The 57,239-nt window shown below is 69.8% G+C and carries 46 protein-coding genes; 22 read left to right on the forward strand and 24 right to left on the reverse strand.

Annotation, left to right across the window (positions count from 1 at the left end; all coding sequences use genetic code 11):
* Positions 1–246 precede the first annotated feature (246 nt).
* From VE326_13220 to VE326_13240, 5 genes are all read left to right on the forward strand, one after another.
* Positions 247–522: a hypothetical protein gene (locus VE326_13220; protein HYJ34165.1), complete on the forward strand. Its 276-nt coding sequence runs from the start codon at positions 247–249 to the stop codon at positions 520–522.
* Positions 523–806: 284 nt separating this feature from the next.
* Positions 807–1,817: an outer membrane beta-barrel protein gene (locus VE326_13225; GenBank protein HYJ34166.1), complete on the forward strand. Its 1,011-nt coding sequence runs from the start codon at positions 807–809 to the stop codon at positions 1,815–1,817.
* A gap of 52 nt (positions 1,818–1,869) precedes the next feature.
* Positions 1,870–2,802: a metal ABC transporter substrate-binding protein gene (locus VE326_13230; protein ID HYJ34167.1), complete on the forward strand. Its 933-nt coding sequence runs from the start codon at positions 1,870–1,872 to the stop codon at positions 2,800–2,802.
* Positions 2,799–3,674 carry an iron chelate uptake ABC transporter family permease subunit gene (locus VE326_13235; protein HYJ34168.1) on the forward strand — a complete coding sequence of 292 codons (876 nt, stop codon included), beginning with the start codon at positions 2,799–2,801 and terminating at the stop codon, positions 3,672–3,674. Before VE326_13230 ends, VE326_13235 begins: the two co-directional genes overlap by 4 nt.
* 75 nt (positions 3,675–3,749) lie before the next feature.
* Positions 3,750–4,172, forward strand: a complete 423-nt coding sequence (locus tag VE326_13240) for a hypothetical protein (GenBank protein HYJ34169.1) — start codon at positions 3,750–3,752, stop codon at positions 4,170–4,172.
* Between the two features lie 37 nt (positions 4,173–4,209).
* On the opposite strand, the gene VE326_13245 is transcribed toward VE326_13240, so the two are convergent.
* The gene (locus VE326_13245; GenBank protein ID HYJ34170.1) at positions 4,210–6,081 is read right to left on the reverse strand and encodes a S8 family serine peptidase; all 1,872 of its coding nucleotides are present in this window, start codon (positions 6,079–6,081) and stop codon (positions 4,210–4,212) included.
* Positions 6,082–6,256: 175 nt separating this feature from the next.
* On the opposite strand from VE326_13245, the gene VE326_13250 reads away from it, so the two are divergent.
* Positions 6,257–7,306, forward strand: a complete 1,050-nt coding sequence (locus VE326_13250; protein HYJ34171.1) for a type IV toxin-antitoxin system AbiEi family antitoxin — start codon at positions 6,257–6,259, stop codon at positions 7,304–7,306.
* Entirely contained in the window at positions 7,303–8,079 is a 777-nt protein-coding gene (locus tag VE326_13255; protein HYJ34172.1) for a hypothetical protein, read from the forward strand. Before VE326_13250 ends, VE326_13255 begins: the two co-directional genes overlap by 4 nt.
* Before the next feature lie 13 nt (positions 8,080–8,092).
* Here VE326_13255 and pheA read toward each other — a convergent pair whose 3' ends face one another.
* From pheA to VE326_13270, 3 genes are all read right to left on the reverse strand, one after another.
* Positions 8,093–9,226: a prephenate dehydratase gene (gene pheA, locus VE326_13260; GenBank protein HYJ34173.1), complete on the reverse strand. Its 1,134-nt coding sequence runs from the start codon at positions 9,224–9,226 to the stop codon at positions 8,093–8,095.
* 64 nt (positions 9,227–9,290) lie between these two features.
* Positions 9,291–10,376 carry a DNA topoisomerase IV subunit A gene (locus tag VE326_13265; GenBank protein ID HYJ34174.1) on the reverse strand — a complete coding sequence of 362 codons (1,086 nt, stop codon included), beginning with the start codon at positions 10,374–10,376 and terminating at the stop codon, positions 9,291–9,293.
* Positions 10,373–12,022 (reverse strand): DNA topoisomerase VI subunit B, encoded by a 1,650-nt coding sequence (locus tag VE326_13270; GenBank protein ID HYJ34175.1) that lies wholly within the window; start codon positions 12,020–12,022, stop codon positions 10,373–10,375. Before VE326_13270 ends, VE326_13265 begins: the two co-directional genes overlap by 4 nt.
* A gap of 320 nt (positions 12,023–12,342) precedes the next feature.
* Between VE326_13270 and VE326_13275 the strand changes: the two genes are divergently transcribed.
* From VE326_13275 to VE326_13315, 9 genes are all read left to right on the forward strand, one after another.
* Positions 12,343–13,776, forward strand: a complete 1,434-nt coding sequence (locus tag VE326_13275) for an ATPase, T2SS/T4P/T4SS family (GenBank protein ID HYJ34176.1) — start codon at positions 12,343–12,345, stop codon at positions 13,774–13,776.
* Positions 13,776–14,888, forward strand: coding sequence for a type IV pilus twitching motility protein PilT (locus VE326_13280; protein HYJ34177.1), 1,113 nt, complete (start codon positions 13,776–13,778; stop codon positions 14,886–14,888). The genes VE326_13275 and VE326_13280 overlap by 1 nt, the downstream gene beginning before the upstream one ends.
* Before the next feature lie 122 nt (positions 14,889–15,010).
* The gene (locus VE326_13285; protein HYJ34178.1) at positions 15,011–15,697 is read left to right on the forward strand and encodes an HAD hydrolase-like protein; all 687 of its coding nucleotides are present in this window, start codon (positions 15,011–15,013) and stop codon (positions 15,695–15,697) included.
* 107 nt (positions 15,698–15,804) lie between these two features.
* Positions 15,805–18,186 carry a hypothetical protein gene (locus VE326_13290; protein HYJ34179.1) on the forward strand — a complete coding sequence of 794 codons (2,382 nt, stop codon included), beginning with the start codon at positions 15,805–15,807 and terminating at the stop codon, positions 18,184–18,186.
* A 7-nt stretch (positions 18,187–18,193) separates the two neighbouring features.
* Positions 18,194–19,840: a tetratricopeptide repeat protein gene (locus VE326_13295; protein HYJ34180.1), complete on the forward strand. Its 1,647-nt coding sequence runs from the start codon at positions 18,194–18,196 to the stop codon at positions 19,838–19,840.
* A gap of 19 nt (positions 19,841–19,859) precedes the next feature.
* Positions 19,860–20,933 (forward strand): HEAT repeat domain-containing protein, encoded by a 1,074-nt coding sequence (locus VE326_13300; protein HYJ34181.1) that lies wholly within the window; start codon positions 19,860–19,862, stop codon positions 20,931–20,933.
* A gap of 1 nt (position 20,934) precedes the next feature.
* Entirely contained in the window at positions 20,935–22,386 is a 1,452-nt protein-coding gene (locus tag VE326_13305) for a glycosyltransferase (GenBank protein HYJ34182.1), read from the forward strand.
* 40 nt (positions 22,387–22,426) lie between these two features.
* The gene (locus tag VE326_13310) at positions 22,427–25,390 is read left to right on the forward strand and encodes a M6 family metalloprotease domain-containing protein (GenBank protein HYJ34183.1); all 2,964 of its coding nucleotides are present in this window, start codon (positions 22,427–22,429) and stop codon (positions 25,388–25,390) included.
* On the forward strand, positions 25,387–25,896 hold the full coding sequence (locus tag VE326_13315) for a GNAT family N-acetyltransferase (protein ID HYJ34184.1): 510 nt from the start codon (positions 25,387–25,389) through the stop codon (positions 25,894–25,896). Before VE326_13310 ends, VE326_13315 begins: the two co-directional genes overlap by 4 nt.
* Here VE326_13315 and VE326_13320 read toward each other — a convergent pair.
* From VE326_13320 to VE326_13355, 8 genes are all read right to left on the reverse strand, one after another.
* A complete protein-coding gene (locus tag VE326_13320) occupies positions 25,850–28,255 on the reverse strand; it encodes an ATP-binding protein (protein HYJ34185.1) in 2,406 nt (801 codons plus the stop codon). The genes VE326_13315 and VE326_13320 overlap by 47 nt on opposite strands.
* Positions 28,252–29,940, reverse strand: a complete 1,689-nt coding sequence (locus VE326_13325; protein HYJ34186.1) for an ABC transporter substrate-binding protein — start codon at positions 29,938–29,940, stop codon at positions 28,252–28,254. The genes VE326_13320 and VE326_13325 overlap by 4 nt, the downstream gene beginning before the upstream one ends.
* A 123-nt stretch (positions 29,941–30,063) precedes the next feature.
* Entirely contained in the window at positions 30,064–30,477 is a 414-nt protein-coding gene (gene arfB, locus VE326_13330) for an alternative ribosome rescue aminoacyl-tRNA hydrolase ArfB (GenBank protein HYJ34187.1), read from the reverse strand.
* Positions 30,474–31,736, reverse strand: coding sequence for a M24 family metallopeptidase (locus VE326_13335; GenBank protein HYJ34188.1), 1,263 nt, complete (start codon positions 31,734–31,736; stop codon positions 30,474–30,476). Before VE326_13335 ends, arfB begins: the two co-directional genes overlap by 4 nt.
* Positions 31,733–32,881 carry a GTPase HflX gene (hflX, locus tag VE326_13340; protein HYJ34189.1) on the reverse strand — a complete coding sequence of 383 codons (1,149 nt, stop codon included), beginning with the start codon at positions 32,879–32,881 and terminating at the stop codon, positions 31,733–31,735. Before hflX ends, VE326_13335 begins: the two co-directional genes overlap by 4 nt.
* A 9-nt stretch (positions 32,882–32,890) precedes the next feature.
* Positions 32,891–34,123, reverse strand: coding sequence for a Xaa-Pro peptidase family protein (locus tag VE326_13345; protein HYJ34190.1), 1,233 nt, complete (start codon positions 34,121–34,123; stop codon positions 32,891–32,893).
* 45 nt (positions 34,124–34,168) lie between these two features.
* Entirely contained in the window at positions 34,169–35,359 is a 1,191-nt protein-coding gene (locus tag VE326_13350; protein ID HYJ34191.1) for an ABC transporter permease, read from the reverse strand.
* A complete protein-coding gene (locus VE326_13355) occupies positions 35,356–36,111 on the reverse strand; it encodes an ATP-binding cassette domain-containing protein (GenBank protein ID HYJ34192.1) in 756 nt (251 codons plus the stop codon). Before VE326_13355 ends, VE326_13350 begins: the two co-directional genes overlap by 4 nt.
* A gap of 196 nt (positions 36,112–36,307) precedes the next feature.
* Between VE326_13355 and trxA the strand changes: the two genes are divergently transcribed.
* A complete protein-coding gene (gene trxA, locus VE326_13360; protein ID HYJ34193.1) occupies positions 36,308–36,637 on the forward strand; it encodes a thioredoxin in 330 nt (109 codons plus the stop codon).
* Positions 36,638–36,688: 51 nt separating this feature from the next.
* On the opposite strand, the gene VE326_13365 is transcribed toward trxA, so the two are convergent.
* Positions 36,689–39,640 (reverse strand): ATP-dependent DNA helicase, encoded by a 2,952-nt coding sequence (locus tag VE326_13365; GenBank protein HYJ34194.1) that lies wholly within the window; start codon positions 39,638–39,640, stop codon positions 36,689–36,691.
* 133 nt (positions 39,641–39,773) lie between these two features.
* On the opposite strand from VE326_13365, the gene VE326_13370 reads away from it, so the two are divergent.
* The 4 genes from VE326_13370 to VE326_13385 are packed head-to-tail and all read left to right on the forward strand — an operon-like array spanning position 39,774 to position 44,101.
* Positions 39,774–40,718, forward strand: a complete 945-nt coding sequence (locus VE326_13370) for a hypothetical protein (GenBank protein HYJ34195.1) — start codon at positions 39,774–39,776, stop codon at positions 40,716–40,718.
* Positions 40,719–40,722: 4 nt separating this feature from the next.
* Positions 40,723–41,667: a histone deacetylase gene (locus VE326_13375; GenBank protein HYJ34196.1), complete on the forward strand. Its 945-nt coding sequence runs from the start codon at positions 40,723–40,725 to the stop codon at positions 41,665–41,667.
* A gap of 14 nt (positions 41,668–41,681) precedes the next feature.
* Positions 41,682–42,176: a nuclear transport factor 2 family protein gene (locus tag VE326_13380; protein HYJ34197.1), complete on the forward strand. Its 495-nt coding sequence runs from the start codon at positions 41,682–41,684 to the stop codon at positions 42,174–42,176.
* Positions 42,173–44,101, forward strand: a complete 1,929-nt coding sequence (locus VE326_13385; protein ID HYJ34198.1) for a RecQ family ATP-dependent DNA helicase — start codon at positions 42,173–42,175, stop codon at positions 44,099–44,101. The genes VE326_13380 and VE326_13385 overlap by 4 nt, the downstream gene beginning before the upstream one ends.
* Here the strand turns inward: VE326_13385 and VE326_13390 are convergent.
* From VE326_13390 to VE326_13440, 11 genes are all read right to left on the reverse strand, one after another.
* Complete coding sequence (locus VE326_13390) at positions 44,080–44,355, reverse strand: hypothetical protein (GenBank protein ID HYJ34199.1); 276 nt, start codon at positions 44,353–44,355, stop codon at positions 44,080–44,082. The two genes, VE326_13385 and VE326_13390, sit on opposite strands and share 22 nt — an antisense overlap.
* On the reverse strand, positions 44,352–45,206 hold the full coding sequence (locus tag VE326_13395) for an acyl-CoA dehydratase activase (GenBank protein ID HYJ34200.1): 855 nt from the start codon (positions 45,204–45,206) through the stop codon (positions 44,352–44,354). Before VE326_13395 ends, VE326_13390 begins: the two co-directional genes overlap by 4 nt.
* Positions 45,203–46,021 (reverse strand): acyl-CoA dehydratase activase, encoded by an 819-nt coding sequence (locus VE326_13400; protein HYJ34201.1) that lies wholly within the window; start codon positions 46,019–46,021, stop codon positions 45,203–45,205. Before VE326_13400 ends, VE326_13395 begins: the two co-directional genes overlap by 4 nt.
* Before the next feature lie 4 nt (positions 46,022–46,025).
* On the reverse strand, positions 46,026–47,333 hold the full coding sequence (locus VE326_13405; GenBank protein ID HYJ34202.1) for a 2-hydroxyacyl-CoA dehydratase family protein: 1,308 nt from the start codon (positions 47,331–47,333) through the stop codon (positions 46,026–46,028).
* 9 nt (positions 47,334–47,342) lie between these two features.
* Positions 47,343–48,554, reverse strand: a complete 1,212-nt coding sequence (locus VE326_13410) for a 2-hydroxyacyl-CoA dehydratase (GenBank protein HYJ34203.1) — start codon at positions 48,552–48,554, stop codon at positions 47,343–47,345.
* Complete coding sequence (locus VE326_13415) at positions 48,551–49,309, reverse strand: enoyl-CoA hydratase/isomerase family protein (protein ID HYJ34204.1); 759 nt, start codon at positions 49,307–49,309, stop codon at positions 48,551–48,553. The genes VE326_13410 and VE326_13415 overlap by 4 nt, the downstream gene beginning before the upstream one ends.
* 15 nt (positions 49,310–49,324) lie before the next feature.
* Positions 49,325–50,074: an SDR family NAD(P)-dependent oxidoreductase gene (locus VE326_13420; GenBank protein ID HYJ34205.1), complete on the reverse strand. Its 750-nt coding sequence runs from the start codon at positions 50,072–50,074 to the stop codon at positions 49,325–49,327.
* 5 nt (positions 50,075–50,079) lie between these two features.
* Positions 50,080–51,204, reverse strand: a complete 1,125-nt coding sequence (gene oah / locus VE326_13425; GenBank protein ID HYJ34206.1) for a 6-oxocyclohex-1-ene-1-carbonyl-CoA hydratase — start codon at positions 51,202–51,204, stop codon at positions 50,080–50,082.
* A gap of 55 nt (positions 51,205–51,259) precedes the next feature.
* On the reverse strand, positions 51,260–52,303 hold the full coding sequence (gene had / locus VE326_13430; protein HYJ34207.1) for a 6-hydroxycyclohex-1-ene-1-carbonyl-CoA dehydrogenase: 1,044 nt from the start codon (positions 52,301–52,303) through the stop codon (positions 51,260–51,262).
* Positions 52,300–53,004, reverse strand: coding sequence for a TetR/AcrR family transcriptional regulator (locus VE326_13435; protein ID HYJ34208.1), 705 nt, complete (start codon positions 53,002–53,004; stop codon positions 52,300–52,302). The genes had and VE326_13435 overlap by 4 nt, the downstream gene beginning before the upstream one ends.
* 142 nt (positions 53,005–53,146) lie before the next feature.
* Positions 53,147–55,810 (reverse strand): DUF5916 domain-containing protein, encoded by a 2,664-nt coding sequence (locus tag VE326_13440; GenBank protein ID HYJ34209.1) that lies wholly within the window; start codon positions 55,808–55,810, stop codon positions 53,147–53,149.
* Positions 55,811–56,001: 191 nt separating this feature from the next.
* Here VE326_13440 and VE326_13445 point away from each other — a divergent pair, with 191 nt between their 5' ends.
* Positions 56,002–57,102 (forward strand): MBL fold metallo-hydrolase, encoded by a 1,101-nt coding sequence (locus VE326_13445; GenBank protein ID HYJ34210.1) that lies wholly within the window; start codon positions 56,002–56,004, stop codon positions 57,100–57,102.
* Positions 57,103–57,239 lie beyond the last annotated feature (137 nt).

Here is a 57,239-nt window from a genome sequence, read left to right on the forward strand (position 1 = left end):
AATTGCGTTCCCCCTCACCCTGATCACGATCGGCATCGTTCTGCTCCTCAAGGAATTGGGCTATCTGCACGGCAACATCCTCCGCTACTGGCCGGTGCTCCTGATCGTGTGGGGGATCGGAATGATCTGGGCCGCGCGGAAAGGTTGAAACGGGCGCGCGCCAGCGCGACACCAGGGGCTGCGGCCCGGTGGACTCACTCAAAAATGTTGTCTCGGAACCATGAGTCGTTTGGTACGGTTGAACGCGTGATGAATCTCGTCCGAACCGACCTCCGCCGTATTGCCCTGGTTGCCCTTGCGCTGCTGTTCTGCTGGGTAGCCACGGGAGTCGTCCATCAGCACCGGGAAGACGTCACCTGCGAGATCTGCAAGCTGCTGCACAGCGGCACGGTGGCGGTGGGCCGTCCTCCCGATTCACCGGCGCCGAGCGAGCGCTATGAGCGCATCTCCTCGGTAACGATCGAGCAGCCCTCCGCACCGAGTCTATCTCCCACGCACGTCCGCGGTCCTCCCCTCGGCTGATTCTTCCAGCAGTCCCCGAAGACATTTTCGACGACGAGGGCGCCCGTCTCGCCTGACGAGGCGCGGCCCGGCCCGTGGTCCCATGCTCGGAATGGGACCGTTGCCGCATTCGACTGGAGGATCTTGCCGTCATGCTGCGACGAGCGTTGATCAGCGTACTCGTGTTGTCATCGTTCGCGAGCATTGGCACGTTCGCGAGCGTTGCATCCGCTCAGGAGGGGGACAGCACTCAGGTGGTTGGCGAAGGCGGGGCGTCCACTTCCGAAACCGGGTCATCCACTTCGATGTTCTCGAACCTCGCCAATCCGGCGATCGGGATGAACGCGCTCTTTTCCGTGCAGGCCGCGCACAATCTGGCGCGAGCCTACGGGTTCGACTTCGACGAGGCCGAGATCAGCCTGCTCTCGGTCGTGGATCCCTACTGGACGTTCACGAGCAACATCGTGTTCCTGCCGGACCACACGATCGATCCCGAGGAGGTGTGGGTCCGCAATACGAGCCTCACTTCGATTCAGCTCAAGCTTGGCCAACTTCGCGGGACGTTCGGGAAGCACGGCCTCCTTCACACCCATGCCTTTCCCTTCATTCAGGCGCCGATCATGATGGCCAACACGATCGGGGAGGAAGGATTCAAGGACCCTGGGCTCGAGGCATCGTGGTTGACGCCCCTTCCCTGGTACGCCGAGCTCACCGGGGGCGCCTACAAGGCCGTCGGGGTTGATGATGACCATCCTCTGGACCTCGGCTCCACGCGGCACGACAACATCCCGTGGCTCGGTCATTTCAAGAGCCAGTTCGACCTCAACGATGAGACGACGATGGAGCTCGGCCAGTCGATTCTCGAGGGCAGGGGCTCCGATGGGCATCGCCACGCCGCCTACGGCGCGGACGCCACCATCCGGAACGTGCCGGCACGCAGCTCGAACCGAAAAGGCTGGATCCTCCAGGGGGAGTACATCCAGAAGGCGTCCTACCCGGGAGGCTCGTATCACCGGGAGGCGGACGGCGGCTACGCCTCGTTCCAGTACCGGTTCTCGCAGGTCTGGTGGGGCGGGGTACGCGGCGAGCGGGCCCGCCGCAGCTTCACCGATTTCATGGTCGACGAAGCGGGCGATCCGATTCCCGGGACCGTCAACCGAGGGTCCGTGAACATCGCATGGACGCCCTCGGAGTTCTCGTTCATCCGGCTGGAATACAGCCACGCCAAGGCGGATCGCGGCACTCATCCCACCGACGACCGCATCATGGTCCAGATGAGCTACACCATTGGGTTCCACCCAGCCCATGCCTACTAGAAACCCGCTCGATATCCGATTGAAGAACCCTCACGTACGCTGGAGGAAGTCCATGAAGTCCATCGTTCGACTTGCCCTGTTGCTCAGCCTCGGTCTGGGGCTCGCGTCTCCCGCCCGCGCCGACCTCAAGGTCGCGACCTCATTGACGGATCTGGCCTCGGTGGCGCAGTTCGTGGGCGGGAAGCACGTGACCGCCCAGAGCCTCTGCCGGGGGTTCGAGGATCCGCACTTCGTCCCCGCGAAGCCGAGTCTCATGAAGGCGATCCAGCACGCCGACGTCTACGTTTCGACCGGCCTCGAGCTCGATGGCGGTTGGCTCCCGCTCGTCTTGCCGGGGAGCCGCAATCCCAAGATCCAGCAAGGCGCCAAGGGATTCGTCGATGCGTCGCGCGGCGTGTCCGTGCTGGAAAAGCCTACCGGCACCGTGAGCCGGGCCGCGGGAGATATCCATCCCCTCGGCAACCCTCATTACTACCTGGATCCCAAGGCGCTCGAAGTGGTCGCCGATCACCTGGCCAACGTCTTCTCCGGACTGGATCCGGCAAACGCAGCCGAGTACGCGGCGAACGCAAAGGCGTTCGACGAACGGATGGAGACTTCATTGAAGAAGTGGGAGAAGGAGATGGCGCCGTACCGCGGCGCGACCATCGTGCCCTACCACCTGAACTTCATCTATTTCGCAGACCGGTTCGGGCTCAAGCTCTTCGGCACGGTCGAGCCCAAACCAGGCATTCCGCCCAACGCGCACTACATCGCCCAGCTCTCGGACAACATGAAGAAGTCGGGCGTCAAAGTCGTGACCTACCAGCCGTACTACAACGCTGACGCGGCCAAGCAACTCGCGAAGCGAGCTGGAGGCGTCGCCGTGGAGGTGCCGACCGAGGCGGGGGGCATGCCTGGAACGGATGACGTCTTTTCCAAGTTCGACTTCATTGTCTCGTCCCTTTCCCGGGCTCTGTCCGGCAGCCAGGGAGGATCGCGATGACGTTTCTCAGCGTTATGGCACTGCCGCTCCTCGCGTGCGCGCTCCTCGCCTTGATCCTCCCCTCCCTCGGCCAGCACGTGCTGGCCCGCGGGGTGATCTTCGTGGACCTGGCGCTCGCTCAGATCGCCGCACTGGGTCAGAGCGTCGCGTTTCTCATGGGGGCGGAGCCGCACGATCCAAGCACGTACCTGTGGTCGTTCGGGTTCACGCTCCTCGGAGCCGCGCTGTTCAGCTTCCTTTGGGATCGCGAGCACTCCGTCCTGCAGGAGGCCTTCATCGGAATCTCGTTCGCCTTGGCCACGGCCTCCACGCTGCTCCTTCTCTCGAATGCCCCTCATGGGGCGGAGCATGTGAGCGGTGCCCTGAGCGGGGAGGCGCTTGGATGGGTCACCTGGAAAGACATCGCCATCATGGCGACGCTGTTCGCGGCCATTGGCCTCTTCCTGTTCCTGGCACGGCGGAAGCTGCTGCTCTGCTCCGAAGATCCCAAGGCCGCGAGAAGGATGGGGCTCTCGGTGAAGAAGTGGGACTTCCTCTTCTACGCGTCCTTCGGTCTGGTGGTTACGACTGCAGTGCGGGTATCCGGTGTCCTGGCGGTTTTCTCGTTCCTCATCGTTCCGGTGGTCTGCTCGACGCTGCTCGGCCGCAGGGGAGCGGCCCGCCTCTATTGGGCCTGGGCAATCGCGTTCGTCGCATCCATGCTCGGCGCGGGGCTCTCCTACCTCAAGGACTGGCCCATGGGGGCAACGATCGTCTGCCTCTTCGGAGCCACCGTGGCCGTCGTCTCCCTGTCCGTGCGCATGAAGTATGTTGACGATCGGGCGACCGGGACGGAGCCGCCGGAGGAGATCCGCTTCACGGGCACCCGGTGACAAATGGATGGAACCGCCTCCTCGCCGGGGGCGTATTCGGCCCAGAGAGCCCCGTCGCCCTGCTCAGGAGGCCCCGTGACGCGCAAGCAGACGATTCTCGGCGTGAGCCTGCTTTTCCTCGCATGTCTCGGCATCGGCGTGATCTGGACGCTTCGAACGGAACCTCCCTCCGCGCACCCCTGGTGGGCCGGGAAGGACGCCAAGGTCCGCATGGAGGTCTGGGAGCCCGGGAAGGACATGGCCACGTTCGGCATGACCCTGCCCAAGAAGACGGTGGACGGCATGGTGGCGCTGGGCCTCAAGAGCGTCGTGCAGGTCGGCCACACCGACGTCGACTTTCGCCGCTACTGGAGGCAGATCCAGGCGCTTCCGCCGGGAGAGAAGCTGCGAATTGCGGGAGACGAGGGAGCCACGACGTACGTGTGGATCGAGACGCCCGACGTCAACGCGCCCCCGGTCCGTCCCCCGGCTGCGGCCGCCGAGTCCACCGGCACCTAGGCGGGTCGCACCGGCCCGGGGCGACCCGCGCCCGGGATTACGGCGCGACGCCCGAGGCGGCGGAAAGCGATGCCTTGGGATTCAGCAGCCGGATCGTCTTGTCCCCCGCCTTCTTCTCCTCGGCGCTCTGCACGATGTACTGCTTCACCTGCTCCACCGTCAGCTTCGGATTCAGGGCCCAGAGCTTCGCCGCCAGGTTGGTGACGTTCGGCGCGGCCATGCTCGTCCCGCTCAGCTTCATGCGGTCCCCGCCGGGCACGTAGCTGTCGACCTCGAACCCGCTGGAGTAGACGTCCACGTTGCCGAAGCTGGTGAACGAGGTCTGGTCTCCCGCCTGGTCGACGGCGCCCGCGACGAGAACGTTCGGCAGCTTGAACGAGCTAGGCATCACCTCGTCGAATTTCACGTTGTTGTCCGAGTTTCCGGCCGCGATGACGAAGAGCGTGCCGGGAGCGCCCTTCACGGCGTCGAAGAGCTTCTTGTAGTCGATGTCGTAGAGCTTGCGGGCCAGCGCGCGCCGCTGCTCCGGCGTGCCGCCGGCGTGATTCTGCTCGAGGGCCCGGTCGATCGACTTGAGATCGCCGCCCCAGCTCATGTTGACCACCCGGGCGCCGTTGGCCTTGAAGTAGGCCACCGACTTCGCCATGGCGTCCCCGTCCTTCACCGCCTGCTCGACGGTCGGCTTCTCCGGAACGGAGTGATAGTCGAACGTGATGCGACAGGCGAGCACCCGCGCCGCCGGATTGCCCCGCGTCGCGATCCCCGCGACGTGCGTTCCGTGCGCGTATTGCGAGTAGGCGGTGAGCCCCTCCAGGAACGGCTGCACCTGGTCGCGCGTGAGGCCGCTGAGCTTCTGCTTCAACGCCGTCGCCTCGGGCGTATCCAGGTTCGCCTGCAGGTCCTCGAATCCCTTGAGGTCGCCCTTGTAGACGTCCTTGTTCGGGACCGCCTTGTCGACGTCGAAGAGGAGCGCGGTCTCCTTGTCGGAGTGGAGCGACCACGCGATGCCGTTCACATCGTCGACGTAGCCGTCCTTGTCGTCGTCCTTGCCGTTCCCCGGGATCTCCTTGGCGTTCACCCAGAGCTGCTTGGGGTAGAGCGACACGTCGACGCCGGAATCCCAGATGCCGACCACGACCGGCGTGAGCTTGCCGGAGTCGTCCAGCGTCACGTCGCGAGCCGCCCAGATGTCAGCCTTCTGCTCGGCCTTGTTCGCGTCGAGGACGGCCGCGTACGCGGCCACGACGTCATCCTTGATCGGCAGGATGTCGATCGCCGCGTACCCGGCGGAGACCACGCCGCTCGCCAGGTCCTGGCTGATCGTGCCGTTCTGATACGCGGGATCGACGTTCGCCTGGATGCTACCCTGCATGAGACTGAGCGAGGTGATCTCGAAGCTCCCCTTGGTCGACTTGAGGACCTCCTGCACCTCCGTGTAGGGAAGCGCCCGGAGCGACTGCTCGAGGTTCGCGCGAACGGCGGCGTGCAGGTCGGCGGCGCCCGACTCGTGCGCCTTCATGATCGCCTCGGCCAGGAGTCCCGACGTCAGCTTCTGCGCCGGCTTGTCCTGGAGGTCGCGGACCTGAGCCACGAGCTGCTTCGCCGCGGGGTAGTCCTCCTTCAGCATCGCGATCGTGAGGAGCGTGCCGTACATGCGCCGCACCGCGGTCGGGTCCTGGATGTCGTACTTGTCGAGATCGGCCCTCATGTCCTTCTCGACGGCGGCGGCCAGCTCGAGGATCGCGGCCTTGTTGGTCACGAGCGCGCTCGGCTTGTCGGGGATCTTGTAGGTGTGCGGCGGCAGGTCGGCGAGCTTCGTGATGGGGATCTTCCCCGCCGCGAAGGCGGGGGCCCCGGGCGCGAAAAGGAGAACTGCGGACAGCGCGGCGACGGCGGCAAGGTGTTTCATGGGTGCCTCAAAGTCCTTTGCTGGAGGGTGAAACGGCATCGATCGTTTAACTTCCGCAACTCTACCAAACGGCGCTCCGAAGGTCCTAACGACGATCGTCGGGGGCCGCTTTCGCGCGCCGGTTGTCCCGAATTAAGCGTTGTCCTAGTTTTTAGGACGGGCCAGAATACAGGCCATGAGTGGGACGGATCTGACCCCGCAGCTGGAGCGCCTGGCCGAACTTCCCTTCGTCGAGAAACCCCGCGAGGTTCGGTGTGCCGGGCGGGGCGGGCGACCCTTGCCCGATGCATGTATCGAGCTCACCGTGGGGGGGAGGAAGCGGGTCCTCGCGGTCGAGTTCAGGCGGTCCGATCCGATCAGCCGGATCTCAATCGATCACTGGATCGCGCGAATCGGAGCATCGCGGCAGGATTGGATCCTGTTCGCGAACCATGTCGGCCCCCGTCTCGGCAAGGAGCTGCGGGAGCAACGGATCAATTTCGTCGACCGGGAGGGCAACTGCCACCTCTCGATCGATGAGGGACACGTGGCCTACATCGAAGGACGGAAGCGATCCTCTCCAGCCTGGGAATCTCACGGTATGGGTCGCGCCGGGTACCAGGTGCTGTTTGCCTTGCTGGCGAATCCCGGACTCACGGCAGGCACGGTACGGGAAATCGCGTCGTCATCCGGTGCGAGCAAAACGGCGGCTTCCTCGGTTCTGAACCGGCTGGAACGCGACGGCATCGTCGTAGATCGCAACCTCCTGCATCCCGACACCTTGCTTCAGCGCTGGTTGAGCGGTTACGCCGACCGGGTTCGTCCCCGGCTCCTGTTCGGACGATACGAGTCGAAGATCCAGGATCCGAACGAACTGGACCGGTTCCTGGAACGCGAGCTTTCCAGTCAAGGTGAGGATTCGTTCGTGGATGGGTCCAAGACGATCCGATGGGCCTGGGGGGGCAGTGCGGCCGAACATCGACTTCTCCATTATTATCGTGGAACGATCACGGTCATCCACTTCGACCCAGCGCCGTCGACCGCCGCCAAGCGGTGGGGCCTGGCTCCGGCACGAGCGGGGGCGATCACGTTCCTCGGCATTCCCGGCCCCCTCGCGTTCCAAGGTGCGGAGCCCAATACGGTGCATCCGCTCCTGATCTATTCGGAGCTGCTGGCCACGGGCGAGGAGCGCGCCCGCGATGCTGCAGCCCGGATCCGGGAGCGCTATCTTCAGCACCTGTCATGATCCGCCTCTCGGAAAATCATCTGTCGACCTTCCGCGATCTCGCCCGGCTCGGGCCTTCGGTCGACTTCAGCCTCATCGGCGCGCTGGCGCTGGCCTGCGCCCTGCCCCGCTTTCGCCGGCAGACGAACGACGTCGATATCACGACCGCGCTCCCCCTGGACGAGGCCAACGCGGCTCTGGCGCGATTGCCTGGGTGGAGCCGGACCGGCAGGGTGGAGTACGAGTGGCGCAGCGCCGGTGGGACCCTGGTGCACGTCTTTCCCATCGACGCGTCGTCTCGGGAACAGGGTTTTCTGGTGTGGTCCAAGGGCGGGCGGCGGATGAGCCTCGTGGGGATGAGACACGCGTTCGAGAAGACGAACCCGCTGAACGTGGCTCCCGGCGTCACGGTGCGATCGGCATCGGTACCGGCGGTGATCCTCATGAAGTCCGTTGCCTATCAGGACCGGCCGCGGGAGCGGGAACGGGACGTCGACGACTTCGCGACCGTGATGGACGTCTACATCGACGATCGGGACGCGCGACGTTGGGCCGCGGGCCCGGGCGTGATTCATGAGGACGTCGGCGCCCATTGGCTGGGGCGGGACATCGCGGCGATCGCGAACGATGCCGAACGGAAGAGCATCGAGAGGTTCGTCGACATTCTGCGCGGCGGAGCGGCACTGGCCACGCTGACTCGGGTGTCGCCGCCGAGCCTGCGCGCGAATCCGAGAGATGTGCTGGCGCGATTGGAAGCGTTTCGAGCGGGGCTCGGCTCGGGAGGGTCCGCGTGAGCGCGGCCGGGATCTAGGGCTCGGCGCGCGGATAGGTCCCGAGCACACGCACCTCGGTGGTGACCGGTTTCAGCTCCTCCAGCGCGGCGCGGACAGGCTCCGACGCCGCATGCCCCTCCAGGTCGAGGTAGAACCGGTACTGCCATGGCGATCCCAGGACCGGGCGCGACTCGATCCGCGTGAGGTTCACGCCGCGCGCACCGAACCGGGCGAGCACGTCCCCCAGCGCGCCGGGCTTGTGGGCGAGCGCGATCTGGAGCGACGTCTTGCACGACGCCCCAGGCGGGCACGCCACGGCCTCGCGCGCGATCTCGACGAAGCGGGTGTAGTTCCCCTCCTGCGTCTGGATGCCGCGCCGCAGCACTTCCAATCCGTAGAGCCGCGCCGCCGACTCGCTGGCGATGGCCGCCACCGTCGGATCGTTCCCCTCGCGCACCTTCCGCGCCGAGCCCGCCGTGTCGAACTCGGTGCGCGTCACCGCCCAGGGAATCGTGCGGAGGAACGCCTCGCACTGCGCGAGCGCCTGGGGATGGGAGATCACGGTGCGCAGCGACTCCAGCTTCGCGCCCGGCAGCGCGAGCAGGCAGTGCTCCACCCGGCTCACCACCTCGGCCGTGATCGTCACCCCACCTTCCGCGAGCAGGTCGTAGGTCTCGTGGACGCTCCCCGCCGTCGTGTTCTCGATCGGCATCAGGGCGAAATCGGCGGAGCCGTCGCGCACCGCGTCCACGGCGCCGCGGAAGGTGTCATGGCCGGTCAGCAGGACGCCTCCCTCGCGGCCCGCGTAGCGGCGCTGCGCCGTGAGGTGGCTGAACGAGCCCTCCACGCCCTGGTAGGCGACCCGCAGCGGCACGCCCTCCAGGGAGCGCACCAGCGCCTGCTGGTGGGCCACCGACATCTCCATGATGTCGCGGTAGAGCCGCTCGATCTCGTGCGCGTCGAGGCCGAGCTCGGTGGCGGCGTGGCGGATCCGGTCGATGATCTGCTCCTCGCGCCGGCGGTCGCGGAAAGGGGCGGCGCTCTCGATCTTGGCGCGCGCGACCTGCTCGACCAGATCCATGCGCCGCTTCAGCGCGGCGAGGATCTCGCGATCGACGCCTTCGATGGCTTCACGGACGGCCTGGAGGTCGGGGCGTTTCGCGTTCATGACGGCGCGATCGCGCCCATCGCGGCGGGTCCGGCCGCGCGCGCCCCGGCCCGGGGCGCCGCGGCTACGGCAGGAACCGCTCGGGGTGCGCGATCTTCTCCGGAAGGTAGGTGTCCATCACGTAGTTCAGGCCGTGCGCCGCCAGCGCCTGCTGCTCGGCGCGGACGCCCATCGAGATCAGCTTTTCCATGGCCGCGGCCCACGGCTTGTGGTGGTGGAAGAACGGGTCGTTCTTGATGGCGTCCTTGGCGCGCTTCACGTCCACTTCCTTCAGCGGATGCGTGGGCAGCTTGTAGTCGACGATGTCCTGCGGTGTGATGCCCAGGAACCGGGCCTGCGGCACGCAGAAGAACTCGTTGATGTGCGCCGCGTTGCCCGATCCCACCTTGAACGTGCGGTAGATGTTCGTGATCCCGTAGGGGTCGCCGTCCACGAAGACATAGACCGGGATCTTCTTTGCGTCGGCGAGACGGCGGATAAAGCGCCGGCAGGCGCGGGTGGGCACGCCCCCCATCGAGACCAGGATGCAGTTTGCCTTCTTGGCGTAGCCGTGCTTCACCAGGCGCTGGAACATGCCGGCGGTCTCGATGACAAGGATGAACTTGGCCTTGGTCTCGAATTCCAGGTCCTCCACCGAGATCGGAATGGAGTAGGCGCCGCTCCCGAACTTGGTGCAGTCGATGTGCAGCGCCCGGCCGGTCTCCGGATCCTTGTCCACCACGGTCAGGGCGCCCGATACGTCGCCCCCCTTTTCCTCGGGGACGAAGCCCATCTGCTCGCGATTCACCTCGAAGAGCGCCTCGACGTCGTCCATCACCGTGTCCGACTCGGTCTGCTCCAGGAAGCGCGCGTCGCCCCAGTTCTTTGACACGTAGTAGGCCTCCCGCTTGGTCGCGATGTCGTCGGTTTCGACGAGCGACTTGGAGAGCGCCATCATCCGGAGCGTCTGCGCGAAGGACTTCACCGTGTTCACGGTCAGCGTGCGCTCCTTCTTCTTCCCCCGGATCTCGAAATACCCCTCCTTCTCGAGGTAGCGCACGTTGGCGAGCGAGCGGATGGGGAACTTCAAGACCGGCTTCTTCTTCTTGAGGATCGACTCCTCGACCGCCTTGGCTTCCTTCTTGATCTTGGGGACGACCTTGTCGCTCACTGTCGGCTCCGTTCGAGGGTGTCCTTCAAGGTGTCGCACACCTTGTCGCGCTCCTTGTCCGAGATCGCGAGGATCTCCTGGAGCGCGATGCCGATGTGCGGGATGTATTTCTCGATGTACGAGCGCTTCTTCTCGGCGTCCGCCTCGCGCAGCCCGCGGCGAATGTAGATGCCCAGCTTCCGCCCGACGTCCTGCAGCGCGAGCCGGATCTCCTTGGCGATCTCCGGGTAGGACGCGACCGATTCCTTGCTCTCGGACGTGAACGGCACCCAGACCGACGCGATGTGCACGATGAGGATCATCGGCGCCGCGGGAAGCGCGCCCTTCGACTGCTGCAGCCCGTACGCCTTCCAGTTCGTCCCGACGACCGCTTTCGTGACCGCGCACGCCGACTGCTGGTAGAGGAGCGGCACGCGGTTGGCGAAGCGGAGCATCGTGATCAGCTCGTCGGCGGGGAGGCTCTCGGCGCCGTAGGCGAGCGCCGCCTCCACGAGGAAGGGGTTTCCGCGGTAGACGGACGGGGAGCGCGAGGTCGCCGCGTAGAAGCGGGCGTCGATCTGCTTCTTCAGCCCCTCGAGCAGCAGCTCCTCGCCGATCGGCGAGAGCACGTTCGAGGGCGGCGCCATCAGCTTGGTCGCCTGGATCGCGTTGTAGAGCGCCTCGGCCTGGTCGCGCGCCGCCTTGTGCGGCGAATAGCCCGCCGAGAGCCCCGCGGCGCGCGCAATCTCGTCGGCCACCGTCGGCCCGACGCGGGAGAACTCTCCGCTCAGGAAGGCTCCCAGGTTCTTCGCCTTGGTCTCGTGGAGCATCTTCAGAAGAATGCCCAGCTCCACGCCGTGCGGGTGCGGCTTGATCTCCAGCGGCGCCTTCGGCATCTCCTCGGCCACGCGCTCCAGCTCGAGCCGCTCGCCGTTGGGGGCGACGTACGTGATCCGGGCGTGCGGATTCGCCATCGCCGTCTGCTCCACGTAGCCGTCCACGGAGTGGCGGCCCTTCTTGTAGGTCGCCTCGATCTCCAGCTCGACCCGCGTGCCGTGCTGCGGCATCCACTCCACTTCGTGGTCGGCCACCACGACCGGCCGGTTCACGCGCGTGTCGATCTGGATGTCGAACTTGTGCGCCGGCTTCCCGGCGCCCGGACGCGAGATCACGGTGATCGGCTTTCCGGTCGTGAGCTGGCCGTACATGCCGGCCGCCGAGATGCCGATCCCTTGCTGTCCGCGCGACTGGCGCAGGCGGTGGAACTTGGACCCGTAGAGGAGCTGGCCGAAGATGCGCGGCACCTGCGCCTTCACGATCCCCGGACCGTTGTCCTGGACGGCGATGCGGTAGCGCGTCTCGGAGATCTCCTGGATCTCGATCAGGATGTCGGGAAGGATCCCCGCCTCCTCGCACGCGTCGAGCGCGTTGTCGACGGCTTCCTTCACGGTGGTGAGGAGCGCCTTCGCGGGGCTGTCGAATCCGAGAAGATGGCGGTTCTTGGTGAAGAACTCGCTGACCGAGATCTCGCGCTGCTTCTCGGCGAGATCGGCCGCCGTGAGGTGGATGATCTTCTTCACGCCCTTCGGCACCTTGAGCGGCGCCGGTTTCCGGGCGATCGGCGTGGACGTGGCTTTCTTCGTGTCCTTCTTCAATGCTTGCGCCATGGCCTCCCTCTCCTCCCCCCTGCCCTCAGGAACGCAAGTTCGCCGAGAATCTAACCGCGGGGCTCCCCGGGCGGCAAGGATTGAGCCGCAGGGGGTCCGACGGGGGAGGGTCGTGGGTTTAGATGCCGCGGGGCTCTCGCAGGACGAATCCCGGGAGTAACCGCAGCCGATACAGGTACTTTGGGCGGTTCCACCGCCGCAAAGCCGCCCCCCCGCCGCCTTCCGCGCGCGCCGAGGGCGCGCGCGGCATGTGGATTGCCCTTCCCACCTCCGATCGGTATCCCGAACGTCGTCCTCGACCGAAAGCGAGGTATCCCCCCGTGGCCCCCTTTCCGCATTCCACGCGCACGCTGACCTCCATCCTGGTCGAGTGCGGGATCGTCACCGACGAGCAGGTGGCGCAGGCGCTTGCGCGCCAGCGCGACACCGGACTCCTGATCGGCGAAACGCTGGTCGAGCTGGGGTTCACGACCGAGGAGAACATCGGCTGGGCCCTCTCGCGGCAGCTCGGCTTCCCGTATGCGGACGTTCACCCCTCCTCGGTGGATCCGGACATGGTGAAGCGCTTTCCCGAGGGGCTCCTCCGGCGCATTCAGGCCGTACCGCTCTTCGGGACCGAAGAGGAGATCACCTTCGCGATGGCCGATCCGACCGACGTGGATGCCGTGGCCGAGCTGAAGGGGGCCGCCGGCATCCCCGCCTCGCTCGTGATCGGAGGACCGGCGTCCATCCGGCGCGTGCTCGATTCGGTCTACGGGCCTCCCGAGTCGGGATCGCCGCACGCGGCACCGCCGCCCACCAGCCGCCGCGACATCGTCTGGGACCGCGCGGGCACGAACTTCCTGGCCTACCATCTCCACGCGGCCATTCAGGCGCGCGCCTCCGAGATCCATTTCATCCCGGCGGGCGCCGACCTGACGGTAGCGTACCGCACCGACGCGGGGCTGGTGGCGCAGACCCCCGAGCAGCCGGAGACCTCGCTCTACCTGCGCGCGCGGCTCGGCGTGCTCGGCATCGCCGACGTGGACGACGGACGTGCCTCGTCCTGGGGCGCCGCCATCGTGGAGCTGGGTCCCGACCGCATCGCGGTCTCCGCGTGCCATAGCCGGACCGACGCGGGTGTCGCCACCGTGCTTCGCCTGGCCCCGGCGCCGGCGGAGACGCCGGATCTCTCCCTTCTCGGGCTCTCTCCGCTCGGCGAGGCCGAGATCCGCGAGTTCATCGACGGCCCCGAGGGGCTCGTCGTCGTGACCGGCCCTCCGCGGGCGGGAGGCTCCCTGGTGCTCGCCTCCCTCGCCGCGCTGGCGGCACGCGCCGACCGCCGGACGCTGGTGTTCGAGCCGGCCCATCTGCTCCCCTATCCCCCCGGCACGATCCGCATCCCGGCGACCGACCCGGCGCGCTGGGAGCAGCTCGCGGTCGGATTGGGCGCCGACGTCGTCGCCCTGGACGGCGTGGTCAACGGCGAGCGGGTCGAAACTCTGTTCCACGGGGCCGCCGTGGGCCGTCTCGTCTTCGCGCGCACGGACTGGCTCGACCCCAAGGCACTCCTCGCCCATCTGACCCGGAGCCGCGCCGGCCGCGCCGCTCTGCGCGACCGCCCCTTCGCCTTGATCGCCCTCCCCGCGGCCCGCCGCGAGGGCTCCGCCGTCTGGGTGGACCCGTCGCGCGCCGAGATCCAGGCGGGAAGCCTGCAGGTCACGATCCTCTCGGATGAGAAACGGGACGCGCTCGCGAAGGACGGAGGCCGCTGATGCCGCTCGACGTGAAGACCCTGCTCCAGGCGACGGTCGAATCCGGCGCTTCGGATCTCCACATCTCCTCCGGCATGCCCCCGATGATCCGCCTGCGCGGCGAGATGGTGCGCTCGCAGTCGCCCTCGCTCTCCGACGCCGACGCGCGCGCGCTCCTCTCCCCCCTGATGAACGACGGCCAGCGGAAGCTGTTCGAGGAACGGCGCGAGATCGACTTCGCGTTCGAGATCCCGGGACTCTCGCGGTTTCGCGCCAACATCTTCGAGCAGCGGCGCGGGATCGGGGGCGTGTTCCGGGTGATCGCGACCAAGATCCGCACGCTGGACGAGCTCGGCGCGCCCAAGATCCTCCGCGACCTGGCGCTCAAGGAGCGCGGGCTGGTGCTGGTGACCGGTCCCACGGGCAGCGGCAAGTCGACGACGCTCGCCGCCATGATCGATTTCGTGAACTCGAGCCGCGCCGGGCACATCATCACGATCGAGGACCCGATCGAGTTCGTGCACGAGTCCAAGAGCTGTCTCATCAACCAGCGGGAAATCGGCGCCCATACCGATTCCTTCGCGGCCGCGCTCCGGAGCGCCCTGCGCGAGGATCCGGACATCCTCCTCGTGGGCGAGCTCCGCGACCTCGAGACGACGGCGCTCGCGATCACGGCCGCCGAGACGGGACACCTCGTCTTTGGCACGCTTCATACGAACTCCGCCGCGAAGACGATCGACCGGCTCATCGACATCTTCCCCGCGGATCGCCAGTCGCAGGTGCGGACGATGGTGAGCGAGTCGCTGGAAGGGGTGATCGCCCAGAGCCTGATCCCCACCGCCGACGGCAAAAGCCGCGTCGCCGCCCTCGAGATCCTGGTCGGGGTCCCCGCGCTCCGGAACCTGGTGCGGGAGGACAAGACGACGCAGATCCAGAGCGTCATGCAGGTCGGGGCGCAGCACGGGATGCAGACCCTGGACCAGGCGCTCAAGGATCTCGTGATCGCAGGGAAGATCACGCGCGAGGCGGCGGCCGAGCGCTCGACCAATCCGAAGCTCTTCGAGGGGCCGCACGGGGGCACGCCGGGAGCGCCCGCGGGAGCCGGAGCGGCCGCGGCGGCGTCGCGGGCCTAGGGCAGAGCCCGCGGTCGAGAGGCTGTGGTACACTCGATGGAAGAAGCTCATCCGCCACTCCAACGAACGTGTCCGCCATCGAAACCGACAAACGCACCCGCCTCGAGCGCCGGTCCCGGTCCATGCGCCTCGTCTTGTTCGACATCGACGGCACCCTGCTCCGCGAGGGGCTCGCGCCCAAGATCGCCTTCGCGCGCGCGCTCCGCGAGACCTACGCCACCACCGGACCAATCAACGATTTCAAGTTCGCGGGCATGACCGATCCGCAGTGCGTCACCGAGATCATGCGGCTCGCCGGGATCGACGACGACGTGATCCACTCCCGGCGCAAGGAATGCCTCCGCCGCTACGTCGAGCACCTCCACGTGGAGATGCCGAACCACGACGGCGCCCGGCTCTTCCCCGGCGTGCGCGAGCTGCTCGAGCGGCTGAACAAGCTGGACGACGTGATGGTGGGGCTTCTGACCGGGAACATCCTGCGCGGCGCCGAGCTCAAGCTGCGCCGCTGGAACCTGGAGCCCTATTTCCGCTTCGGCGCCTACGGCGACGACCACGAGGACCGCTCCGTGCTGGCCCAGATCGCTCTGGAGAAGGCGCGCGCGCTGACCGGGCGGGTCTTCAGCGGCGCGGACACGACGGTGGTGGGCGACACGCCGCGCGACGTCTCCTGCGCGCGCGCGATCGGAGCCCGCGCGGTCGTGGTGGCCACCGGCCAGGTCTCGCGGTCCGAGCTGGCCGAGTCGGCGCCGGACGCCATCCTCGATTCCTTCGAGAATCACGAAGCCGCGCTTCGCGCGATCTTTCCGTAGCCGCCCGTAGCCGCTCCCGGCAACTTTTCCTGGCCGACGCGCTGTCGCTCCTTCATTCTGCAGCCCAGCCTCCTTTCCGCCGATAACGCGCGCAAGGAGGAACACCGATGCCCATCACCATCGAGGCCGTTCTCTCGATCCTGATCACGGCGGTCAGCTGGCTGGCCGCGCCCGCCCAGGCCGCGCCGGCGCGCGACGCCGCCGTTCCCGCCGCGTTCATCCGCGCCGCCGGGGACCGCTTCGAGATCGTGCGCGGCGGCGTCGCGCGTCCCGTCTTCTTCCGCGGGGTGAACCTCGGGGCCGGCGCGCCGGGTCACTTCCCCGGAGAGTTCGCCTTCACCAAGGACGACTACCGGCGCTACATCCGATTCGCGCGCGATCTCCACGCCAACGCGATCCGGCTCTACGCCGTGCACCCTCCGGCGTTCTATCAGGCCCTGCGCGAGGAGAACGCCGCGCACCCCGACCGGCCCGTCTGGCTCTTCCAGGAGGTCTGGACCGAGCTGCCCGAGTCGGACGACTTCTGGGATCCCGCGTTCACCGCCGGGTTCGACGCCGACGTGCGCTCCGCCGTGGACGCGGTCCACGGCAACGCGCTGGTCGCGCCGCGGCCGGGGCACGCCTCGGGGCGCTACGACGCCGACGTCTCACCGTGGCTCGCGGGCTGGCTCCTGGGGCGCGAGTGGGAGCCCTACGCCGTGCGGGCGACCGAGCGGAGCCATCCCGAGAAGACCTCCTTCCGCGGCGCCTTCTTCGCGGTGGAGGCGGGCACGCCCATGGAGACCTGGCTCGCGCGCGCGTGCGAGACCTCGGCCTCGTACGAGGCCACGCGCTACGGCGCGGCGCACGCCGTCTCGTTCGTGAACTGGCCGACGCTCGACGTGATGCGCCACCCCACGGAGACCGAGCGGGGCGGACGGGAGGCGGAGCACGACGAGGACGCCTATTCCGTCGATCCCGTGCGCATCCGCCCCGTGAAGAACGCGGCGCTCGATCGGACGTTCCGCGGCTACTTCGCGAACTACCACGTCTATCCCTACTACCCGGACTTCATGAATCTCGACCCGGGCTACGCGGCCACGCGCGACCGCCACGGCGCCTGCTCCTACGCCGGATACCTCCGGGACCTGAAGGCGCACACGCGCGGCATCCCGCTGATGATCGGGGAGTACGGGGTGCCGACGAGCCGCGGCATCGCGCACCGGCAGCCGCAGGGGATCGACCATGGCGGCGCCTCGGAGCGCGAGCAGGGGGAGCGCGACGTGCGCATGCTCGAGGACATCGCGGACACGGGATGCGCCGGATCGCTCCTCTTTGCGCTGTTCGACGAGTGGTTCAAGGTGAACTGGCTGGTCGCAAGGATGGAAGCGCCGCGCGAGCGCGACCCGCTCTGGCACAACCTCCTCGATCCCGAGGAGAACTACGGCCTGATCGCGTTCGATCCGCCCCCCAGGATCCGCGTGGACGGCGCGACGGCGGACTGGCGGGGCGTCGCTCCGTACGCGAGCGACCCGGGCGGCGCCTGGCTCAAGGCCCTCTATGCGACGTGCGACCAGGATCGCCTCTACCTTCGCTTCGACGTCGATCCCCATGCCTCGCGTCCGCCCGCGGCGGTCGGCGCCGCGATCGACGTCCTGGATCCCGGCCGCGGGGACACGCGGCTTCCCGCGCCGCTCCGCGCGGTCTGGTCGCGGGGGGCGGAATTCCAGCTCGTGATCGAGCCCGGCGACCCGCGCCGCAATGGCGAGGGCGCGCGGGCGGAGCTGTTCGTCGACCGGAGCACCAACTGGTCGGGCTGGTCGCGCCTTCTGGATCACGGCCTCTTCGCCGGAAACCGGGCCCCGTTTCGCCCGGTGGCCAACGACGACGGCCGCTACGTCCCGCTCCTGATCGAGACCAATCGCGAGCGCGTGGCCCGGAATGGAACGGTCTCCCCGGCGCTCCACCTCGACTGGGGGCGCCTCTCCTACGGCGCCGAGCGCACGCCCGCCGGCGCCGCGCCCGGGGATTCGAGCGTGGCCTACGACCCGCACACCGAGTGGTGCATGGACCGCGCGCGCGGCGTCATCGAGGTCGCGATCCCGTGGGGACTCCTCAACGTCTCCGACCCCTCGAGCCGCTCGGTCCTGGACGACGACCCGGCCACCCGCCAGACCGAGGTCTCGCCCACGGCCGGGATCGGGTTTCTCGCCTGGGGCACCTCCGCCCGTGGATTCGAGGCCGATTCCCTGGGTCCCTCGCGGACGGGCGTCCGCGCCGCCAACCGCATGGAATGCCAGTACCTGGGACCCCCGGGCACCACCCAGACCGCCGCCGGCGAGGAGGTCCGGGTCGCGACGCCCCCCCGCGTATCTCTACTTTGGAACGGCTGGGAGCAGCCGATAACGCGGGAAAGGGCCAAGGAATCGTCGGCCCTCGTGCGTCAAGCCTTCGAGGGAATGGAGTCCCGTGAGTCGGAAGCCAACCGGAATCAGGACGCGCTCCGCTAGACCGCGCATGGCCGCGGCGACGGCGGCATTCCTGGCCGCGTCCGCGCTCGCCGCTCTGTTCGCCTCGCCGTCCGTTCCGGCCGCGCGCGCCGATCCCGACCCCGATGCACTCTCCGCCGCCAAGACGCTGGAGCGCCGCGCGGCGGAGGATTCGTCCGATGCCGAGTCGGCGCTCGCCGAGGCCCGCCGCCTGGCCGACGCGAAGAAGTTCAATGAGGCCGCGACCGTGCTGCGCGGCCGGCTCGCGGCCGATCCCCACGACGCCGACGCGCGATCGCTGCTCGCGCGCGTGCTCGCGTGGGGCCGCCATTACGACGAATCGATCGCCGAGTATCGGACGCTGCTCGCGCAGCGCCCGGACAATGCGTTCGACCGCGCCGGCTACGCGCGGGTGCTGGCCTGGTCGGGGCGCTCCGAGGCTTCGCTCCGCGAGTTCCGCCGCGCCGTTCGCGCCGACTCCACCGATCTCGAAAGCCGCGTGGGCTACGCGCGCGCTCTCTCCTGGGCCGGCGACCTTCCCGGCGCTTCCACGGAATACCGCGGCATCCTGAGCTCGAATCCGGCGTACGGCGACGCGTGGCTCGGCTATGCGACGGTCGCCCGCTGGCGGGGGGCCCCGGCTTCGTCGGACCGCTTCCTCGAGCGCGCGGCCCACGGCAGCGCCGACACCGAAGCGATGGACCAGGAGCGCGAGGCCGTGCGGGACGCGCTCGGCCCCTCGATCGGCGCCGGCGTCACCACGGCGCACGAGCGCCAGTACGTGGCCGCCGCGCCCGATTTCACGATCGAGAGCACGGGCCCCTTCGCGCAGGCGCGCGCGACCCTCGCGCACGCGGCGACGGTCACGGCGCGCGTGTCGCGCCTGGCGCAGTTCGAGCGCCGCCTGGGTCCCCCCGTCGCGGGGACGACGCTCAACTACGACGTGGACATGACCGTGCTGCGCGCCGACGCCGCGCTGACCCGGGCCTATCCGTTCCTGCTGAGCGCCGGCGTCGAGAGCCGCGCGATCGAAGCGGGAAGCCCCAACGTGATCTACCCGCTGCGCGGCGACGACCGCTTCTTCGGCTGGAACGCGCGCGCCTGGGGATTCGCGGGGCGCTGGACGCCCAGCGTTTCGATCCGCCGCGACTACGTGCCGATCAAGGACGACGCCGGACTGCCGGAGATCCAGGCGGGGCGGCAGACCGTGGCGGCAGGCGACCTGGCTTATCAGGGGAACGCGCGCGCCACCCTGAGCGCGGGCGCCGAGCACGGCTCCTATTCGGACGGGAACGACCGGAATACCCTGCACGCCGGCGTTGCCTATCGGCTGCGCCCGGCCCGTCCGGGCCTGACCGCCGACTACGGCATCTCGTTCACCGATTTCGACACGTCGTCGGCCTCCTACTTCACGCCGCTCAAGAGCACGCGCCACGCCGCGGGCCTGGCGCTCACGGGATACTCCGAGAAGGCGTCGCTCGACTGGGGGGCGCGCTACCAGTTCTCGGCGGTCCTCTCGTCCAACTTCGAGAACATCTACACGAGCACCTGGTCGGGCTGGGTGAACCTGGTCGCGGGCGGGTCGGTCCCGCTCGGCCTCGAGGGCTCCTACTCGAGGGACAACAACGCCTACGAGACCTGGTTTGTCGGGGTCTCGGGAGCCGTCCGATGGTGAGGGCGGCGAGGAGGATCGCATGATCGACTACCAGTCGCTGGTGATCACGCTGGGGCTCCTGCTCGGAATCCTGGCGCTCACCACGATGGCGGCGGTCGTGAACAAGATCCACTCGACCCGGGAGGAGGATTCCCGGAAGCGCTTCCTGGACCGCCTGCGCCAGCAGTTCCTCCTCCTGGCTTCGGACGGGGACCGGCCGGCCTCGTATCGGGAGATCGCCAACGGGCTCACCGGCCGCTGGTCGCAGCTCGCCGCCGAGGAGGTCAGCCAGCTCGAGCTCTCGCTCCGCCTCGACGTGATCCGCTCCCTCGAGGAGCAGGGCGTGATCGCCCATTACCTGCGCGAGACGAAGAGCCCCCTCAAGTGGTCGCGCGCCCATGCGCTCCGCCTCCTGGGCGAGCTCAAGGTGCCGGCGTCGGTGCCCGCGCTCCTGGCCGCGCTCGAGGACAAGGACCCCGACGTGCGCAACGTCGCCGCGCGCGCCCTCGGCAGGATGAAGCTCCAGGCCGCCGAGGAGGCGCTGGTCGGGCTCTTGGGCAAGCACGAGCAGTCGGTCTCGGCGCGCATCGCCGCGATCTGCATCGAGATGGGCGCCCGCACCGCGCCGCTCCTGATCCGCGCGCTCCGCGACGGAACGCCGAAGGCGCGCTTCTGGGCCGCCCGCATCCTGGGCGAGATCCGGGAAGGCCGCGCGGCGCGCTCCCTGGGCGACGCCCTCCTCGATCCCGAGCCGGACGTCCGCTCGGCCGCGGCATGGGCGCTGGGCGCAGTGGCCGACCGGTCCACGGCCGGGATGGTCGAGGCGGCGCTCCGCGATCCGGTCTGGTTCGTTCGCGCGCACGCCGCCGAGGCGCTGGGCAAGATCGGCGACTCCACGATGGCCGGGGCGCTGGGCCGGATGCTCGAGGACCGCTCCTGGTGGGTGCGCAAGAACGCGCTGGACGCCCTGGTGCTGCTGGGCGAGGCGGCCAAGCCGGCGCTTCACCTGGCCCTGCAATCGAACGACCGGTTCGCGCGCGACTGCGCCGCGGAGGGCCTGGCCACGCTGGGCGTGCCCGCGGTCCCGCCCCAGCGGGCCGCGACGGGAGGCTGACATGCACGCGATCGACGCTCCGACCTGGCTCTTCCCGACGCTCAACGTCGTGAGCATCGTCGTGCTCGTCTACTTCACGGCGCTCCAGCTCGTGCTCTTCACGCTGCTCATCGTCTCGTTCTTCGACATGCGCCGGCGGCTGGCCCAGAACTTCTACGCCGACTACGAGGCGGTGGCCAAGTCGCACTTCACCTTCCCGATCAGCGTGCTCGTCCCCGCCTTCAACGAGGAGACCACGGTGGTCGAAGCGGTGCGGTCCGTGCTCTCGCTCGACTATCCCCAGCACGAGGTGATCGTCATCAACGACGGCTCCTCCGATGGAACGCTGGCGCGGCTGACCCGCGAATTCGGACTCGTGCGCCGCGAGACGATCGTGCGCCGGAGCATCCCGACCGACACGGCCCTCCGGGGCATCTACCGCTCGCCGACGATCCCGAACCTGGTCGTGGTGGACTTGGAGCACGCGGGTAAGAGCGCTGCGCTGAACGCGGGCATCAACGTCTCGCGCTATCCCCTCTTCTGCACCATCGACGCCGACTCCGTATTCCAGGAGAACGCGCTGCTCCGGGTGGTGCGTCCGTTCCTGGAGGATCCCGATCGCGTGATCGCGGTGGGCGGCCAGGTCCGCGTCGCCAACGGCTGCAAAGTGGAGCGCGGCCGCGTCGTGGACCCGCACCTGCCGCAGAACATCCTGGCCGCGTTCCAGGTGGTGGAATACCTGCGCGCCTTCGTCGCGAGCCGCCTCGGGCTCTCGGCCATGAACAACCTGCTCATCCTCTCGGGCGTGTTCAGCCTGTTCCGGAAGGACGTGGTCGTGGAGGTGGGGGGCTACCGCTCCGACGTCGTGACCGAGGACATGGAGCTGGTCCTGCGGCTCCACCACGCGATGCGCGAGCAGGGGAGGCCCTATTCGGTGGTGTTCCTGCCCGATCCGATCTGCTGGACCGAGGTGCCGCAGGGGGTCCGCACGCTGGCCCGGCAGCGGGGGCGCTGGCACCGGGGGCTGCTCCACTCGCTCTGGCTCCATCGCTCGATCTTCTGGGAGAAGAAGTCGGGGTCCCTCCGCTGGCTCGGCATGCCCTACTACGTCCTGTTCGAGCTGCTCGGGCCGGTCGTGGAGGTGATCGGCTACATCGTGCTCCCGATCGCCTACTTCATGGGCTTTCTCTCCCCCCTCTATTTCTGGGCGTTCCTCTTCCTGTCGGTGACGTCCGGGGCCTTCCTGTCGATCTCGGCGGTCTTCCTGGAGGAGCTGTCGTTCGGGCTCTACCGCTCCTGGGGCGACTTCGCCCTGATGATCGCGATCGGCGTGATCGAGAATTTCACCTACCGCATCCTCACCCTCTTCTTCCGCCTGGGCGCCATGGTTGATATCCTCTTGGGACGTGGCGGCTGGGGGAAGCAGGAGCGCGCCGGCTTCGGGCGCGCGGAGGCCGCTTCCGTCAAACCCTGATCGGCGCCACGACCCATCCCTGCCGGAGGGAGCTCCTCGTTTGCGCGCCGTCTTGGGGATCGCGCTGGCCTGCCTGATGATGTCGGCGGGCCGGGCATCCGCCGCTCCACCGCTCTATCCTTCGAATCCCGCGCGCGGACGCTCCACGGCGCTCCAGGCGCCGCGGATCCCCCCGAAGCAGCCCGGGCTGGACGCGCCGTCCCAGGTCCGGACGACGGTGGGCAGCAAGTACAAGGTCCTCGTCATCCTCCTCCAGTTCACCGATCACCCCGCGGACACGCTGAACCACACGACGGCCGATTTCGCCGATCTCCTGTTCTCGAAGGGAACCCGTCCCGGCGGAAGCCTTCGCGACTACTACAACGAGGTGTCGGGGGGCGCCTTCGACGTCGACGGCGTCGTGACCCGGTGGTACACGGCCCCGCGGCCCTACACCGACTACGTCGGCACGGATGGCGGGCAGGGCCCTGGCCCCCTCAACGCGCAGGTGATGGCGCTCGACGCCATCCGTCTCGCGGAGCCCGACGTGGACTTCACCCAGTTCGACAATGACGGGCCCGACGGCATCCCGCACGACGGCGATGACGACGGCGAGGTGGACGGAATCTTCGTCGTCCATGCGGGTCCGGGCGCCGAGGAGACGGGCATCCCCACCGCGGACATCTGGTCGCACAAGTGGAACGTGCCGGGACCGCGGGGAGGAACGACCGCCGACGGCGTGGTCGTCTACGACTACACCACGGAGCCCGAGGAATGGTCCATCAACTCGCCCTGGACCACGAAGGGCGAGCTGATGACGATCGGGGTCTTCTGCCATGAATTCGGGCACGTGCTCGGACTTCCCGACCTCTACGACACGAGTGGCCTTCCCGGGGCGAACGAGGGGCTGGGCGAGTGGGATCTGATGGCCTCGGGACTCTTCAATCACCTTCCCGGCAAGACGGTGGGAAGCTGCCCCGCGCATCTCTCGGCGTGGTCCAAGGAAGCTCTCGGCTGGCTCCAGCCCACGTGGGTGACCCAGGACAGCACCGGCGTGACGATCCCCCCGGTGGAGACCTCGGGACGCGCGTTCCGTCTCTGGACCAACGGGGTCGAGGCCGGAGAGTACTTCCTCGTGGAGAACCGCCAGCCGATCGGGTTCGACGCCGCGCTCGTGAAGTCCACGATGGAGCGGGATTCGACCGCGGCGCACGGTCTCATGATCTATCACGTCGATACCGGGATCATCGGGAACAACACGGCATCCCACAAGCAGGTGGACATCGAGGAAGGAGGCGGCATCGAGGCCGCGTCGGGCTTCACCGGGGTCCAGAATCTCGACCTGGCGCGCGGATCGGCGGCCAGCGAGCCGGCGTGCGAGGGGCAGGTGATCGTGGTCGGAAACCGCGGCGATCTCTACGATCCCTGGCCCGGCGCGGGAGCGCGCGGCGCGTTCGACGCGAACAGCTGCCCCAACAGCGACTCCTACTGCGGCGGAATCTCGCAGGTGGCGATCCGGAACATCGCCGAGGCGGCAGCGCAGCCCCGGGACGTGACGGCCGACTTCTTCGTCAGCGGGACCTCGGTGCGCCGAGGGGCCGTCACGGTGGACGACTCCCCCTTCCTCGGGAACACCAACAATGGAAACGGGCTCGCCGAACCGGGTGAGACCGTCCGGATCCACATCCCTCTGCAGAACCTGGACACCACGCCGACGGGCGTCCTCACGGCGCGGGTGGCCGTCACCGAGCCCTACGCCGGACTCCTGGCCGACTCGGTCTACTACGGCGCCCTGGGCGGGGCAGCCTCGGACACCGGCTCGGTCATCTTCGCCGCCATCAACCCGACTCCCGATCCGCGCGGCTGCAACATCACCATCGCGGTCTCCGATCCCGCCGGCCTCGTCCTGGCCGACAGCGTGCAGATCCTGATCGGCCAGCGCAGCGGCCTCTGCGAGGACTTCGAGAACGGCACCGTGCACCGGTGGGTTTCCGTGCCGCTCGGCTGCGGAGGCGTCAGCGAGTGGCACCGCGAGGCGGGCGTCAACCACACCCCCGGCGGCTCCTGGGCCTGGAGACTGGGGCCGTTCGGCTTCATCGGCCACTACGCCGCGTCCCAGGACGCGCGCCTCGTGAGCCAGCCGGTCCGGCTCACGGGCACGAGCGATACCCTCTCCTTCTGGCAGCGCTACGACAGCGAGTTCGCCTTCGACGGGCTGACGGTCGAGATCTCGACCAATTCCGGGGCCACCTGGACGCCGCTCAACCCGGTGGGCGGCTACAACACCGGGGACCGCTTCAGCGGCACCCAGACCACGTTCACGCGCGTCGACGTGCCGCTCACGGGCTATTCGGGAATCGTCCAGTTCGCGTTCCGGTTCCGCTCCGAGCCCCCCAACGAGGGCCTGGGCTGGTGGATCGACGACGTGCTCGTGGGAGGCACCTCCGCTTGCGCGGCCACGGCGATCGCGATCGCGAGCTTCGACGCGGCGGCCGAGCCTCCCGGCGGCCCCGCCGCGGTCCGCCTGTCGTGGAGCGTTGCCGACCCGGCCGCAACCTCGGTGGGGATCGACCGGGAGGGCGACGATGGGCCGCGGCGGCGGATCGCCACGGTGCCCGCCTCCGACGGAGGCTACCGCGACGCCGACCTCGCCGCCGGCGCCTACCGCTACTGGATCACCGCCTCCCGCGAGGGAGAGCCCGCCGCCGAGGCGGGCCCGATCGCGGTGACGGTCGGCGAAGCGCCGCGGGTGCTCGCGCTCTCGTCCGTGCGGCCGAACCCCTTCCGCGCCGGCGCTTCGGTGGCCGTCTCCCTGGACCGGAGCGGCCCCTTTATGGTACGCGTGTTCACCGCGGACGGACGGCTCGTCCGCACGCTGGCCCGCGGAGCGGGCCGGCCCTCCGATCTTCGGCTCACCTGGGACGGAACGGACGGGCGGGGACGCCCGGCGGGAGCGGGGATCTACTTCTTCGAGCTGCGCTCCGGAAGCCGGACGCGCGTGCAAAAGGCGGTGCTCCTGCGATGAGCGGCTCCACCACGACCCGGATCGACGGCCCCCTGGTCACCCTCGAGGTGCCGGGGCCCGAGCATCTCCCGGCCATCTGGAAGGTCTACCTGGACGCCCCCGACTACTTCGAGGCGCTGACCGGCTCCTCCGATTTCGACCCGACCGACGTGGAGATGATGTACGAGGAGGCGATCGCCGACGAGAGCCGCTTCTACTTCGCGGTCCGGCGCACCGACACGAAGAGCCTGATCGGCACGATCGAGATCGAGTCGGGCTCCGACGAGCACCCGGCCGCGCTCCGGGGCCTCGTGATCGCCCAGGGAGAGCGGGGCCGGGGCTACGGCCGCGCCGCGCTGGAGATGGCGGAGCAGTTCCTGGGAGACGAGCTGGGCGTTCCTTCGATCGCGGCGGAGGTGCCGGAGGGGTACGACGACGGCGAGCGCTTCCTCGAGGCGATGGGCTACCGCCAGCGGCGGCTCAGGTCCGGCGACGTCCGTTGGGTGAAGCGCCTGTCGGAGGAATAGCCGGGGCTTCGGCCGCCCCGTTCGGGCCCTGCTTCGTCTCGATCGCGCGGTTGGTGCGCGCGATCAGGTCCTCCACGTCGAACGGCTTCGCCACCACGAAATCGACGCCGTGCCCCACCACCATCTCTTGGCTGATCGTGGCCCCCCATCCGGTCACCAGCCCCAGGACGACCGAGGGGCTCCCTTCCTGGCGCACGGTCCGCGCCAGCTCCCACCCGCTCACGTCCGCCATGCCCAGGTCGGTCAGTACCACGTCGAAGGCCCCTTCCCGGAAGCGCTCGATCCCTTCGAGGCCCGAGGAGGCGGCGGTCACGACGTGCCCGGCTGCCGCCAGCGCCTCTTCCAGGACGTGGAGCAGCTCGAGCTCGTCGTCCACGACCAGCACCCGCGCGGATCTCCGGCTGGGGTCGGCCTGCCGCGGGGACGCCGGCCGATCGAGCCGATCGGTCACCGGGAAGCGCATGCGCACCACGGTGCCGCGGCCCACCCCGGTCTCCACCTCGATCGTCCCCTGGTGGCGCGACACGATGCCGTAGACCATCGAGAGCCCCAGGCCCGTTCCGGAGAGGCCCTTCGTCGTGAAGAAGGGCTCGAACATGCGGCTCCGCACGTCCTCGTCCATGCCGATGCCGTCGTCCGCGACCTCGATCACGGCCTGTCCCCCCTCGGCGCGGCAGCGCACGTCGATGCGCCCTCCGCGCGGAAGGGCGTCCACGGCGTTGAAGATCAGGTTCGTCATCGCCTCCCGGATCTCGGCGCGCGAGCCCAGGATCGAGGGGGCGTCGGCTGCCTCGATCCGGACCTCCACCTTGACGCCTCGCCGCTCGGCGTCGTTCTTCCACTTGCCGCGCGTGATCTCGACCACTTCCTCGGCGATCTCCGCCAGCTCCAGCGACTCGTGCGCGCGATCCTCGCGCACGCGGCTGAACTGCTGGATGCGGCGCACCGCCTCGCCGCCGTCCATGGCGGCCTGCCGGATCACGTTGAGCCCGGAGACGAGCGCCGGATCGCCGGTTCGAGACAGGAGGAGCTGCGTCCGGCCGAGGATGATGCCGAGGTTGTTGTTGAAGTCGTGCGCCACGCCGGCCGCCAGCTCGCCCAGGGCGCGCAGCTTCTCGCCCCGCACCAGCCGGTCTTGAAGGTCCCGGAGCGCGGAGACGTCGGAGACCAGGACCATCGCCGCCGGACGATTCTGGAAGACGAGCGGAGCCGTCTGCACCTCGACCGGAATCCGCCGGCCGACCGGCTGGACGATCTCGGTCGTCCGCTGCGTGGCCGCGGCGTTCGTGCCTTCGAGGGCTTCGCGCAGCGGCTCCTGCGCCTCGCCGTCGAAGAGGACGAGCGGGTCGAACCCCGGATGGAGCAGCTCCGACTCGAGCCGGTCCGCCATCTGGGCGATGGCGCGGTTCGCGAAGACCGCCTTCCCCCTCTGCACGATGAGGAGCCCTTGCGGGCTCGACTCGACCAGCACGCGGTACTTGGCCTCGGACTCCGCGAGCGCGTGGGTCCGCGCCTCGACGGCGACCTCCAGCGACTGGTTCAGGCGCGCAAGATTCTCGCGGCTCGCGAGCACCTCCGCCTGCTGGCGCTGCACCTCGTCCGACATCCGGTCGAAGTGCCAGGCCAGGGTCTCCAGCTCGTCGCCCGTCTGGAGGTTCACGCGCTGGGAGTAGTCCCCCTTCGCCACCGCGCGCGTCGCCGAGACGAGGCGGTCGATCGGTCGGGTGATGCTCCGGGCGGCGGCGCGCGCCGCGAAGAGGCAAAGGATGGCCGCGAGGATGCCCGCCACCACGAGGTGCTGCCCGAGCGCGGCGATCTCCTGATCCATGCTCTCGAGCGAGACCCCGACGCGCACCGTGCCCCACTTGACCCGGTAGCCGTCCACGTAGACGGGAAGCAGGATCTCCAGCACGCGTGGGCGGCCCGGGGCCGCGGGCGGGATGAACTTCCACTGCTCCTCCCGCACGGCGTGCGCCGCGTAGTCGTCGGCATCGCGCGGCGGCTGCCCGAACGAGTTCCGCACGCGGCTGTCGGCGGCGATCTGCCCCTCCTTGTCGTAGATCACGACGTAGGCGATCTCGCCCCCCGCCTGCGACCGGCGAGCGGCCTGGTTCAGGGCGATGTAGTTGTAGGAGAGGAGTGAGGGGGTGGAGAGCCACGCGATGCTCCGGGCCACGGCGAATCCGCGCTTCCGGGTCTCTCGGAGGAGCGAGTCGCTCTCGCTTCGCACGAAGAAGGTGACCGCCGCCGCCACCAGGCCGACCACGATGATGCCGAACGTGAGGAAGATGCGCGCGTGAAGCCCGGCGCGCGGCCGGCGCGGGGCCCCCGCGGGCTCCGTCTCGTCGATCGGGGTCATCGAGCGGCGCTGCGTGGGTCGATGGAGGCGTCGGGCCCGGTGAACCGGAGCTTCTCCATCTGGATCGTCGAGATCCCGAGCGGGTTCATCTCCAGCCCGAGAACGTCGTCGCGGATCCCGATGAAGCTGGCGGTGTGGTAGAGCGGGATGAAGGGCGCCTCGCGCACGATCGCTTCCTCGGCGCGGCGATAGGCGGCCGTGCGACCGTCCGGGTCGGCGGAGTTGCGTGCGACGTCCAGCAGCGAGTCCACGCCGCGGCTCCGGAAGCCGAAGTAGTTGGTCGAGGAGGTGGAGTAGCCGAGGGCGCGGAGGAACGTGTCCGGGTCGGGAATGTCGGCGACCCACGAGAGCGCGAAGAGCGCGGCCTTCCGGCCCGTGATCAGGCTGTCGAGGACGCCCCAGGGCTCGTAGCGCAGCCCCACCCGGATCCCGGCCTCGGCGAGTGAGCGCACCATGATCGTGTCGGCGAGGCGGCCGCTCACCGAGCTGTTCGATTTCCAGAGCGTGAGCGGCGGGAGGGGGTGCGCGGGACCGTAGCCGGCGGCGGCGAGGAGGGCGCGGGCCGTGACGAGGTCGCGCATGTAGGCTTTCTGGGACGGACCGTAGCCGGGCAGCCCCGGCGGCAGGATTCCGGTCGCGAGCGATTTCCCCTCGGGGCTCGAGCTCAGCATCGCCTGCCGGTCCATCGCGAGCGCGATGGCGCGGCGCACGCGCGCGTCGTCGAGCGGCTTGATCCGCGTGTTCATGCCGACGAAGGCGAGGCTCAGGTCGTTCCACTTGAGGACCGCGATCCCGGGTCGCGCGCGGAACTCCTCGATGCGGGAGAGCGGGAGCTGGCTCAGGGTGGCCTGCCCGTCGAGGAGCGCGTCGGCGCCCTGGGCCGTCACGTCGCCCGGCGGCGCGAAGAAGACGAGCGTATCGATCCCCGGCGGCCCCATGAAGTAGCCCGGATCGGCCGCGAGCACGATCTGGTGCGCGTCGCGCCGCACGAACCGGAAGGGCCCCGTTCCGACCGGATGGCGTTCCAGCGCCGCCCGTCCCTCGCCGGCGATCTCCCGCGGGACGGCCGCGGTCTGGTCGAGGGCGAGCGCGGTGAGGAGCGCGCTGTAGGGCCGCGTCAGCGTGATCTCCAGCCGGCTCCGGTCGAGCGCGCGGATGCCGCGGATCCGGGTCGCCTTGCCGCGGGTGAACTCGGCGACCCCCGCGATCGCGTCGAGGTAGTTCGCGGCGAGCCCTTCCGACCGGAACGGCTCGCGGAAGACGCGGGTCAGCGAGTATTCGAAATCCTGGGCCGTCACCTCGCGCCCGTTGTGGAAGCGCACGCCGGGGCGGATGTGGAAGACGTAGCGCAGGCCGTCGCGGGAGATGGTCCAGCTCTCGGCGATCTGGGGCGTCGGCTCGAGATCGGAGGTGAGCCCCACGAGGGGGCTGTAGATCTGGGCGACGATGCTGGAGGAGTAGGAGTCGGAGGCGAGCGCCGGATCGAGGGTGCTCGGGTCCTCCTGGTAGAAGCGGAAGGTCGTGGCGGCGTGGGCAGCGGGCGGATGCTTGGCCGTTTCCGAGCGTTCCTTCCCCTTCCGGCGCTGATGCTCCACGAGCGCCGGAACCGCCAGCGCGGCCAGAACAGCGAGGAATACGGCCCCCGTCAGGAGCTGGGCGCCGGATGGACGGATCCGGGGAGTCATGTGGTTATCTATCGGTGCGATGACGCGGGTTCTTGAGACTGGCCGCCGACGGGGCGGGAAAAGCAGGCCGGCAGGGCTACCCGGCTAAGTAGCTATCTGGAAATCGGTTCCATGGAGTCGCCGTTACTCCTCGGGACCCCCTCCGGGCCCGGACCGGGCGCGTTTCGTCTCGCTTCGGCGCCGCTTCGCCTGAAGGCGCGCCTCGACGGCCCCGCGCGTCGCGGTCGTCCGCCTCCGCCGCTTCCGCGGCACCAGCGCGGCGCCCACCATCGCGCGCAGCCTCTCGATCGCCGCTTTCCGGTTTCCGCGCTGCGTCCGCTCGGTCCGGCTCACGACCCGCACCGTGCCGTCCTCGTGCAGGCGCCGGCCGAGCGCGGCCCGGAGCCGCTCCTTCTGCTCCGCGCTGAGCGCGCCGGAGGCCTCGACGTTCCAGAGCGCCTCGACGCGCGTCTCCACCTTGTTCACGTTCTGGCCGCCCGGACCGCCCGAGCGCGACGTCCGGAAGACGATCTCGGCCAGCGGGGGGATGCCGGTCACGACAGCAGCGCCGGGAGCTCCCGCTGGATCGGCTCGGCGGTCACCACCGCTTCCCCCCGGTCGAGCAGCAGGTTCACCTCGGTGCGCACGCCGAAATCCTCGAAGTAGACCCCCGGTTCCACCGAGACGAGCGTCCCCTCGAGGAGGCGGCGCTCGTCGCGCGTCTCGAAGTTGTCCAGGTGCACGCCGTTTCCGTGAACCTCGCGTCCGATGGAATGCCCCGTCCGGTGCAGGAACCGGGCACCCAGGCCGCGCGCCTCGATCACCGCCCGCGCCGCGTCGTCCACGTCGGCGCCGCGCACCGGCGTCTTCGACGCGAGCGCCTCGCGCACGCGCGCGATGGCCGCGTCCCGCGCGTCGCGCACGGCGAGGAACGCGGCGCGGTGGCGCTCCGGGGGCGAGGGCCCGAGCCAGGCGACCTGCGTGTAGTCGGCATAGACCGCGCGCGGCCCCTTCGCCTTGGCCCAGAGATCGATCAGCAGGAAGTCCCCGGCGCGGATCGGCTGGTCGGTGGCCGGCGACGTGGCGAAGTGGGGATCGCCCGAGTGCGCGTTCACCGCGACCGCCGGGGGGTCGCCGAAGACCAGGTCGTGCTCGGCCAGCCGCTCGATCAGGAATCGCTGGAGCGAGACCTCCGTGAGCGCCGTTCCCGCGCCCTCTTTGGCGCGGGCCGCGTCGCGCGCGCGCGCGAACGCCGCGGCCAGGATCCCGCTGAGGAGATCTCCCGTGCGGCGGTGGTCCCGGCGCGCGTCGGGATCCAGCACGCCGTCGAAGCGCTGCGCGAGATCGGCCGAGGAGACGACCTGCGCCCCGGCGGCGCGCACCTGCTCCAGCGTCCCTCCGTCCACGCGCGAAACGTAGGGCAGCCGAGCCGACGGGGAGTACTCCATGGCGAGCGCGGGAGCGTAGCCCCCGCTCGAGCCGTGCTGGCGCACCGCGTCCTGGACCAGGCCGGCCAGGCCGCGGTCCAGCTCCTGCCAGGTGAGATAGACCACGGCGCTCCCGGGCAGGTGGTCCAGGGCCCGCGGCTCGATCCGGTGCACCAGCTTCCGCGGCTCGCCGCGCGCCGGAACCAGGTAGAACCAGCGTCGCGTGGTCTTCGCCGCGTTGGGCGCCGACTCCATCCCGAGCACCGCGCGGGCGATCGGGTTCGTCCCGTGGAAATCGAAGAGGAGCCACCCCGCGAGGCCGTCCTCGCGAAGCGCCTCCTGGATCCGGTCGACGAGCGCCGCCGCGCCGGAGCCGGGCAGCGCGCTCATTCCGGCTCCGCCGCCGCGCTGCCGTTTTCGTGGGCGGCTTCCCCGCGCAGGCGGCGCAGGGTCTCCTCGCGAAGCTCCGCGATCCCCTCGCGCTTCGCGGCCGACACGAGCACGGCGCCGGGATAGCGCGCCCGCAGCCCGTAGCGTTCCTCCTCGGGAATCGCGTCGATCTTGTTGAACACCAAAAGCCGCGGCCGGGAGAGCGCGCCCAGGGACTCCAGGACGGCCTCCACGGCTTCGATGTGCCCGTCGGGGTCGGGCTCCGCCGCGTCCACCACGTGCATCAGGAGGTCGGCCTCGACCACTTCCTCGAGGGTCGCGCGGAACGAGGCGATCAGATGCGGCGGGAGCTTCCGGATGAACCCCACCGTGTCGGTGAGCAGCGCCCGCTGCTTCCGGGCGCCCGGGCCCTCGGCCGCGAAGGCGCGCGTCGTGGGATCGAGCGTGGCGAACAGCTGATCCTCGACGTAGACCGAGGCGCGCGTGAGGGCGTTGAAGAGGGTCGACTTGCCGGCGTTGGTGTAGCCGACGAGCGATACCTTGAAGCAGTCGCGGCGCCCCTTCCGCTGCACGCGGCGCTCGCGCACCACGCCCTGGAGCTCGCGCTTCAGCTTGGCGATCCGCTCGCGGATGCGGCGGCGGTCCACCTCGAGCTGCGTCTCCCCCGGCCCCCGGGTGCCGATCCCACCGCCGAGACGCGACAGGTGCTCCCACATGCGGGTGAGCCGCGGCAGGAGATATTCCAGCTGCGCCAGCTCGACCTGGAGCCGCGCCTCCCGCGTGCGGGCGCGCCGGGCGAAGATGTCGAGGATGAGGCCGCTCCGGTCGACGACCTTGAGCTCGAGGTCCTGCTCGAGATTCCGGGCCTGGGCCGGGGAGAGGTCGTCGTCGAGGAGGAGGAGCGAGGAGCGGGTCTCCCCCGCGATCTCCCGCACCTCGTCGATCTTCCCCTTGCTGAGGAAGGTGGCGGCCCGCACGGGGCCGCGCCGCTGGAGCACTTCGCCCGCGACGCTCGCGCCCGCCGTCTCCGCGAGGAGCCGGAGCTCCGTCAGCTCTTCACCGGGCGGGGCACCCCGTCCCGAGCGCCCCGCGAGCACCGCGCGCTCGTGGCGCGCCGCGGCGCGGGAGGCGTATTTCGGGGCCATGCTCACGGGCTACGCGGGCGCGACCTCCAGCTCGTAGGGAATGTTCGTGAGGTTCTCGACCGAGCCGTCGGGCTTCACCCAGGCCACGTCCTCGATCCGGATGCCCAGGCCGCGCGAGGGATAGTAGAGGCCCGGCTCGACGGTGAAGAGGCTCCCCGCCTCGATCCGGTCCCTGTTCGCGGCGTTCCCGCTCAGGTTGGGCCGCTCGTGGATCTCGAGCCCGATGCCGTGTCCCAGTCCGTGCACGTATCCCTCTTCCAGCCGCTCGTCCTGGCGGATCGTCTTGTGCCCGCGCGCCTCGAACAGGTCGCAGACCTGCTCCTGGTAGGTGCGCCCGGGGCTCCCCTCGTGGATCGTCTCCATCGTGCGGTCCACCGCTTCGCGCACCAGCGCGTGCAGGTCGCGGAGCTCGGAAGGCGCCCTGCCGACGCAGATCGTCCGCGTCACGTCGAAATAGTACCCTCCGCCGCTCTGCACCGGGAAGAGGTCGATGACGATCGGCTTCCCCTCCTCGAGCACGTCGGCGTCGTTGCCGGAGTTGTGCGGCACGCCCGCGTCCCGTCCCATGGCGATGATGTTGCCGTGCGGCTCCTCGAGGCCCGCCTCGAAGAAGACGCGGCGCACCTCGGCGCGAAGCCGCCCGATCGTGACCCATCCCTGCGCGTCCTTGAGCTTCGCGCCCTCGAGGCGCCCGCCGGCGATGACCTGGCGCACGCGCGCGAAGGCCCGCTCGCACACGCGTCCCACGGCGCGCACCGCCTCGACCTCGTCCGCGTCCTTGGTGAGCCGCGCCTTGAGGAAGAGTCCGGGATCGGTGTCCTCGGCCAGGGTGATCCCCGGCATCAGCTCGCGAAGACGGTTCAGCACGTGATAGCCGCGCCCGACGTCCATGATGCCGCCGATCAGCACAGGGCCGTTCGTCACGCCGGCCCGGTCGAGTACGCGCTCGATCAGGCGCGCGTAGGCGCGCAGCGAGGAGGATTCCTCGGCGAGGATCTTCGAGTAGGCGAAGTCGCCGTACTCGGCGCGCTCGAAGCCGGTTTCGACGGCGGCGTCGCGCTCCATCCCGCCGTGCAGCAAAAACGGCGTCGCCCCCGCGCGGCAGACGATGATGCCGGTCGTCATGTGCGCCGCGGGCGGGCCCGCGACGTAGCGGAACGTGGGATTGGGGAACTCGCCCTTCAGGACGACCGCGGCCGCCAGGCCGCGCTCGCGCAGCAAGAGATCGATGTCGCGCTTCACGGTGGTTCTCCCGTGCGCGCCGTCACGCGGCGGTGCGGCGGCGGTCTAGGTGCGGAACAGCACGCTCTCGTTGGAGAAGAGCCGCACGGCGACGACCAGCATGAGCGCCGCGAGCGCGCAGCTCGTTCCGATGGCCGTGACCGCGTGCAGCGAGTTCACGGTGTCGGTGAGGATTTCGCGCTGCAGGAGCGCGGTGTTCAGGACCGGGATGAAGAAGCGGGAGGGCGCCGGAGTCTGCTGCCCGAAGCTTCCCAGTCCCAGGAAGATGGTCGCCATGTAGAAGTACGAGGCATAGGCCTGCCCCTCGCGCATCCCCCGGGCGAAGCAGCCGATCGCGACGAGCGTCGCCGAGATGAACACCGCGGCGGGGATCATCGTGAGGAGGAGGAGCACCGCCTTGTCGGGCCCGACCAGGAACTGCATCGACTGGCGCTGCGCGCCCGGGATGAGCGGCGCGATCACGTTGAAGGTCAGGAAGAGCCCGGTGATCCCCGTGAGAGCCCCGGTCAGGGACGCCGTGAGCACCGCCATCGTCTTTCCCAGCACCAGCTCGGTCCGCGTCGCCGCGGTCGCGAGGATGGTCTCGAGGGTGCTCCGCTCCTTTTCGCCGGTCGTCGCGTCCACGGCCATGTGCATCGAGCCGGCCGCGACCAGGAAGACCAGGAGATACGGGATCAGGAGCGCGGCGAAGAAGCGCCCCATCTCGTCCTTGGAGGAGACGTCGCGCTTCTCCACCGTGAAGGCCGGCGGCGCCTGCGCGTTCGCGCCGAGCGACCGCGCCCAGTCCACCGTGAGCGCGCGGCGCACCTGGTCCAGCACCGGCTCGAGCCGCTCCGCCGCCTGCGACGAGCGGTTCTCCGACTCCTTGTAGACGAGCTGGACCTTGGCGCTGTCGCCGGCGGCGACGCGCGCCGCGATCCCCTCCGGAACCTCGAGCACGGCGTCCACCTTCGCGCTCTCCAGACGCGCGGGGACCGCCGGGAGCGAGACGGCCTCCACGCCCGGCACGGCGCGAAGGGAATCGGCCAGCCCGGGGATCTGCGCCTCGCCCACCATGCCGATGCGGAGCGCGAGCGCCCGCGCGTCCTCGGCGTTCTTGTTCTGGATCCAGGACATGAAGCCCATCATCGCGGGATAGAGGATGAAGGGGAACACGAAGATGGCGAAGAGCGAACGCCCGTCGCGCAGCGCGTCGATGATCTCCTTGCGATAGACGGCGAGAGTCTTGGAGGTCACCGCCGGCTCTCCGCGGCGGCGGTCGCTCCGACCACGTCCACGAACACGTCCTCGAGCGACCGGCTGGAGGAACGGCTCCGCACGGTCTCGAGCGGCCCGTCGGTCAGGAGACGCCCCTCCTCGATGATCCCGATCTCGTCGCAGATCCGCTCCGCCTCCGTCATGATGTGCGTCGAGAAGATCACCGTCCGCCCCTTCCCCTTGAGGTCCTGGATCAGGCGCAGCACGTTCCTCGCGCCGATCACGTCGAGGCCCGCCGTGGGCTCGTCGAAGATCAGCACCTCGGGGTCGTGGAACACGACGCGCGCGATCGAGACCCGCTGCTTCATGCCGGTGGACATGCGCCCGATGCGCACGTCGAGGAGATCGGAGAGCCCGAACGGCTCCGTCAGCTCGGTCATGCGGGAGGCGATCGCGCTCTTCGGCATGCCGGCAAGCGCGCCGAAGTACTGGAGCAGCTCCTTCCCGGTCAGGCGGTCGTAGAGCTTGGTGTCGCCGGAGAGATAGCCGATCCTGCGCCGCACCTCCGCGGGCTTCTGCACGATGTCGTAGCCCGCCACGGTGGCGGTGCCGCTCGTCGGAACCAGGATCGTCGCGAGCATGCGCAGCGTGGTGGTCTTGCCGGCGCCGTTTCGTCCGAGGAGGCCGAAGACCTGTCCGGGGCGGGCCGTGAACGAAACGCCGCGCACGGCGGGGATGTCACCCTTCTTCCGATCGTGGAACGTTTTCGAGAGCTCGGTGACCTGGATCAAGGATTCTCCCGGTGGCGTGGGGGACGGCCGCGGGCGCGGCCGGTGGCGGGCGAGTCTAGGGGAGCCGTCGCCGCGGTGTCAACGCGCGCCGGAATCCCGGCTTGAAGCTTGGCGTCTAAAGGGTTACGATCGGGCACCGACGCGAAGGGTTCCCGTAACCACAACGTAATCAAGCACTTCGAAGGAGCCGGACTGAATGGCCGACACCATCACGCAGGTTACCGACAGCACATTCGACGCCGAAGTGCTGAAATCCAACATCCCGGTCCTGGTCGATTTCTGGGCCGAATGGTGCGGCCCCTGCCGCATGGTGGCTCCGGTCGTCGAGGAAGTCGCCCGGCAGTATCAGGGCAAGGTGAAGGTCGCGAAGGTGGACGTGGACCAGAATCAGCGCATCGCGGTCCAGTTCCAGATCCGCAGCATCCCCAGCCTCTACATCTTCAAGGACGGAAAAGTCGCGGGCGCGATCGTGGGCGCCGTGCCGAAGCAGCAGATCACGTCGGCGCTGGACAAGGTTCTCGTCTAGGGGACCCGTCCGGGCCGCCGCGCCACGGAGGGCGCGCGGCCGCGCCGGCGTTCACACCGCCGATTCCCTGCAGATCGGCCGGCACGCGCAGCGCCGGCACGCATACTCGCTCGGGCGCGCCTGGAATGCTCCCGCGCGGATCGAGCCCGAGACGGCGGCGATCTTCTCCCGCGTCTTCTCGATCCGCGCCTCCGTCATCGTCGCCGCGCCCGACGTTCCGGCCGTGACGAACCGAAGCTCCACGCGATCGGGCATCCGCCCGGTCATCTCCCGCCAGGCCAGGGCGTACACCGAAAGCTGGAGATCCTCTTTCGCGCGCTGATCGGCCCGCTCCTCGTCGTCCATCTCCGCCGTCTTGTAGTCCACGAGCACCGTTCCTTCCGCCCCCTCGTCCACCCGATCGATCCGCCCGGTCAGCAGGACGTCGCCGAGGCCGAGCCGGAACGGCCGCTCCACCGCGGCCGGCATCGGCCCCGCCTCGATCTCCCGCTCATGAAAGGCCCGCAACGCCAGGACTCCCTGCTGGAAGCGCGCCGCCTCGTGCTCGGGGGAGAGGTGCCCGGCGCTCCGCCACGAGGCGCGGAACATCTCGAGCGTCTCCTCCAGCGCGGGGGGCGCGCCCGCCATGCGGCGCGCGAGCGCGAACGCCGCGGCGCGATGGACCGCCTGGCCGAAGTTCACGCGCGGATCGGGCGGCAGGATGGCGCCGACGCCGAGCACGTGGAGGAAGCGGTAGCGGAGCGGGCAGGCCGCGTAGTCGTCGAGCCGGCGGAAGGAGAGCGCAAGCGGCGCGCCGGCGGGCTCGGGCGGCGCTTCCGGCGCCGCCCCGCGCTCGCGGTGCTCCTCCAGCATCTCGACGGCGCGGCGGCGCGTCCGGGCCGGGACCGGCTTTCCCAGGTCGAACGCTTCCGAGAGGAAGAGGCTCCGCGTCCGCTCGGATTGCGTTCCATAGTCGCGGGCGTAGGTGGCGACCAGCTCTTCCCGCGCGCGGGTGAACGCGACGTAGCAGAGGCGCCGCTCCTCCTCGCGATGCTGCGCGGCGCGGCCGAGCTCGGCGCGCTCCGCGGCGCGCGATTCCTCCCCTTCGGCGGGCAGCTCCGGCGAGCGGCTCCGGTACTTCGTCGGAAACCGATCGGTCGCGGCCTGCACCAGGAACACGACCGGAAACTCCAGCCCCTTCGCCTTGTGGATGGTCAGCACCTGGACCACGTTCGAAGCCGCGTCCAGGTCGGCCACCGCGGGATCTTCGCCGTACTGCTGGATCGCCTCGAGGTGGCGGAGGAAGAGCGCGACGCGATCGGCCAGCGCGACCTTCTCGAAGGACCGGATGATGTGGAAGAACTTCACCAGATTGCGGGCCCTCCCCTCGTCCTCGTACGAGGGGGACGCCATGAGGTCCCGCAAAATCCCCCTCCGTTCGAGATAGCGGTAGAGCACCTCGCCGGTGCGGCGCCCCTTCGCGTACGACTCCAGGTCGTCCAGGTCGCGGAGGAGCTCGTCGATCCGGGCGACTCCGGCCTCGGACAGATCGGCCACGCCGCCGCGCGTCGCGCTCCGGAAGAGTCCGCGCAGGGTTCCGGGCGTGTCCCGGAGCCGGTGCATCAGCCGCCCCAGGTCCTCGTCGGGCACGCCGTATCCCTCCGACGCGAGGAGATAGAGGTGCTCGGGGCGCGAGTCCTGGTAGAGGGACTGGAGGAGCGCCACGAGCTGCTTCACCTCGGGGCGCTGGAAGAGGCCGCGGCTGCCGGAGAACCAGTAGCTGATCCCGCGCTCGTCCAGAGCGCGCAGGAACGGCTCGGCGTGCTCGTTCGTGCGGACGAGGATGGCGTAGTCGCGCCAGCTTCGCCGCCCGTCGGCCACGCCGCGCTCGATGGCGTCGGCCACCCACCGCGCCTCCTCCGACTCGGTCGCGAACTCGCGGCACTGCGGTGCCATGCCGCGGCTGTGCGCGGTCAGCTCCTTCGCGATGCCGTAGCGCACCTCCAGCCGCTCCCGGTTCATGAGGATCAGCCGGCGGGCGACCGTCAGGATCTCGCTCGTGCTCCGGTAGTTGTTCCGGAGCACGATCTCGCGCGTGTCGGGATAATGCTGGCGGAACTCGAGGATGTTCTTCAGATGGGCGCCGCGGAAGCGGTAGATGCTCTGATCGTCGTCCCCCACGACCACGAGATTTCGGTGCCGCTCGACCAGCCGGCGCACGATCTTGAACTGCACCGGGTTCGTGTCCTGGAACTCGTCGACGAGCACGTACCGGAAGCGCTCCTGGAACCGCCGCAGCACCGCCGGGCTCTCCTCGAAGAGCCGGTGCGTCAGCGCGAGGAGGTCTCCGAAGTCGAGGAAGCCGGCTTCCCAGAGCATCCGGTTGTAGGCGTCGTACGCGAGCGCCAGCTCGAGGTCCCGCTCGGCCTGGTCGCGCACGGCGGGGTCGGGGTCGCCGAGCCGCGCCTCGGCGCGGACGCGAAGCTCCTCGGCGCTCCAGGGCTCGTCCTTGGCGCGGCTGAAGTAGTCGGCGAGCGCGTGGAGGTAGCGCGTGGGGTCGGAGAGCGGCGCGTAGCGGCGAAGCGGAAGCTTCTCGATCCGCTCCGCCAGGAACAGCGCCTGCGCGGTCTTGTCGAGCACCGTCGAGCCGGGCGCGATGCCGATCTCCAGGCCGTGCCCCGCGAGCACCTCCTCCCCGAACGCGTGGAAGGTGGCCACGCGCACGTCCGAATAGCCGTAGGGGACCAGCAGGTCCACCCGTTCCTGCATCTCGGCCGCCGCCTTGTCGTTGAACGTCAGGGCCAGGATCTCGGAGGGGCGCGCGCGGCCGGTGGTAACGAGGTGGGCGATCCGGCGCGCGATGACGGTGGTCTTGCCGGTGCCCGCCCCGGCCACGACGAGGAGCGGGCCGTCGCAGTGCTCGACGGCGGCGCGCTGATCGTCGTCCAGCGCGACCGGCGCTTCGCCGGGCGCGGGGCCGTCTTCCGGCGGAGCGGCCGGGGTCGGAATTGGAGTCGGGGTCATGGAGATCGGGGTGCCTCGAACGGGAGCGCGTGAACCCCGATTCTATCGCGGGAAGCGCCCGGACGCGAGGCGGACGAGCGGCTCGAAATCCGGAGCTTGGGGGCCCGGGGGCATGGGCGTACAATCCGCCCCCATGGCCACGGACGCTCCGGCCTCCGCGCCGTCTCTCCCGCCGATGGGAGCCTATCTGCGCTCCCTCTTCGCCCTGGGGCGCCGCTCGATTCCGCCCGCCCTTCCGGCCCTGGTCTTTCTCTGGTTCTACCATTTCGGCACGGCGCTCTACCTGGAGCTGGCCGGCGGGGGAACCTCGCCGCTCGGCTATCGCGACAACGACGCCCTGATGATCCACGCGCTGATGAAGGTCTCGGCCTACCTGCCGCTGCTCGCCCTGGTCTATACGCCCTTCCTTCCCCTTCAAGACGCGCTCCTCCACGGCGAGCGGCGCAGCTTCGTCAGCGCGATCCGGCACGTCCTGGAGCGGATGGTGCCTTTCGTGCTTTCGGTCATCCTCCAGATCCTGGTCGTCGCGGGGCCGATCGTCCTGATCGCGGGCATCCTCGTGGCGGCGATCGCGCCCTTCCCCGACCTGCCCAAGGAGATCGTCGCCGTGATCGCGGTGGCCGCGGTCATCCCGCTCCTGATCTGGCTCATGCTCTCCGGATTCTTCCTGATCTTCGCGATCCCCGGCGTGGTGCTGTCCGGTCTCGGCGCCACACGCTCCGTCTCCGCGAGCGCGCGGCTCGTGGGCTCGCATTTCGGCGGGCTGCTCGTCCGCCTCATCGTGTTCTTCGTGATCCTCTTCCTGATCGTGCTCGTCGCCACCATCCCCGCGATGCTCCTCGGGACCATCGCCGCGTGGGCGACGCACGCGGACCGGGTGTTCCGCATCCTGAGCATCCTGTGGACCAGCCTGGTGAGCGCGCTCACCTTCCCGTTCTGGGTGGCCGCGGTCCTCGTGCTCTACCGCGCGCTCGTCCCCGCGGGAGCCGTCGAAGGGGTGCCGGAGGCGGTGATCGACGCCGCGCCGGGTCCGCTCCGCCCCCAGGGCGAGCACCCCACCCCCTTCTCCTTCGAATAGCCCGGTGACCCGAAGCCGCGGCGCCGAGGGCCCCGCCATCGTCTACACCGGCCGCTACTACGCCGACATCGGCGTCCACGTCTTCCCGATGCGCAAATTCGAGCTGATCCGGGACGAGCTGGTGCGGCGGGGCGTGGTGCGGGAGGAGGAGATCCTCGAGCCCGAGCCGGCCACCCTGGAACAGGTGCAGCGGGTCCACGACCGCGAGTACATCGACAAGCTGCTGCACGGCCGCCTCTCGGTCCTGGAGGAGGCGATCCTCGAGCTTCCCTACTCCGAAGCGCTCGTCGAGGCGTCGTTTCTCTGCGCGGGCGGGAGCATTCTCGCCGCCCGCGAGGCGCTGGCGCGCGGCGCCGCGGCCAACCTGGGCGGCGGCTTCCACCACGCCTTTCCCGACCATGGCGAGGGCTTCTGCGTCTTCCACGACGTGGCGATCGCGATCCGCGAGCTGCAGGCGAAGCGGTTGATCCGCCGCGCCGCGGTGATCGACGTGGACGTGCACCAGGGGAACGGCACCGCGGCGATCTTCCGCGACGACCCCTCCGTGTTCACCTTCTCGGTGCACGAAGAGGAGAACTACCCCGCGATCAAGCCGCCCAGCGATCAGGACGTGGGCCTGGAGACCGGCGCGGGCGGGGCGAGCTATCTCGCCGTGCTCGAGCACTGGGTGCCGCGTATCCTGGAACGGCACCGCCCCGACCTGGTCGCCTACGTCGGAGGCGCCGACCCCTTCGAGAACGACCAGCTCGGCCGCCTGCGCCTCACGCGCGAGGACCTGCGCGCCCGGGACCGCTACGTGTTCGGCGCGTGCGCCGCCCGCGGGATCCCGGTCGCGGTCTTCCTGGCCGGAGGCTACGCGCGCGACCTGAACGACACGGTCGGGATCCAGGCCGACATGGTGGACGAAGCGATCCGAACCGCCGGCTCGTCCCGGCCCGAACCCGCCTAGAGGAGGACGACACGATGCGCCATGCCCTGATCCTCGCGATCCTGATCGCGGTCGTGCCCGCGTGCGGCACGCAGCAGTCGCTCGACACCACCGTCCAGGCCGCCACGGTGCGCGCCACGATCGACTCGCTGTGGTCCCAGTACGCGGTCGCCGCCAACCAGAGGGACAGCCTCACGTTCGGCACCCTGTTCCACGACGACGCGGTGCTGGTCTTCTCGGGGGCGCCGACCATCTCGGGAAGGGCGGCCGTCGAGGAATTCCTCCTCGCCCTCTATACGCCCGTGTCGGTGACACGGCTGCGCGTGGTCCCCGACGACCTTCGCGTGCACGGCCCCCTTGCGGTCGAGACCGGAACGTTCGAGGAGGACTACCTCGAGGCGGGCGCGTCCAGGACCGAGGCGGGGCGATTCACGCTGATCGCGGAGCAGGCGCCCGGGAAGCGATGGCTGATCCGGCGTCTCGTGATGCTCGCCGACTCGGTGCGGGCGGGAGCGGCGGGCGGCGCTTGAGCGCGACGCGCGCGGCCTCCGCTCCTCCGGCGTTCGAGGAGGCCCTCCGGACCTTCGGGTTCCCTTCGTTCCGCCCGGGCCAGCTCGAAGCCCTCGAGACGCTCCACCGCCGGCGCCGGCTGCTCCTCGTCGCCCCCACCGGAGGTGGAAAGAGCCTCATCTACCAGCTGCCGGCGACGATGCTTCCCGGCACATCGCTCGTGATCTCGCCGTTGATCTCGCTCATGCACGATCAGGTCGACGCGCTCGAGGCGAAGGGAATCCGCGCGACCTATCTCGCCTCGACGCTGGATGACGGCGAGGCGATGGAGCGGCTCTGGCAGATCCGCGGCGGCGAGTACCGGATCGTCTACGTCGCGCCGGAACGGCTTCGCTTCCCCGGCTTTCGCGATCTCGTGCGCGCCATGGGCTGCCCCCTGATCGCGATCGACGAGGCGCACTGCATCAGCCAGTGGGGGCACGATTTTCGCCCCGACTACCTCCAGATCCGCGGCTTCCTGGAGCTCCATCCCGAAGCGCTCGTGCTCGCCTGCACCGCCACGGCCACGCCGGTCGTGCGCGATGACATCCTCCGCCAGCTCGGGTTTCCGGCGGACACGCCGCAGATCGTGCGCGGGTTCGCGCGTCCCAACCTGGCCCTTCGGGCGCGGAGCGTCGCCAGCGCGGCCGAGGCGGCGCGGGCGGTGGACGACACGCTCCGCGAGGCTCTGGGGGGTGCGGCGGCGCCGCGCGGCGGGGCGATCGTCTACTGCCTCTCGCGCAAGGACGCCGAAGAGGAGGCAAAGCGGCTCCGCGAGGAGGGGTGGAGGGCGGGCTGGTACCACGCGGGCCTCTCGGGCGACCACCGCAGCCAGGTGCAGCGCCGCTTCATGCGCGGCGAGCTCGCGGTCGTCGCGGCCACGAACGCCTTCGGCATGGGAATCGACCGGGCGGACGTGCGCGCCGTGATCCATCGCTCGCCGCCCGATTCGATCGAGTCCTACTACCAGGAGGTCGGCCGCGCCGGCCGCGACGGCGAGGACGCCTCGGGGCTCCTCCTGCTCCGCGCGCAGGATATCCCGCGGCGCCGCCATCTCCTCGAGCGGAGCGCGTCGGAGTCGGCGGCGGGGGAGGCGATGTTCGAGCACAAGTGGTCGATGTTCCTGGACCTGATCCGCTGGGCCGAGGGGGGCTCCTGCCGCCACGACGCCATCCTCCGCTACTTCGGCGACGAGGCGGAGACGCTGCACGGCTGCGGCCGCTGCGACGTCTGCGCCGAGATCGCCCAGGGCGGCGCGGTCGGGGGAAGCGCCGAGGAGAGCGGGAGGATCGTGATGGCGGTGCTTGGGGCGGTGGCGCTGGTGCACGAGCGGCTGGGCCCCAAGGCGACGGCCAAGTTCCTGCGCGGCGAGGACGACGAGCGGCTGATCCGCGCCGGCCTCGTGGGCCGGCCGGGCTGGGGCGCGCTCGCCGGCGAGACCGAGGCCTGGCTGGGACAGGTGATCCAGCGCTGCGTCGCCGCCGGATGGGTGGACTTCACGCCGGGCGAGTACTCGCTTCTGGTGCTCACGCCGTCGGGGCGCGCGGTGCTCGACGGAAGACGGCCCGGGTCGCTGATCCTGCCGCCCCGGGGGACCGGGGCCGCAAAGCCCCGTTCGCGCTCCCGCCGACGGGATGCGGCGCCGCCAGCGGGCGGCGAGACCGACTTCGACGAATCGCTTTTCGAATCGCTGCGCGAGTGGCGGCGCGCCGAGTCGCTCGCGGGCGGGGTGCCCGCGTTCGTCGTCGCCACCGACCGCGCCCTGCGCGACATCGCCGCGGCGCGCCCCCGGACGGCCGAGGAGCTCCTCGCCTGCCACGGGATCGGCCCGCAGAAGGCCGTGAAGTACGGAGACTCGATTCTGGAGGTGGTGGCGCGGTCGGGTCAGCCCCGGCGCCGCGTGTAGATCGCGCGGAACCCGAGCGCGACCGCCGCGCGGCAGTCGTGGCACCCTTCCGGCAACAGCTCGGGCCGGAGCGGATCGGCGCAGGCCTCGTAGCCGAGCGTTTCGTAGAGCCGCACGAACGATTCCGCGCGAAGCCCCTCGACGACGAAGCGCAGGGCCCACCCCTGCGCGATCCGCTCGGGGTCGGGCTCGGCGGAGACCTTCGAGAGCGGACCGACCCGCTCGCCGCGCCCGAATCCGGTATCGGCGATCATGTCCGGGGCGCCGTGGAGGCGAGCGCCGCGCCCGCCGCTCCGCCCGCGATCTTCGAAAGTCGCTGCTGCCCCAGCCACGCCGCGCCGAGCGCGGGGACGAACTGGGGGAGGTCCCCCTCGGGCACGTGCACCACGCCCGCGAGCGACTCGCGCGCCACGCGCGCCATCGTCTCGTAGCGGAGGATCCCCCCGATCAGCGTGAAGGGCCCCTCCATCCGCGCGCGCTTCATCAGCTGGACGGAGCGTCCCACCAGCGACACGATCGCGCCGTGCATGATGTCCGCGGGCGCCACCCCCTGCGAGAGGTGGTTGATCACCTCCGATTCCGCGAACACGGCGCACACGCCGGAGATCGGCGGGAACTCCTTCGAGGTCGCCACCAGCGGCCCGATCTCCTCGGTGGCGTAGCCCAGGTAGCGGGCCGTCTTCTCGAGGAAGGCGCCCGTCCCCGCGGCGCACTTGTCGTTCAGGCGGAAGGTCTTCACCTTGCCGCGCTCGTCGATGCGGGTCGCCTTCATCGTCTGCCCGCCGACGTCCAGGACCGTCTGGGTATCGGGGAAGAGCAAGCGGGCGCCGCGCGCCGAGGCGGTCAGGTCGGTGACGTGGATGTCGGCGAAGGGAGCCTGATGGCGCCCGTAGCCGGTCGCCACGACGTACCCCACCTGCTCGCGGTCGAGGCCGGCGTTCGCGATGAGCCGCGCGAGCGAGCCCTCGGCCACCTCGGTCAGGCGGAATCCGGTCGGCTCGAGGGCGCGGCCCAGGACCGCGCGGTCCTCGCGCAGGAGCAGGACCTTCGTGTAGGTGGAGCCGACGTCGATGCCGGCGGTGATCCGCAGGGCCCGCGCGCTCATGGGCGGCCCTTCCCCGCGCGCGCCGGTTCCCGGCTCGCGAGGATCTGATCGCGCGCGAAGAGCGCGGCCCCGAGCGCGCCCATGTAGTGCGACTCCTCGCTCACGTTGACCTTGAGCCCGAGCTGCCGGTTCAACGCCTCGACCATCGCCACGTTTCGCGCCACGCCGCCGGTGAAGGTGACCTCCTCCTCGATCCCGACGCGCCAGAGCAGGCTCACCGCCCTCGAGGCGATCGACTCGTGCACGCCCAGGAGGACGTCGCCGATCTTCTTCCCCTTGCCCAGCCACGAGAGGACCTCCGACTCGGCGAACACCGTGCAGGTGGTGCTGATCTTGACCGGCCGCTCGCCCGTGAGCGCGGTGGGCCCGAGCTCCTCGAGCGGGATGTCGAGCGCGGAGGACGCCGCGCCCAGGAAGCGCCCCGTTCCCGCGGCGCACTTGTCGTTCATGCAGAAATCCGCGATCTCGCCGCGGCCCGAGACCTTGATCGCCTTGGTGTCCTGGCCTCCCATGTCGACCACCGTGCGCGTGGCCGGGAACATGTGCACGGCGCCGCGACCGTGGCAGCTGATCTCCGTCACCTGCGTGTTGCCGAACGTCACCTTGTAGCGCCCGTAGCCGGTGCCGACGACGAACTCGACCTCCTCCTCGCGCAGCTTGCCGTCGGCGAGCGCGCCGCGAAAGGCGTTCTCCGCCGCGCGCATCACGTTCGCTCCCGTTCCGATCAGGGCGCGCCCCGCGATGACGCCCGACTCGTCCACCACGACCGCTTTCGTCTGCGTCGAGCCGACGTCCACCCCTGCCGCGTAGGCCATGTCGCTACCTCCCCGCTCCGGCGCCGCCGGCCGGGGCCAGGCGGCGCGACACCAGTCCCTCGAAGAACGCGTCGATCCGGTTCTTGAGCTGCGCCTCGGAGACGACGCGCTGATCCATCATGTCCGACTCCACGAACAGGGTCGCCACGTCCCGCCGCTCCATGAGGGCGCGGCGGTTGTCGGCCAGCCCCGTCGAGACGGTGCGGCAGCTCTTGATCGGGTGGAACACGACGCCGTCGACCGCGTAGGTGTCGACCATCTCGGCCAGCGCGGTCGTCGGGTAGAACATGCTGTCCATCGCGTCCCGCACGCTCACGAGGAGCCCCTCGGCCAGGCTCTCGACCGGATCCCTCGGATCGTACTCGAACGCGCGATTGGCGCCCCCGGAGGCGAACCAGAGGTAGGTGGAGTTGACGAACGTGCCGCCGTGCTCGGTGAAGAGCTCGGTGAACCGCCGGAAGATCGGATAGCAGGGCACGCCCACGAACACGAGGCGGAAGCGCTCGTCGACCAGGGTCCCGATCCCCTCCCGCTGCTTCAGCTCCATCTCCTCCACCAGCTGCTCGAAATAGGTGGCGCCCTCGGGCGCGCCGCGGAATCCGTTGCACACGCCGAGGTAGATGGTGCCGTCCGAGAGTGCGTTGAAGAGCGAGGGGCGGCTTCGGTTCAGCTCCAGCACCCGCTTCCAGCCCCGTCCCAGGCGGTTTGCGTTCTGGAGCGACTCCCGGAGGCGGTCGATGTCGAACTTCTTCCCGGTCACCTGCTCCAGCAGGGCGATCAGCTCGCGGATCTGCGCCGCGACGTAGCGGCGGTCGTTCTCGAAATCGCGGTCTCCGCGCCAGGTCTGGGCGCCGTCGGCGCGCGTCCCCGGCACGTCGAGCACGTAGCAGGGCATCCCGTACATCCGCTCCCAGATCTCGGCCCACTTCACGTAGGTGTTGCAGGCGTTCGTGAGCACCGCGATCTTGGGCGGCGGGATCCGGCCCATCGGCAGCTCGCCGCCGCGGCGCTGCGTCGCCACGTCGGCCTTCACGTAGCCGCACAGGTCCGAGGAGTAGCCCAGGTCCTCGGCCTCGTTCAGGTACTCCTGCGCCACGTGGCGCACGGCGGTCTGGAGCGAGTTGATCTCGGGGAACACGAGCGGCAGGTCGAAGACCCGAAGCAGCTCGCCCAGGCTCCCCATGACGAACACGTACGCGCCGCCCCGTCCGTCGACCGCGGCGCGGCCCAGGTCCTCGAACCACTCGCGGAAGAGGCGCGCCCCGTCGCGATTCCCCCGTCCCACGATTTCGGCCAGCGCGGCAGGCACCATGTTCGGCTCCTAGTCGAAGAGGAGGTTCTCGACGAAGGTCTCCAGCTGGATCTCGATCTGCTCGAAGGAGGTCATGTTCTCCTCGAACTCCGTGACGAAGTAGGGGAGGCGGGCGGCGTCCAGCGCCTGCACGTACGCGACCTGCTCCTCCAGCCCCGGCTCGCACATCTTGGCCGCGGCGATGATGACCGCGCGGGCGCCCGAGCGCTCCACGCGCTCGAGGAGCATCCGCTCCTTGGGCTTTCGAGGGTCGTGCTGCACCGGGCTGTAGCTGGACCGGTCGAGGTAGGCCGCGGCCAGGTCGGCCAAAGGGTCCTCGCCGGCCCGCACGTCCTCCAGGATCCAGCGGAGGCCGATCAGCAGATCGTCGTCCACGACGTAGCAGGAGCGGCCGACGGCGCGGATCAGGTCGAGCGGCGGCTGCTCGCAGAACCCTCCCTCGAAGACGACCCGGATCCGGTCCTGCGCGCGCGCCGGACGCGACTCCAATCGTGGCAGCACGGCGCGGAGCACCTCGTTGTGCTCCTCGCGCGGGACCAGCCCGCCCACCGCCGTGAGCGCGTACGCTTCGTGCGCGGCCACCAGCCAGGGACGCTCGCGGCGGATCGCATAGAGGCCGCGCAGGAGCCTCCGGTTCTCGTTGAAGACGCCGATGGAGCGGCGGAGATCCTCGTCGCGAACCTTGCGCTCGGCGACCGCCTCGATCGCGCGGCGCAGGCGGTCGTACTCGCCGCGCAGGTAGGGCGCGGCGCTCGGCGAAGCCGCGTTCTGGGGCAGGTAGAGGATCTGGCAGGGGTAGGCGAAATTGCGCCCCCAGACCGCCGCCAGGTTTCGCGCGGCGTCGCAGATCGGATGGGTCACGAACAGCTCCAGCGTCACGACCTGGGTGAGCGCCAGCTCGAGCGAGGTCTTGATGATGGAGCAGAGATAGGAGCCGAACCGCGACTCGGCGTGCCCCGCCTCGATCGGCGCGCCGCGCACCTTGAACGGGAGGAGTCCCGCGGCGTTCGCGATCTCCTCCGGGAAGTAGACCTGGAAGTGACCGACCACGCGGCCGCCCCCCTCGCGCCAGCGGCGCACCGTCGGGAAGGAGACGTCCTCGACCAGGTCCTGACAGGCCGAGAGCATCCCTTCGAGGTCGTGCCCCTTCCACTCGGGGAAGACCGGGGTCGCGGCCGCGCGCGCTCCGCTCGATGCCGCGCGGGCGGGACCGGCGCTCATCGGTGCTCCCACGCGGGCGTCCGCTTCTCGGTGAAGGCGCGCAGCCCCTCCAGCGCGTCGCGCGTCTCCATGACCTCCTCGACGTAGATCGCAGCCGCGGCCTGGAGCGCATCGGGCCTCGTGCGGCCGACCGCCGCGCGGAGCGTGCGCTTGGTGAGCCGGAGTGCGGCGGCGCTGTGGCGGGCGCAGCGCTCCGCCAGCGAGCGCGCCTCGGCCTCGACGGCGTCGTCGGGGACGACGCGCTGGACCAGCCCCGCCTCGGCGGCGCGCCGGGCGGCAATGGCGTCGCCGGTGAAGAGGATCTCGGCCGCGTGGCCGTAGGGGCCGCGTCGCGGGAGGAGGGCGCAGGCGATCGGCGCGGTGACGCCGAGCAGGATCTCCGGCTGGCCGAAGGAGGCGCCCTCGCCGGCCACGACGATGTCCGCCGCCTGGACCAGCTCGAACCCGCCCCCGAGGCAGCGGCCGCGCACGGCCGCGATCACGGGGACCGGAAGCGAAGCGATCGCTTCGACCGTGCCCACCATCTCGGGAATCAGGTCGCGGAAGGACGGCGGCAGGTGCTCTCCGACGTCCGCGCCCGCCGAGAAGTGCCTGCCGGTCGCAGCGAGGACCACGGCCCGTACGCCCGGCTCGTCGCGGAGCCGGAGCGAGGCCTCGCGCAGCTCGCGAAGGACCGCGCGCGTCAGCACGTTGAGCGGCGGGTGATCGAGCGTGAGGGTCGCGATGCCCGCGTCCACTTCCATCCGAACGTTCATGCCCACGGCCTCCTTCTAGACGTACTGCCCGCCGTCCACCTTGAGGACCTGTCCCGTCACGTGCCGCGCGCCCGCCGAGCAGAGCCACGCCACGGCCGACGCGCAGTCCTCGGGCTCGGCGATCCTCCCCACCGCGCTCTCTTCGATCGCAGCCTCGACGAAGCGGTCGGGCAGCGGCGCGGTCATCGGGGTCTTCACCATTCCCGGCGCGACGACGTTCACCGTCACGCCCGACCGACCGAGCTCCTTCGCCAGCGACTTCGAGAGCGCGACCATGCCCCCCTTGGAGGCGGCGTAGTTGGCCTGCCCCGCCTTCCCCCGAAGGCCGTTGATCGAGGCGATGTTCACGATGCGCCCCCATCCGCGGTCCCGGAGCACCGCGCCGGCCGCGCGGCTCCAGAGGAAACAGCCGGTGAGGTTCACGCCGATGACGTCGTCCCACTGGGCGGGCGTCATCTTCCAGCTCACCGCGTCGGCGGTGATCCCGGCCGCGCAGACGAGGATGTCCAGGCGGCCGAACGCGGCCACGACGTCCTGGATCGCCCGCTCGGCGAACGCCGCGTCACGGACGTCCCCCTGCAGGCGCAGCCCGCGCCGCCCGGCGGCTTCGATCCCCTGGAGCACTCGCGACCCGGCGGCCTCGAAGCGCGCGTCCATCACGGCGACGTCGCACCCCTCGCGCGCCAGCGCGAGCGCGATCGCCGCTCCGATTCCCGAGGCGCCCCCGGTCACGACCGCGGCGCGCCCTTGGAGGCCCAGGTCCACGGCCCTCAGCTCCCCGCCGGCTCCGGAATGGCCGGCGCCGCCGGCGGCTGGCACTGCGGCGAGATCGCGCGGTAGAGCTCGTCGTCCCAGGGATGCCCCTCCGCCAGCATCTGGCGGAGCTTGATGAAGTCCACCTCGCGCTTCCCCTTGGGCCCTTCGTGGAAGGCGCGGAACCCGGCGCGCGCCTCGGTCATCATGTTGAGCGCGAGCCAGTCGCGATTGGTCCCGCTGTTCGCCTGCCAGTGGTGGAGCTTGTGCTTGCGGAGGCTCGCGATCGTCTTCGCGGTACAGTCGGGCATGAGCATCAGGAGCTTGGCGCAGAGCGACTCGACGGCCTTATCGAGGAGCGAGAGATCGGTCTTCGCGCGCGCGAAGGTCTCCTTGGCGAGGATCAGGTCGGGCCCGGTGCGGAAGTCGCCGTAGACGATCCGTCCCATCTCGTCCAGGAAGCGGTCGGTGACCACGAGCGGATTCGGGATCCACCGCCCGTCCAGGCGCAGGACCGGCACCACTTCGTTCACGAGGCCCAGGAACATCGCGCGGTGCGCGCTCCAGGTCTCGCAGAGCACCGCGCTCTCGATGGCGCGGCCGAAGCCGACGTAGACGGGGAGGAAATCGGTCGACCCGCCGTCGGGCGCCGAGCCGTGCTTCGGGCCCGCCTGTCCGAAGCGAGCGGTGTCCACGGCGACGCTGAAGTCGCAGGCCATCCCGATCTCCTGGCCGCCGCCGATCCGCATCCCGTTCACGCGGTTCACCACCGGCTTGTCGCACGCGAGGATCGCGTCGATCATGTCGTTGAAGACCCGCATGTACTGCTTGTACTCCTGCGGATTCCCCGCGTAGTAGGTCGCGTACTCCTCGGTGTTGCCGCCCGTGCAGAACGACTTGTCCCCCGTCGCCGTGAAGACGACCGAGACCACGCGCCGGTCCAGGCTGGCCTGCCGGAACGCGATCCCCACCTCGCGCGCCATGTCCGTGGTGTAGCTGTTCAGCTGCTTCGGGTTGTCCAGGACGATCCACGCGTGGAACAGGCCGTCGGCGGCGCGCCCGCACGGATCGAGGGCGGGGCGCATCTCGTAGCCGATGTGCTGGAAGCGGTACTCCGGAAACAGCGTGTGGTCCTTCAGCATCGTTCTCTCCCGCGCGCCGCGCGCGCTCGTGCGGGGCGGCTTCCGCCCCGCGACCCTAGGGCTCGAGGATGGCCCGCTTCTGGATCTCGTGATCGGCCACGCGGCGCACGACCTCGGGGCCGTCGCGCAGCGGATGCCGCTCGATGAACGGATGGAGCGTGACGCGCCCCGACGTGACCATGCGAAGCGCCTCGGGGTAGAGCTCGGGGCGGCAGCCCCAGGTGCCCTGCGCCGTCGCGTCGAAGGCCATGAGGTTGCTCAGCCGGAGCTGGACCTTGTCGAGGGTGAACCCCACGACCATCAGGATTCCCGCCGTTCCGAGGAGGCCGAACGCCGTCTCCTGCCCCGCCGCCGTCCCGGAGCATTCGAAGATCTTCCAGCCGTGCGGGGCCACGCCCCACGCCTTGGCGCGCGCCGCGATCTCCTTCTTCAGCGCCTTGAAGTCCGTCGCCGAGGGATCGAGCGCCAGGCTCGCGCCATGCGCCGCGATCCCCGCAAGCTTCGCCGCGTCCACGTCCAGCACCACCACGCGCGCGCCGAAGGCGGCCGCGATCTGCACCGCGTAGCCGCCCACGCCGCCCGCGCCCACGACGATCGCGAGATCGCCGGGACGGAGACCGCTGCGGACGATCGCCTGGTAGGGCGTCGTCACGGCGTCGGCCACGACCGAGAGGTCGGCCAGCGAATAGCCGTTCCGCTCCGTGACGGGGCAAAGCCCGCGCGCGGGGACGGCGACCCGCTCCGCGAACCCCCCATCGAGATCGTTCCCCGGCATGATCTGGCTCCGGCACGCGTTCCCCCGCCCCGAGCGGCAGAGGTCGCATTCGCCGCACGGGATGACGGAGGGAACGATCACCTCGCGTCCGATCCACTCGCGGCACTCCGGCGCCGCCTCGTCCACGACGCCGCTTACCTCGTGGCCGAGCGTGATCGGGAGCGGATGGCGGGTCGGAACGCCGTCCCGCCAGAAACCGATGTCGGTGTGGCAGACGCCGCACCCGGCGACGCGCACGACGACTTCCCCCGCGCGCGGCTCGGGTTCGGGAACGTCGACGACGGCAAGTGGCGCGCCGGAGGCGTTGAGACGGATCGCTTTCATGGCTTTCTCCGGGAACGGTTCGGCGCGGCGGGGCTCTTGGAGTTCTTGGGGTTCTTGCGGTTGTCGAGGCCCGCCAGGAACAGGTCCGTGAAGCGGTCGCCCAGCTCCGCGGCCTGCAGCGATCCCTCGGGCCGGTACCAGCGCGCGATCCAGTTGATCGCGCCGAGCATGGCGAACGCGGCGACCTTGGGGTCGGTCTTCCGGAACGCTCCGGCGCGGATGCCGGACGCCAGGATCCGGCGGAGCTCGCGCTCGTAGCGGTCGCGGGCCGCGATGATCTCCGCCCGCGGCCCTTTCGAGAACGCGGTGACCTCGAAGGCGAGCGGCGACCCCTCGAGCGTGTCGGTCATGACGCGCACGTGCTCGCGGATCACGTGCCCCAGCCGCTCGCGCGCGGTCGGTAGCCGCCGGGTCTCGGCGAGGATCCGGTCCAGCTCGGCGAGCGAGTCCTTGTGGCACTCGTACAGGATCGCTTCCTTGTCGGGGAAATAGTGGTAGAGCGCCGTCTTGCGCACGCCCAGGCGGCGCGCGATGTCGTCGAGGGTGGTTCGGTGGTAGCCGCGATGGCGAAAGGCCCGGAGCGCGGCGTGGAGGATCTCCTCCCGGCGGCGCTCGCGCTTGGCGCGAATGCGCGGGGAGCGCGTTTTCGCGGCGGGGGTGCGCATGGTGCGCACGGAACGTACGGCGGCGGCTTCGGCCATCGGTCACCCTCCCGAAGAAATTTGAACCGATGGTCGAAGATTGAATCCGGGTTCAGGGCCTGTCACCTGACAAGGTGTCAGGGATACCAAAGGAGGATGCGGCGTCTGCGCCGCTGGAGACGGGGTTGGAGGAGCGGCCCGGCTACAGCCCCAGCCAGTACGTCGCCTTGATGGCGACGATGTTCTCCGGGGACTGGTCGAAGACGGCCCGCACGTCGCGCGAGAAATCGAAGTCGCCGAAGGGCTGCGCGCCGTTTCGGTTCTGCTGCCACACGAGGAAGAGGACCGATCCGGGGCGGTACTCCCAGCGGAGCACCGCGTTGCCCAGCAGCGAGCGGAAATTGAAGTTGGGATCGCCGAGGGCGAAGGAGGACGAGGGCCCCGGGCCGTCGGGATCGATCGTATAGGTGCCGGCCGGGTCCCGCGTGATCGTGCCGCGGCTTCCTCCGTAGACGTCGAAGTCGTACGTGCTCGGCGCCCGCAATTCCTTGAGCTCCCGGAAGAGGGCGGAGACCACGTAGGGCTGCAGGTAGAGCTGGAACGAGAGCCGGGGCGAGAAGGTCCAGTCCAGCCGCGTGTCCAGGCTGACCACGTGCTCGTCGAGCGTCGCGAAGACGTAGCGGCTCCCGTAGGTGGCGGTCGCGTTCGGGTCGGGCACGGTCGTCACGTACTGAGCCATGTCGCGGATCTTCTGGATGCTGGGCTCGACGCGGACGAGCATCGACGGCGCCGGGTGCAGCGTCAACGACGGCGAGTACCGCTGCGCGTTGGCGCCGGCGTCGTTCCACGAGAAATCGGAGTGCAGGCTGAAGAAGTAGCTCTGGCGCGAGTCGGTGTTCACCGTGGCCGCGACCCGTCCTCCGGAGGGAATTCGGGTGAGCGGTCCCCCGCGGGTCAGCCGGTCGTCGTACGCCTTCGGATACCACGACCCCCGCAGATCGCCGTACCAGTAGTTGGCGAACGTGCCCGACCCCTGCGCCTCGTAGCCCTGGTACTGGAGATTCCCCCCGTGATTCCAGGCGTTGTTGCTGAACGCCATCACGTACCAGTTCCGGAACAGCCGGCTCGGCTTGTCCTCTTTGTACATGCCCAGCGTCGAAACGCCCCAGGTATCCACGTTGCTGATGTAGCCCATGTCGTTGCTCTCGAACCCGGGCGACAGGTCCTGGTACGTGATGTTGCCCTTCCAGTGCTTCCCGCCCAGCTTGTTCAGGGAGATCAGGTCGGAGATTCCGGTGAGATGGGTCCGGGTGGGATCGAACTCGACGTGATCGGCGTCGGGGCGCTGGAAGTAGTGCGCGCTGGAACGCTGGGTGGCCGCGATCGCTTCCGCGCTCCCCTCGATGCGGCTCCCCTGCACGTAGCCGTCCAGCGACCAGCGCCGTCCCGCCCAGTAGTGCATGAAGTCGATCCCCGCCACCGTGGCGCGCGAACGGAGCATCGATTCCAGCCCCGGGTCGGACAGGTCGCGCGAGACGTTGGTGACGATCGCTCCGATCCGCGTGTTCCCGCCCCCCAGCTCGCGGCGGACGCGCGCGACGGCGTAGTTCGTGAGCGGCTCCACGGGCAGCCGGCGCTCGACCCCCAGCGTATCGAGATAGCGCGCCCGCTCTTCGGTGGTCACCGCGTCCAGGGCGCCGACCGACCACCCGCTTCGGGTCTTTCCGGTCAGCTTGGCGGCGGCCGCGATCGTCGAGAGCGACGGCGTGTCCAGGAAGGGATAGTCGAACGGGGAGAGGGATCGCTGCGGCGCGCGCCCGATGCGCCGCGCGTGGAACGTCGTCGGCACGCTGAAGTAGTTGGAGCTCTGCGTCTGGCCGAAGTTGAACAGCTCCGAGCGTTCGACGAAGAAGGGCCGCTTCTCCGGGAAGAAGGTCTCCGTGGCCGTGAGGTTTACGACCGCCGGGTCCACTTCGACCTGGCCGAAGTCGGGATGGACCGTCGCGTTCAGCGTCAGGTCGTCCTTGATCCCCCACTTGAGGTCGGCCCCGACCGAGCCGCTCTGCTCCGAACCGTCGTGGAAGGGATCGCCCGGAGGCGCGAAGGTGTTCTGCGCCTTGGCCAGCCCATAGGGCATCAGCTCGATCTGGCGCCGCGCGTGCAGCGCGCCCAGGCCGGCCAGATGGCCGTAGCGGCTCACGTCGGCCTGCTCGTTTTTCGGAGTGAAGGAGAATTCGGCAAGCTCCTGCTTGCGATCGATCCAGCGCCGGAACTGGATGCCCCAGATCCCGTCGGCGGAGGGGTTGAAGCGGAGCTGGGAGAGGGGGATCTCCATCTCGGCCGTCCATCCGGTCGAATCGATCGTGGCGTGCACGTGCCAGACCGGGTCCCAGGAGAAGTCGTGGTTGCCGCGCGCGTCGATCGTGGCGTCGTCGAACGAGCCCGCGGGGTTGACCCGGAACCGGAACGCGGTCAGATGGTCGTGGTAGGAGTCGATCAGCACGGCGAAGTAGTCGGAGGCGAGATCCTCGTCGCGGCGCACGAGGCGGCGGCGGATTTTCGAGGGCTCGCGGTCGTAGAGGCGCGCGCCGACGTAGAGCGCGTCGTCCCCGATCAGGACCCGCACCTCGGTGCGCTCGGAGACGGGCCTCCCCTCGTCGGGGTCGCGCTGGGTGAACCGGTCCACCGGGGTGGCGTCCGCCCAGGCCGGGTCGTCCAGCTTGCCGTCGATGCGGACGTCGCCGCGGAGCGGCGCCGCCTGGACCACGGGGGCGTCCGCGTGGCGATAGGCGTGGGTGGTGTCGGCGGACTGGGCGAGCGCCGAGGGCGCCAGAACCATCAACGCGAGCGCGACCAGGACGATCATGACTCTCCGACCGGTGTCGAGAACGATGGCGCGAACCAACGGTGCGCCGACTCCGTTGAGACAGGGGAATCGCTCTCAACGTTGGAAGCCGACACGCAGTCTACGCTATCGGGCGAACGGAGGTTTCGGAGGCCCTGCCGTCCCCCGGACGATGGCGTCCCGTTTCGCCTGACCCTTGGAGGTGCCCGTCCATGGCTCTGGAAGCTTCACGCGGCGGCGTGCGCGCCGCGATCGCGCTGGCCCTGCTCGTGCTTCCTGCCGCCGGCGCCTCGGCCGCTGACCGGACCCCCTCCGTCGTGACCCGCGAGCGTTCGGTGGAGCGCATCGCCGAAGGCGTCTACGTGATCCGCCATCAGGACGCCCCCGACACCAACCCGCAGGGAAACACGACGGTGGTGATCGGCACGGAAGGCGTCCTCGTGGTGGACTCGGGCTACCTGCCGTCCAGCACGCGGGAGGATATCGCGCAGATCCGCCGCTGGACCCGGCTGCCGGTGCGCTATCTGGTCAACACGCACTGGCATCCCGACCACATCCGCGGGAACGCCGCGTACGTCCGGGCGTTCCCGGGAGTCGCGATCGTCGCTCACGAGAAGACGCCGGAGCTGGAGCGGGGATTCGACGAGCCGAACCTGGCCCGATACCGCGCGCGAATCGAGACCCTCCGCCGCGAGCTCGACCGGGGGCGCGACGAGGAGGGAAAGCCCCTGGAGCCCAAGGCGCGGGCCGAGGCGGCGGCCGATTTGGCCAGGCGAACCCCGGTGGCCCGGGAATTCGAGGGCTACCGGCCCGTCTACCCCTCGGTCACCTTCACGGGGGCGATGACCCTCGACCTCGGGGGCCGGAGCGTCCAGCTCCGGGACCTCGGCCGCGGGCACACCGTGGGCGACGTGATCGCCTGGCTGCCCGAGGAGGGAATCGTGATCGCGGGCGACCTGGTGGCCCATCCCGTTCCGTACTTCTTTGCGGGCTGGCCCTACGACGAGATCGGGACCCTGGAGCGCCTGGACGCAATGAACGCCCGCATCATCGTCCCCGGCCACGGCCAGGTCCTGCACGACGGCGCCTACGTCCGGGAGACGCTTCGGCTGATGCGGGACGTGCGCGACCAGGTCGTGGCCCAGGTCCGGAAGCGGGGCTCGCTCTCGGCGAAGCTCGAGGACGTTCGCAAGGCGATCGATTTCGGAACGGCGGAGAAGCGCTTCGCCGGCGACGATCCGGACAACGTGGAGTTCTTCCGGGAGTCGATGGACGGCCTGGTGAAGACCCTCTTTTACCAGATCGCGGAGTAGCCCTGTGATGCGGTAGAATAGAGGCTCCCACGACGTCCGGCCGCATCCCTGTTTTCCGCTCCCGAGCCGGGGCCGTCGCGTGGCGTCGAGGAGGTCCGCATGCAACGCTCCCCATCTCCCCGCGTTCCCCGGATCGT

This window comes from Candidatus Binatia bacterium, assembly GCA_035631035.1.
In the GTDB taxonomy this organism is placed as follows: Bacteria; Eisenbacteria; RBG-16-71-46; order SZUA-252; family SZUA-252; genus DASQJL01.

What these genes read in the sequence shown, in the direction of transcription:
- VE326_13225 (HYJ34166.1), top strand. Translation starts at nt 807, where the DNA reads ATGTTCTCGAACCTCGCCAATCCGGCGATCGGGATGAACGCGCTCTTT.
- VE326_13230 (HYJ34167.1), top strand. Translation starts at nt 1,870, where the DNA reads ATGAAGTCCATCGTTCGACTTGCCCTGTTGCTCAGCCTCGGTCTGGGG.
- VE326_13235 (HYJ34168.1), top strand. Translation starts at nt 2,799, where the DNA reads ATGACGTTTCTCAGCGTTATGGCACTGCCGCTCCTCGCGTGCGCGCTC.
- VE326_13245 (HYJ34170.1), bottom strand. Translation starts at nt 6,081, where the DNA reads ATGAAACACCTTGCCGCCGTCGCCGCGCTGTCCGCAGTTCTCCTTTTC.
- VE326_13250 (HYJ34171.1), top strand. Translation starts at nt 6,257, where the DNA reads ATGAGTGGGACGGATCTGACCCCGCAGCTGGAGCGCCTGGCCGAACTT.
- VE326_13255 (HYJ34172.1), top strand. Translation starts at nt 7,303, where the DNA reads ATGATCCGCCTCTCGGAAAATCATCTGTCGACCTTCCGCGATCTCGCC.
- pheA (HYJ34173.1), bottom strand. Translation starts at nt 9,226, where the DNA reads ATGAACGCGAAACGCCCCGACCTCCAGGCCGTCCGTGAAGCCATCGAA.
- VE326_13270 (HYJ34175.1), bottom strand. Translation starts at nt 12,022, where the DNA reads ATGGCGCAAGCATTGAAGAAGGACACGAAGAAAGCCACGTCCACGCCG.
- VE326_13280 (HYJ34177.1), top strand. Translation starts at nt 13,776, where the DNA reads ATGCCGCTCGACGTGAAGACCCTGCTCCAGGCGACGGTCGAATCCGGC.
- VE326_13285 (HYJ34178.1), top strand. Translation starts at nt 15,011, where the DNA reads ATGCGCCTCGTCTTGTTCGACATCGACGGCACCCTGCTCCGCGAGGGG.
- VE326_13290 (HYJ34179.1), top strand. Translation starts at nt 15,805, where the DNA reads ATGCCCATCACCATCGAGGCCGTTCTCTCGATCCTGATCACGGCGGTC.
- VE326_13295 (HYJ34180.1), top strand. Translation starts at nt 18,194, where the DNA reads ATGGCCGCGGCGACGGCGGCATTCCTGGCCGCGTCCGCGCTCGCCGCT.
- VE326_13300 (HYJ34181.1), top strand. Translation starts at nt 19,860, where the DNA reads ATGATCGACTACCAGTCGCTGGTGATCACGCTGGGGCTCCTGCTCGGA.
- VE326_13305 (HYJ34182.1), top strand. Translation starts at nt 20,935, where the DNA reads ATGCACGCGATCGACGCTCCGACCTGGCTCTTCCCGACGCTCAACGTC.
- VE326_13315 (HYJ34184.1), top strand. Translation starts at nt 25,387, where the DNA reads ATGAGCGGCTCCACCACGACCCGGATCGACGGCCCCCTGGTCACCCTC.
- VE326_13320 (HYJ34185.1), bottom strand. Translation starts at nt 28,255, where the DNA reads ATGACCCCGATCGACGAGACGGAGCCCGCGGGGGCCCCGCGCCGGCCG.
- VE326_13325 (HYJ34186.1), bottom strand. Translation starts at nt 29,940, where the DNA reads ATGACTCCCCGGATCCGTCCATCCGGCGCCCAGCTCCTGACGGGGGCC.
- VE326_13335 (HYJ34188.1), bottom strand. Translation starts at nt 31,736, where the DNA reads ATGAGCGCGCTGCCCGGCTCCGGCGCGGCGGCGCTCGTCGACCGGATC.
- hflX (HYJ34189.1), bottom strand. Translation starts at nt 32,881, where the DNA reads ATGGCCCCGAAATACGCCTCCCGCGCCGCGGCGCGCCACGAGCGCGCG.
- trxA (HYJ34193.1), top strand. Translation starts at nt 36,308, where the DNA reads ATGGCCGACACCATCACGCAGGTTACCGACAGCACATTCGACGCCGAA.
- VE326_13365 (HYJ34194.1), bottom strand. Translation starts at nt 39,640, where the DNA reads ATGACCCCGACTCCAATTCCGACCCCGGCCGCTCCGCCGGAAGACGGC.
- VE326_13370 (HYJ34195.1), top strand. Translation starts at nt 39,774, where the DNA reads ATGGCCACGGACGCTCCGGCCTCCGCGCCGTCTCTCCCGCCGATGGGA.
- VE326_13380 (HYJ34197.1), top strand. Translation starts at nt 41,682, where the DNA reads ATGCGCCATGCCCTGATCCTCGCGATCCTGATCGCGGTCGTGCCCGCG.
- VE326_13390 (HYJ34199.1), bottom strand. Translation starts at nt 44,355, where the DNA reads ATGATCGCCGATACCGGATTCGGGCGCGGCGAGCGGGTCGGTCCGCTC.
- VE326_13395 (HYJ34200.1), bottom strand. Translation starts at nt 45,206, where the DNA reads ATGAGCGCGCGGGCCCTGCGGATCACCGCCGGCATCGACGTCGGCTCC.
- VE326_13400 (HYJ34201.1), bottom strand. Translation starts at nt 46,021, where the DNA reads ATGGCCTACGCGGCAGGGGTGGACGTCGGCTCGACGCAGACGAAAGCG.
- VE326_13405 (HYJ34202.1), bottom strand. Translation starts at nt 47,333, where the DNA reads ATGGTGCCTGCCGCGCTGGCCGAAATCGTGGGACGGGGGAATCGCGAC.
- VE326_13410 (HYJ34203.1), bottom strand. Translation starts at nt 48,554, where the DNA reads ATGAGCGCCGGTCCCGCCCGCGCGGCATCGAGCGGAGCGCGCGCGGCC.
- VE326_13415 (HYJ34204.1), bottom strand. Translation starts at nt 49,309, where the DNA reads ATGAACGTTCGGATGGAAGTGGACGCGGGCATCGCGACCCTCACGCTC.
- oah (HYJ34206.1), bottom strand. Translation starts at nt 51,204, where the DNA reads ATGCTGAAGGACCACACGCTGTTTCCGGAGTACCGCTTCCAGCACATC.
- had (HYJ34207.1), bottom strand. Translation starts at nt 52,303, where the DNA reads ATGAAAGCGATCCGTCTCAACGCCTCCGGCGCGCCACTTGCCGTCGTC.
- VE326_13435 (HYJ34208.1), bottom strand. Translation starts at nt 53,004, where the DNA reads ATGGCCGAAGCCGCCGCCGTACGTTCCGTGCGCACCATGCGCACCCCC.
- VE326_13440 (HYJ34209.1), bottom strand. Translation starts at nt 55,810, where the DNA reads ATGATCGTCCTGGTCGCGCTCGCGTTGATGGTTCTGGCGCCCTCGGCG.
- VE326_13445 (HYJ34210.1), top strand. Translation starts at nt 56,002, where the DNA reads ATGGCTCTGGAAGCTTCACGCGGCGGCGTGCGCGCCGCGATCGCGCTG.